The organism is Pseudidiomarina aquimaris, from assembly GCF_003987395.1.
In the GTDB taxonomy this organism is placed as follows: domain Bacteria; phylum Pseudomonadota; class Gammaproteobacteria; order Enterobacterales; family Alteromonadaceae; genus Pseudidiomarina; species Pseudidiomarina aquimaris.
Genome location: NZ_PIPT01000012.1, coordinates 1 through 51,278, shown reverse-complemented (window position 1 = coordinate 51,278; position 51,278 = coordinate 1). Strand labels below are relative to the sequence as shown.

General features: G+C 49.6%; 61 protein-coding genes, 1 tRNA gene and 2 rRNA genes. 15 read left to right on the top strand and 49 right to left on the bottom strand.

The window, feature by feature from the left end:
- Window positions 1-112: ribosomal RNA gene (locus tag CWE21_RS13075) — 16S ribosomal RNA — on the bottom strand; the annotation flags it as partial.
- A 503-nt stretch (window positions 113-615) separates the two neighbouring features.
- Between CWE21_RS13075 and CWE21_RS13070 the strand changes: the two genes are divergently transcribed.
- Window positions 616-1,434, top strand: coding sequence for a hypothetical protein (locus CWE21_RS13070; protein ID WP_126834881.1), 819 nt, complete (start codon window positions 616-618; stop codon window positions 1,432-1,434).
- Window positions 1,435-1,502: 68 nt separating this feature from the next.
- Here the strand turns inward: CWE21_RS13070 and rplQ are convergent, their stop codons facing one another.
- From rplQ to rplN, 17 genes are all read right to left on the bottom strand, one after another.
- The gene (gene rplQ, locus CWE21_RS13065) at window positions 1,503-1,904 is read right to left on the bottom strand and encodes a 50S ribosomal protein L17 (protein ID WP_126774084.1); all 402 of its coding nucleotides are present in this window, start codon (window positions 1,902-1,904) and stop codon (window positions 1,503-1,505) included.
- A 38-nt stretch (window positions 1,905-1,942) separates the two neighbouring features.
- Window positions 1,943-2,932, bottom strand: a complete 990-nt coding sequence (locus CWE21_RS13060) for a DNA-directed RNA polymerase subunit alpha (protein WP_126834880.1) — start codon at window positions 2,930-2,932, stop codon at window positions 1,943-1,945.
- Between the two features lie 25 nt (window positions 2,933-2,957).
- Complete coding sequence (gene rpsD, locus CWE21_RS13055; protein WP_126834879.1) at window positions 2,958-3,578, bottom strand: 30S ribosomal protein S4; 621 nt, start codon at window positions 3,576-3,578, stop codon at window positions 2,958-2,960.
- A gap of 30 nt (window positions 3,579-3,608) precedes the next feature.
- Complete coding sequence (gene rpsK, locus CWE21_RS13050; protein ID WP_034734070.1) at window positions 3,609-3,998, bottom strand: 30S ribosomal protein S11; 390 nt, start codon at window positions 3,996-3,998, stop codon at window positions 3,609-3,611.
- An 11-nt stretch (window positions 3,999-4,009) separates the two neighbouring features.
- Window positions 4,010-4,366, bottom strand: a complete 357-nt coding sequence (gene rpsM, locus CWE21_RS13045) for a 30S ribosomal protein S13 (RefSeq protein ID WP_126834878.1) — start codon at window positions 4,364-4,366, stop codon at window positions 4,010-4,012.
- A 132-nt stretch (window positions 4,367-4,498) separates the two neighbouring features.
- On the bottom strand, window positions 4,499-4,612 hold the full coding sequence (gene rpmJ / locus CWE21_RS13040) for a 50S ribosomal protein L36 (protein WP_055439830.1): 114 nt from the start codon (window positions 4,610-4,612) through the stop codon (window positions 4,499-4,501).
- A gap of 25 nt (window positions 4,613-4,637) precedes the next feature.
- Window positions 4,638-5,966 carry a preprotein translocase subunit SecY gene (gene secY, locus CWE21_RS13035; RefSeq protein WP_126834877.1) on the bottom strand — a complete coding sequence of 443 codons (1,329 nt, stop codon included), beginning with the start codon at window positions 5,964-5,966 and terminating at the stop codon, window positions 4,638-4,640.
- 5 nt (window positions 5,967-5,971) lie between these two features.
- Window positions 5,972-6,406, bottom strand: coding sequence for a 50S ribosomal protein L15 (gene rplO / locus CWE21_RS13030; RefSeq protein WP_126834876.1), 435 nt, complete (start codon window positions 6,404-6,406; stop codon window positions 5,972-5,974).
- Window positions 6,407-6,410: 4 nt separating this feature from the next.
- Window positions 6,411-6,593, bottom strand: a complete 183-nt coding sequence (rpmD, locus tag CWE21_RS13025) for a 50S ribosomal protein L30 (RefSeq protein ID WP_055439827.1) — start codon at window positions 6,591-6,593, stop codon at window positions 6,411-6,413.
- Window positions 6,594-6,599: 6 nt separating this feature from the next.
- Window positions 6,600-7,106 carry a 30S ribosomal protein S5 gene (rpsE, locus tag CWE21_RS13020; RefSeq protein WP_126834875.1) on the bottom strand — a complete coding sequence of 169 codons (507 nt, stop codon included), beginning with the start codon at window positions 7,104-7,106 and terminating at the stop codon, window positions 6,600-6,602.
- A gap of 9 nt (window positions 7,107-7,115) precedes the next feature.
- The gene (gene rplR / locus CWE21_RS13015; RefSeq protein WP_126834874.1) at window positions 7,116-7,469 is read right to left on the bottom strand and encodes a 50S ribosomal protein L18; all 354 of its coding nucleotides are present in this window, start codon (window positions 7,467-7,469) and stop codon (window positions 7,116-7,118) included.
- Between the two features lie 9 nt (window positions 7,470-7,478).
- The gene (gene rplF, locus CWE21_RS13010) at window positions 7,479-8,012 is read right to left on the bottom strand and encodes a 50S ribosomal protein L6 (protein ID WP_126834873.1); all 534 of its coding nucleotides are present in this window, start codon (window positions 8,010-8,012) and stop codon (window positions 7,479-7,481) included.
- Between the two features lie 14 nt (window positions 8,013-8,026).
- Complete coding sequence (rpsH, locus tag CWE21_RS13005; RefSeq protein WP_034734085.1) at window positions 8,027-8,419, bottom strand: 30S ribosomal protein S8; 393 nt, start codon at window positions 8,417-8,419, stop codon at window positions 8,027-8,029.
- Between the two features lie 26 nt (window positions 8,420-8,445).
- Entirely contained in the window at window positions 8,446-8,751 is a 306-nt protein-coding gene (gene rpsN / locus CWE21_RS13000; RefSeq protein ID WP_126774100.1) for a 30S ribosomal protein S14, read from the bottom strand.
- Window positions 8,752-8,762: 11 nt separating this feature from the next.
- Window positions 8,763-9,302 (bottom strand): 50S ribosomal protein L5, encoded by a 540-nt coding sequence (rplE, locus tag CWE21_RS12995; protein ID WP_126774102.1) that lies wholly within the window; start codon window positions 9,300-9,302, stop codon window positions 8,763-8,765.
- Window positions 9,303-9,323: 21 nt separating this feature from the next.
- Window positions 9,324-9,638 carry a 50S ribosomal protein L24 gene (rplX, locus tag CWE21_RS12990; protein WP_126834872.1) on the bottom strand — a complete coding sequence of 105 codons (315 nt, stop codon included), beginning with the start codon at window positions 9,636-9,638 and terminating at the stop codon, window positions 9,324-9,326.
- 10 nt (window positions 9,639-9,648) lie between these two features.
- Window positions 9,649-10,017 carry a 50S ribosomal protein L14 gene (gene rplN, locus CWE21_RS12985; RefSeq protein ID WP_126764556.1) on the bottom strand — a complete coding sequence of 123 codons (369 nt, stop codon included), beginning with the start codon at window positions 10,015-10,017 and terminating at the stop codon, window positions 9,649-9,651.
- Window positions 10,018-10,455: 438 nt separating this feature from the next.
- Here rplN and CWE21_RS12980 point away from each other — a divergent pair, with 438 nt between their 5' ends.
- The 6 genes from CWE21_RS12980 to CWE21_RS12955 are packed head-to-tail and all read left to right on the top strand — an operon-like array spanning window position 10,456 to window position 16,219.
- Window positions 10,456-13,245, top strand: coding sequence for a monovalent cation/H+ antiporter subunit A (locus CWE21_RS12980; protein ID WP_126834871.1), 2,790 nt, complete (start codon window positions 10,456-10,458; stop codon window positions 13,243-13,245).
- A complete protein-coding gene (locus CWE21_RS12975) occupies window positions 13,245-13,589 on the top strand; it encodes a Na+/H+ antiporter subunit C (RefSeq protein ID WP_126834870.1) in 345 nt (114 codons plus the stop codon). Before CWE21_RS12980 ends, CWE21_RS12975 begins: the two co-directional genes overlap by 1 nt.
- Window positions 13,589-15,103, top strand: coding sequence for a monovalent cation/H+ antiporter subunit D (locus tag CWE21_RS12970; RefSeq protein ID WP_126834869.1), 1,515 nt, complete (start codon window positions 13,589-13,591; stop codon window positions 15,101-15,103). The genes CWE21_RS12975 and CWE21_RS12970 overlap by 1 nt, the downstream gene beginning before the upstream one ends.
- Window positions 15,096-15,584, top strand: a complete 489-nt coding sequence (locus CWE21_RS12965) for a Na+/H+ antiporter subunit E (protein ID WP_126834868.1) — start codon at window positions 15,096-15,098, stop codon at window positions 15,582-15,584. The genes CWE21_RS12970 and CWE21_RS12965 overlap by 8 nt, the downstream gene beginning before the upstream one ends.
- Window positions 15,578-15,847, top strand: coding sequence for a K+/H+ antiporter subunit F (locus CWE21_RS12960; protein ID WP_126834867.1), 270 nt, complete (start codon window positions 15,578-15,580; stop codon window positions 15,845-15,847). Before CWE21_RS12965 ends, CWE21_RS12960 begins: the two co-directional genes overlap by 7 nt.
- Before the next feature lie 9 nt (window positions 15,848-15,856).
- The gene (locus tag CWE21_RS12955) at window positions 15,857-16,219 is read left to right on the top strand and encodes a Na+/H+ antiporter subunit G (RefSeq protein ID WP_126834866.1); all 363 of its coding nucleotides are present in this window, start codon (window positions 15,857-15,859) and stop codon (window positions 16,217-16,219) included.
- Here the strand turns inward: CWE21_RS12955 and CWE21_RS12950 are convergent.
- From CWE21_RS12950 to queE, 14 genes are all read right to left on the bottom strand, one after another.
- Window positions 16,216-16,956, bottom strand: a complete 741-nt coding sequence (locus CWE21_RS12950; protein WP_126834865.1) for a hypothetical protein — start codon at window positions 16,954-16,956, stop codon at window positions 16,216-16,218. The genes CWE21_RS12955 and CWE21_RS12950 overlap by 4 nt on opposite strands.
- 1 nt (window position 16,957) lies before the next feature.
- Entirely contained in the window at window positions 16,958-17,440 is a 483-nt protein-coding gene (locus tag CWE21_RS12945) for a tetratricopeptide repeat protein (RefSeq protein ID WP_126834864.1), read from the bottom strand.
- Complete coding sequence (locus CWE21_RS12940; RefSeq protein WP_126834863.1) at window positions 17,424-17,801, bottom strand: DUF192 domain-containing protein; 378 nt, start codon at window positions 17,799-17,801, stop codon at window positions 17,424-17,426. Before CWE21_RS12940 ends, CWE21_RS12945 begins: the two co-directional genes overlap by 17 nt.
- 22 nt (window positions 17,802-17,823) lie before the next feature.
- Window positions 17,824-18,612, bottom strand: a complete 789-nt coding sequence (locus CWE21_RS12935; RefSeq protein ID WP_126834862.1) for a type II secretion system F family protein — start codon at window positions 18,610-18,612, stop codon at window positions 17,824-17,826.
- Window positions 18,599-19,462: a type II secretion system F family protein gene (locus tag CWE21_RS12930; protein ID WP_157982778.1), complete on the bottom strand. Its 864-nt coding sequence runs from the start codon at window positions 19,460-19,462 to the stop codon at window positions 18,599-18,601. The genes CWE21_RS12935 and CWE21_RS12930 overlap by 14 nt, the downstream gene beginning before the upstream one ends.
- The gene (locus CWE21_RS12925) at window positions 19,452-20,639 is read right to left on the bottom strand and encodes a TadA family conjugal transfer-associated ATPase (protein WP_126834860.1); all 1,188 of its coding nucleotides are present in this window, start codon (window positions 20,637-20,639) and stop codon (window positions 19,452-19,454) included. Before CWE21_RS12925 ends, CWE21_RS12930 begins: the two co-directional genes overlap by 11 nt.
- Window positions 20,632-21,843, bottom strand: coding sequence for a type II and III secretion system protein family protein (locus tag CWE21_RS12920; RefSeq protein WP_126834859.1), 1,212 nt, complete (start codon window positions 21,841-21,843; stop codon window positions 20,632-20,634). The genes CWE21_RS12925 and CWE21_RS12920 overlap by 8 nt, the downstream gene beginning before the upstream one ends.
- A complete protein-coding gene (cpaB, locus tag CWE21_RS12915) occupies window positions 21,840-22,580 on the bottom strand; it encodes a Flp pilus assembly protein CpaB (protein ID WP_126834858.1) in 741 nt (246 codons plus the stop codon). The genes CWE21_RS12920 and cpaB overlap by 4 nt, the downstream gene beginning before the upstream one ends.
- 2 nt (window positions 22,581-22,582) lie before the next feature.
- Complete coding sequence (locus CWE21_RS12910) at window positions 22,583-22,780, bottom strand: hypothetical protein (protein WP_126834857.1); 198 nt, start codon at window positions 22,778-22,780, stop codon at window positions 22,583-22,585.
- On the bottom strand, window positions 22,764-23,258 hold the full coding sequence (locus tag CWE21_RS12905; RefSeq protein WP_126834856.1) for a hypothetical protein: 495 nt from the start codon (window positions 23,256-23,258) through the stop codon (window positions 22,764-22,766). Before CWE21_RS12905 ends, CWE21_RS12910 begins: the two co-directional genes overlap by 17 nt.
- Window positions 23,252-23,794, bottom strand: coding sequence for a hypothetical protein (locus CWE21_RS12900; protein WP_126834855.1), 543 nt, complete (start codon window positions 23,792-23,794; stop codon window positions 23,252-23,254). The genes CWE21_RS12905 and CWE21_RS12900 overlap by 7 nt, the downstream gene beginning before the upstream one ends.
- Window positions 23,781-24,983 (bottom strand): hypothetical protein, encoded by a 1,203-nt coding sequence (locus CWE21_RS12895; protein WP_126834854.1) that lies wholly within the window; start codon window positions 24,981-24,983, stop codon window positions 23,781-23,783. The genes CWE21_RS12900 and CWE21_RS12895 overlap by 14 nt, the downstream gene beginning before the upstream one ends.
- Entirely contained in the window at window positions 24,983-25,282 is a 300-nt protein-coding gene (locus tag CWE21_RS12890) for a Flp family type IVb pilin (protein WP_126834853.1), read from the bottom strand. The genes CWE21_RS12895 and CWE21_RS12890 overlap by 1 nt, the downstream gene beginning before the upstream one ends.
- Window positions 25,283-25,374: 92 nt before the next feature.
- Window positions 25,375-26,061 (bottom strand): 7-carboxy-7-deazaguanine synthase QueE, encoded by a 687-nt coding sequence (gene queE, locus CWE21_RS12885; protein ID WP_126834852.1) that lies wholly within the window; start codon window positions 26,059-26,061, stop codon window positions 25,375-25,377.
- Between the two features lie 74 nt (window positions 26,062-26,135).
- Here queE and queC point away from each other — a divergent pair, with 74 nt between their 5' ends.
- Window positions 26,136-26,795, top strand: a complete 660-nt coding sequence (gene queC / locus CWE21_RS12880) for a 7-cyano-7-deazaguanine synthase QueC (RefSeq protein WP_126834851.1) — start codon at window positions 26,136-26,138, stop codon at window positions 26,793-26,795.
- A gap of 6 nt (window positions 26,796-26,801) precedes the next feature.
- On the opposite strand, the gene nagZ is transcribed toward queC, so the two are convergent.
- Complete coding sequence (nagZ, locus tag CWE21_RS12875; RefSeq protein ID WP_126834850.1) at window positions 26,802-27,815, bottom strand: beta-N-acetylhexosaminidase; 1,014 nt, start codon at window positions 27,813-27,815, stop codon at window positions 26,802-26,804.
- A 142-nt stretch (window positions 27,816-27,957) separates the two neighbouring features.
- Between nagZ and CWE21_RS12870 the strand changes: the two genes are divergently transcribed.
- Window positions 27,958-29,283 carry a S41 family peptidase gene (locus CWE21_RS12870; protein ID WP_126834849.1) on the top strand — a complete coding sequence of 442 codons (1,326 nt, stop codon included), beginning with the start codon at window positions 27,958-27,960 and terminating at the stop codon, window positions 29,281-29,283.
- Here CWE21_RS12870 and CWE21_RS12865 read toward each other — a convergent pair.
- Genes CWE21_RS12865 through serB form a run of 5 tightly spaced genes read right to left on the bottom strand, consistent with a single transcriptional unit; the run spans window position 29,280 to window position 33,727 of the window.
- Window positions 29,280-30,032 carry an ABC transporter ATP-binding protein gene (locus tag CWE21_RS12865; protein WP_126834848.1) on the bottom strand — a complete coding sequence of 251 codons (753 nt, stop codon included), beginning with the start codon at window positions 30,030-30,032 and terminating at the stop codon, window positions 29,280-29,282. The genes CWE21_RS12870 and CWE21_RS12865 overlap by 4 nt on opposite strands.
- Window positions 30,029-30,985: a FecCD family ABC transporter permease gene (locus CWE21_RS12860; RefSeq protein WP_157982777.1), complete on the bottom strand. Its 957-nt coding sequence runs from the start codon at window positions 30,983-30,985 to the stop codon at window positions 30,029-30,031. Before CWE21_RS12860 ends, CWE21_RS12865 begins: the two co-directional genes overlap by 4 nt.
- Window positions 30,982-31,692, bottom strand: a complete 711-nt coding sequence (locus CWE21_RS12855; protein WP_126834846.1) for a substrate-binding domain-containing protein — start codon at window positions 31,690-31,692, stop codon at window positions 30,982-30,984. The genes CWE21_RS12860 and CWE21_RS12855 overlap by 4 nt, the downstream gene beginning before the upstream one ends.
- Window positions 31,692-33,053 (bottom strand): DNA repair protein RadA, encoded by a 1,362-nt coding sequence (radA, locus tag CWE21_RS12850; protein ID WP_126834845.1) that lies wholly within the window; start codon window positions 33,051-33,053, stop codon window positions 31,692-31,694. The genes CWE21_RS12855 and radA overlap by 1 nt, the downstream gene beginning before the upstream one ends.
- A gap of 23 nt (window positions 33,054-33,076) precedes the next feature.
- Window positions 33,077-33,727 carry a phosphoserine phosphatase SerB gene (gene serB / locus CWE21_RS12845; protein ID WP_126834844.1) on the bottom strand — a complete coding sequence of 217 codons (651 nt, stop codon included), beginning with the start codon at window positions 33,725-33,727 and terminating at the stop codon, window positions 33,077-33,079.
- A 54-nt stretch (window positions 33,728-33,781) separates the two neighbouring features.
- Between serB and CWE21_RS12840 the strand changes: the two genes are divergently transcribed.
- Window positions 33,782-34,354 carry a hypothetical protein gene (locus CWE21_RS12840; protein ID WP_126834843.1) on the top strand — a complete coding sequence of 191 codons (573 nt, stop codon included), beginning with the start codon at window positions 33,782-33,784 and terminating at the stop codon, window positions 34,352-34,354.
- On the opposite strand, the gene CWE21_RS12835 is transcribed toward CWE21_RS12840, so the two are convergent.
- Together CWE21_RS12835 and prfC are read right to left on the bottom strand one after the other, a co-directional pair.
- Window positions 34,305-35,114 carry a TatD family hydrolase gene (locus tag CWE21_RS12835; protein ID WP_126834842.1) on the bottom strand — a complete coding sequence of 270 codons (810 nt, stop codon included), beginning with the start codon at window positions 35,112-35,114 and terminating at the stop codon, window positions 34,305-34,307. The genes CWE21_RS12840 and CWE21_RS12835 overlap by 50 nt on opposite strands.
- A gap of 2 nt (window positions 35,115-35,116) precedes the next feature.
- The gene (gene prfC / locus CWE21_RS12830) at window positions 35,117-36,706 is read right to left on the bottom strand and encodes a peptide chain release factor 3 (protein ID WP_126834841.1); all 1,590 of its coding nucleotides are present in this window, start codon (window positions 36,704-36,706) and stop codon (window positions 35,117-35,119) included.
- Window positions 36,707-36,869: 163 nt separating this feature from the next.
- Here prfC and CWE21_RS12825 point away from each other — a divergent pair, with 163 nt between their 5' ends.
- Window positions 36,870-39,326: a S8 family serine peptidase gene (locus CWE21_RS12825; RefSeq protein WP_126834840.1), complete on the top strand. Its 2,457-nt coding sequence runs from the start codon at window positions 36,870-36,872 to the stop codon at window positions 39,324-39,326.
- Window positions 39,327-39,402: 76 nt separating this feature from the next.
- On the opposite strand, the gene deoD is transcribed toward CWE21_RS12825, so the two are convergent.
- From deoD to CWE21_RS12800, 5 genes are read right to left on the bottom strand one after another with little or no spacing between them, the layout of a single operon-like run.
- Entirely contained in the window at window positions 39,403-40,104 is a 702-nt protein-coding gene (gene deoD, locus CWE21_RS12820; RefSeq protein ID WP_126834839.1) for a purine-nucleoside phosphorylase, read from the bottom strand.
- Between the two features lie 16 nt (window positions 40,105-40,120).
- Window positions 40,121-41,347, bottom strand: coding sequence for a phosphopentomutase (locus tag CWE21_RS12815; protein WP_126834838.1), 1,227 nt, complete (start codon window positions 41,345-41,347; stop codon window positions 40,121-40,123).
- 2 nt (window positions 41,348-41,349) lie between these two features.
- A complete protein-coding gene (deoA, locus tag CWE21_RS12810; RefSeq protein ID WP_126834837.1) occupies window positions 41,350-42,687 on the bottom strand; it encodes a thymidine phosphorylase in 1,338 nt (445 codons plus the stop codon).
- A complete protein-coding gene (gene deoC / locus CWE21_RS12805; protein ID WP_126834836.1) occupies window positions 42,687-43,463 on the bottom strand; it encodes a deoxyribose-phosphate aldolase in 777 nt (258 codons plus the stop codon). The genes deoA and deoC overlap by 1 nt, the downstream gene beginning before the upstream one ends.
- Window positions 43,460-43,888 carry a cytidine deaminase gene (locus tag CWE21_RS12800; protein WP_126834835.1) on the bottom strand — a complete coding sequence of 143 codons (429 nt, stop codon included), beginning with the start codon at window positions 43,886-43,888 and terminating at the stop codon, window positions 43,460-43,462. Before CWE21_RS12800 ends, deoC begins: the two co-directional genes overlap by 4 nt.
- A gap of 180 nt (window positions 43,889-44,068) precedes the next feature.
- On the opposite strand from CWE21_RS12800, the gene CWE21_RS12795 reads away from it, so the two are divergent.
- A complete protein-coding gene (locus CWE21_RS12795) occupies window positions 44,069-44,284 on the top strand; it encodes a YgaP family membrane protein (RefSeq protein ID WP_126834834.1) in 216 nt (71 codons plus the stop codon).
- Window positions 44,285-44,293: 9 nt separating this feature from the next.
- Window positions 44,294-44,605: an ArsR/SmtB family transcription factor gene (locus tag CWE21_RS12790; protein ID WP_126834833.1), complete on the top strand. Its 312-nt coding sequence runs from the start codon at window positions 44,294-44,296 to the stop codon at window positions 44,603-44,605.
- Between the two features lie 11 nt (window positions 44,606-44,616).
- On the opposite strand, the gene rimI is transcribed toward CWE21_RS12790, so the two are convergent.
- From rimI to CWE21_RS12775, 3 genes are all read right to left on the bottom strand, one after another.
- On the bottom strand, window positions 44,617-45,060 hold the full coding sequence (gene rimI / locus CWE21_RS12785) for a ribosomal protein S18-alanine N-acetyltransferase (RefSeq protein ID WP_126834832.1): 444 nt from the start codon (window positions 45,058-45,060) through the stop codon (window positions 44,617-44,619).
- Complete coding sequence (locus CWE21_RS12780; RefSeq protein WP_126834831.1) at window positions 45,057-45,440, bottom strand: hypothetical protein; 384 nt, start codon at window positions 45,438-45,440, stop codon at window positions 45,057-45,059. The genes rimI and CWE21_RS12780 overlap by 4 nt, the downstream gene beginning before the upstream one ends.
- 72 nt (window positions 45,441-45,512) lie before the next feature.
- Window positions 45,513-45,589: transfer RNA gene (locus CWE21_RS12775), tRNA-Trp, on the bottom strand.
- A gap of 155 nt (window positions 45,590-45,744) precedes the next feature.
- On the opposite strand from CWE21_RS12775, the gene CWE21_RS12770 reads away from it, so the two are divergent.
- Window positions 45,745-47,517 carry an autotransporter assembly complex protein TamA gene (locus CWE21_RS12770; RefSeq protein ID WP_126834830.1) on the top strand — a complete coding sequence of 591 codons (1,773 nt, stop codon included), beginning with the start codon at window positions 45,745-45,747 and terminating at the stop codon, window positions 47,515-47,517.
- A complete protein-coding gene (locus CWE21_RS12765) occupies window positions 47,514-50,951 on the top strand; it encodes a translocation/assembly module TamB domain-containing protein (protein ID WP_126834829.1) in 3,438 nt (1,145 codons plus the stop codon). The genes CWE21_RS12770 and CWE21_RS12765 overlap by 4 nt, the downstream gene beginning before the upstream one ends.
- 202 nt (window positions 50,952-51,153) lie before the next feature.
- Here the strand turns inward: CWE21_RS12765 and rrf are convergent.
- Window positions 51,154-51,268: ribosomal RNA gene (gene rrf / locus CWE21_RS12760) — 5S ribosomal RNA — on the bottom strand.
- Window positions 51,269-51,278 lie beyond the last annotated feature (10 nt).

The window sequence follows — 51,278 nt, the reverse complement described above, 5'->3', positions numbered from 1 at the left end:
CCGTCCGCCGCTCGTCAGCAAAGAAGCAAGCTTCTCTCTGTTACCGCTCGACTTGCATGTGTTAGGCCTGCCGCCAGCGTTCAATCTGAGCCATGATCAAACTCTTCAGTTTAAAAGTTTAATCGACTCATTGAATTTCATGACTTAAGCTTTATTTTGTTAAGCACTTCGTTCAATCAGTCAGGTGTACTATTTAAAGTACTTGTCGCATCCGAAGATGCTTTCTCTGCCTGAATCCGGTAAGTGCCCACACAGTTTGCTTGGCTTGATATATTGTTAAAGAACGTGCTTGAAGCTCTTTCGGAACTCTCAAGCGGGATGCGTATTTTACGCTTTCCCTTGTCAGCGTCAAGATCATTTTCGATCTTTTTTTTGCAGGCGCTTCGCGCCGCTGACCGTTATCTCCGTTGGCTTTGCCCTCGGTGACAACGGCGGCGAATTATAAGGATCATTTACCTGCGTGCAAGATCTTTTTGCGAAATAATTTCCGACTGCTTTTTTTTTAATCAGATTGAACGATCTTTGACTGTTTATTGTCTATAAACACTGCTAATGTTCTGTAAAACGTTTCAAAGAACAATAACAACACAATGAACGACTAGGGGTGTGCAATCGATGAAATTGAAAACAGCACTTACAATAGCGCTGGGTATAACAATAGGTATCACTGTACCAAAAGCTACCGCAGCGATGACGCTAAGTGACGAGATCGGTTACATAGACAATAATAGTTATCAACTCACGGAAGAAAATAAACGTCTCGTTAATACCTACTTAAGAATGTTCCGCTATTACACAAAGCGAAATTTCTCTCCGACTCGAACAGTACGCGTGTTATTAAGTAATTATCCCGAACACGTTGAATCGATTGTACATGCTGCTTTCGAGCGCTACCCGAATAATTACGAGCAAATCATTAAAGCTGCTATCGATGCGGAACCAGGATTTACCAAAGACATTATGGCGGTGGCCATGCATACTGAGGTAGCACAGCCTGCTGAACTAGTGAGAATTGCAGTTGAAGCGGAACCTGCTTATGCCGATGAAATCGTTGTTGAAGCAAGTCGCGCTAACCCGGCGAATGTTGAAGAACTGGTTCGCGTCGCTGTCAAAGTTGAACCGGAAATGGCTGATAGTATTATGCAATCGGCAAGTGCATCACAACCGGAAAAAGTTGAAGGTATTGTACATGCAACCTTGAGTGTATTGCCTGCGATCGGGGATTATCTCTCGAGTTCATTATCAGATCTGATTGATCTCATAACGACAGATAATGATCCTGAGTCAACTGAAGTTACTTCAAGAGCAGAAGCTCTCTCCGTCTTGAAGGGGGCTTATCGCGCTGGAATGAGTTACCAAGAAATTGAAGCGCTAGCCGAGACCCACGGAATCGCTAAAGAAGAAATTGCTGCAGCAGTTGCGAGCAAGAATTAACTATTAGGTTTATTAGAAACAAAAAAGCCGCTCATTTGAGCGGCTTTTTTAATTCTCCAAAGAGAATCTTACTCTTCTACTGCAACTTCTTCAGCTTCAGTAGCTTCAACTTCTGGACGGTCAACTAGCTCAACATAAGCCATTGGCGCGTTGTCACCTGCACGGAAGCCACACTTCATGATGCGAGTGTAACCACCAGCGCGTTCTTGATAACGCGGACCAAGCTCGTTGAACAGCTTACCAACCACTTCTTTGTCACGAGTGCGAGCAAACGCCAAACGACGATTAGCTACGCTGTCTTGCTTAGACAAAGTGATAAGCGGCTCAATAACACGACGCAGTTCTTTAGCTTTAGGAAGTGTAGTTTTAATCACTTCGTGACGCACAAGTGAACTTGCCATGTTGCTGAACATCGCTTTGCGATGGCTGCTGTTGCGGTTGAGTTGACGACCACTCTTACGATGGCGCATACCTATACCCTTCTCAGTAATTCTCTGTAAAAGATGCTTTAGTCGCGATCAACAAGACTTGCTGGCGGCCAGTTTTCTAGACGCATGCCTAGAGACAAACCACGTGAAGCAAGTACGTCTTTGATCTCGGTCAGCGACTTCTTACCAAGGTTTGGAGTCTTCAACAACTCAACCTCGGTACGCTGTACTAAATCACCAATGTACTGAATAGCTTCTGCTTTTAAACAGTTAGCAGAACGCACAGTTAATTCCAAATCGTCTACCGGACGTAACAGAATCGGATCGAATTCTGGTTTCTCTTCTTTCTCTTCCGGTTCGCTCATGTCACGCAATTCAACAAACGCTTCCAGCTGTTCAGCCAGGATTGTTGCTGCGCGGCGAATCGCTTCCTCTGGATCCAGAGTGCCATTCGTTTCCATGTCGATAACCAGTTTGTCCAAGTCGGTACGTTGTTCAACACGAGCTGAATCAACGTTGTACGCAATGCGCTCAACTGGACTAAAAGAAGCGTCGACTAGTAGAAGCCCGATCGGACGTTCTTCATCGTCAGCGGACTGACGTGCCGAAGCTGGAACATAACCACGACCACGCTCTACTTTGATTGACATCTCAATCTCAGTATCACCTGTCAAAGTACAGATCAGGTGGTCAGGGTTAACAATCTCAATATCGCCATCAGTGGTGATATCGCCAGCCTTGACAGGGCCCGCTCCAGATTTTTTCAAGGTCAGCGTAGCTTCATCTTTACCTTCCATGGTCACTGCTAAGCCTTTAAGGTTCAGCAGAATTTCGATGACATCTTCCTGAACACCCTCTTTACTGCTGTATTCGTGTTGTACGCCGTCAATTTTAACTTCAGTCACAGCCACACCTGGCATAGACGAAAGTAAAATGCGACGCAACGCGTTGCCCAGCGTGTGACCAAAGCCACGCTCAAGAGGCTCCAACGTCACTTTTGCGTGAGTCGGGCTGATTTGTTCAATGTCGACTAGCCTTGGTTTAAGGAATTCGGTAACAGAACCCTGCATTGTGTCCTCTCTTTATGCTTAAGCTTTACTTAGAGTAAAGCTCTACGATCAACTGTTCGTTAATTTCAGCAGACAAGTCTGAACGCTCTGGAAGACGCTTAAATTGACCTTCCATTTTGTTCGCGTCTACTTCCAACCACACTGGCTTCTCGCGTTGATCAGCAAGTTCCAATGCAGCGGCGATGCGCGCCTGCTTTTTCGCTTTTTCGCGAACGGACACAACATCTTCCGGACGAACTTTGAACGACGGAATGTTGACTACCTGGCCATTCACTACCACTGCTTTGTGGCTTACCAACTGACGTGCTTCTGCACGAGTTGAGGCAAAGCCCATGCGGTAAACAACGTTATCAAGACGCTGTTCAAGCAATTGCAGCAGGTTTTCACCAGTGTTGCCCTTAATACGGGCAGCTTCTTTGTAATAGTTACGGAATTGCTTTTCTAGTACGCCATACATACGACGAACTTTTTGCTTTTCACGTAACTGCAAACCGTAATCAGACAAACGGCCACGACGTGCGCCGTGCTGACCCGGTGCGCTCTCGAGTTTACATTTCGTATCGATAGCGCGTACGCCGCTTTTCAGGAACAGGTCTGTTCCTTCGCGACGACTCAGTTTGAGTTTTGGACCCAAATATCTAGCCATGTTCTTTCTCCAACTATCGTATGGCGCCTATTAAACGCGACGTTTCTTAGGCGGACGACAACCGTTGTGAGGAATAGGCGTCACATCAGTAATGTTAGTGATGCGATAACCTACAGCGTTCAACGCGCGAATTGATGATTCGCGACCAGGACCTGGGCCCTTTACGAACACTTCTAGGTTTTTCAAACCATATTCCTTCGCCATTTCACCCGCGCGCTCAGCAGCAACCTGTGCAGCGAATGGTGTAGATTTACGTGAACCACGGAAACCTGAACCACCTGCAGTTGCCCATGCTAACGCGTTACCTTGACGGTCAGTGATGGTCACAATGGTGTTATTGAAAGATGCATGGATGTGAGCCATGCCATCAGCGACTTGCTTTTTAACGCGCTTACGAGTACGAGTTGGTTGTTTAGCCATTGCTCAACTCCTTACTTCTTAATTGGTTTACGCGGACCTTTACGGGTGCGCGCATTTGTTTTAGTGCGCTGTCCACGTAGAGGCAAGCCACGACGATGACGAAGGCCACGGAAACATCCGAGGTCCATCAAGCGTTTGATGTTCATAGAAACTTCACGACGTAGGTCGCCTTCTACAGCGAATTTACCTACTGCTTCGCGAAGCAGATCTAGTTTTTCTTCTGACAAAGAGCCGATCGTAGTATTTTCTTCGATACCAACCGCAGCAAGAATATGCTTAGAGCGGGTACGACCAATACCATAGATCGCAGTCAAGGCAATGACTGCATGCTTATTGTCAGGAACGTTAATGCCAGCGATACGGGCCACTAACACGTCTCCTATAGTTTATGGGTGACCGGATTTGAAAAGCCCGTTAGGATACTCAACCGGTCGCCAATTTGCAAACATATCAAAGCCGCAGCCGGGATTTTTTTCCTGGCTGCGGGCTTCTTTCTCGAATTAACCTTGCCGTTGCTTGTGCTTAGGGTCACTGCAAATTACGCGCACAACGCCGTTGCGCTTGATAACTTTACAGTTACGGCAGATTTTCTTCACGGAAGCACGAACTTTCATTGCTACACTCCGTAATTATCCAACCTTAACGGCCGAAGCCTTTTAGGTTAGCTTTTTTCAGGACAGAATCATACTGATGTGACATCAGATGAGTCTGGACCTGCGCCATAAAATCCATGATAACTACAACGATAATCAATAGTGATGTACCGCCAAAGTAGAACTGAACGTTCCACGCAATCATCATGAACTCAGGAACCAAACAGACAAAGGTAATGTACAGCGCGCCCGCAAGCGTCAACCGGGTCATTACTTTATCGATGTAACGAGAGGTTTGCTCGCCTGGACGAATACCAGGGATAAACGCACCCGACTTCTTCAAGTTATCTGCTGTCTCACGCGGGTTGAACACCAACGCAGTGTAGAAGAAACAGAAGAAGATAATTGCCGCTGCATAAAGCATTACGTACAGAGGTTGACCCGGTGACAACGTCAACGAGACCTCTTGTAAGAAGTTTGCTACCACACCCTCGCCTTGGCCGAACCAAGTAGCGATAGTGCTTGGGAACAAAATAATGCTCGATGCAAAGATCGGCGGAATCACACCTGCCATATTAACTTTCAATGGCAAGTGCGTGCTTTGCGCCGCAAAAACTTTACGTCCTTGCTGACGTTTCGCGTAGTTTACCACAATTCGGCGCTGACCGCGCTCAACGAAAACTACGAAATACGTCACGGCGAAAACAATTACACCAATCAGCAATAACAACAATAAATGTAAATCACCTTGACGTGCTTGCTCAGCCGTTTGCCCAATGGCAGACGGGAGGCCCGCAACAATACCGGTGAAAATAAGAATAGAGATACCGTTACCAATCCCACGTTCAGTGATTTGCTCACCTAACCACATAAGGAACATGGTTCCTGTGACAAGGCTCACAACAGCTGTGAAGTAGAATCCGAAACCTGGATCGATAACGAGTCCTGGCATCAGACTTGGCAAGCCAGTGGCAATACCAATTGATTGGAACGTCGCAAGTACCAAAGTACCCCAACGCGTGTATTGGCTAATCTTACGTCGACCTGCTTCACCTTCTTTCTTAAGCTCTGCCAAACGTGGATGAACCACTGAGGCAAGTTGCATAATAATCGATGCAGTGATGTACGGCATGATACCCAAAGCGAATACCGATGCACGTTCAAGTGCACCACCGCTGAACATGTTAAACATGGCAACGATGGTGTCTCTTTGCTGGTCAAATAGCTGCGCCAATACAGCGGCATCAATACCAGGAATAGGCACAAAGGAGCCCGCACGGAACACGATCAACGCGCCGAGTACAAACAGCAGGCGTCGTTTTAGTTCCGAGGTGCCGCCTTGAGCTCTGTTAGATTCCAATCCTGGTTTAGCCATTTGCTCTATCCTTCGATTTTGCCGCCAGCAGCTTCAATAGCTTCGCGGGCGCCTTTGGTGACCTTGATGCCTTGTACTGTAACGGCACGGTTGATTTCGCCTGACTTGATCACTTTAACGAACAAGATGTCGTTACGAATCAAACCAGCTTCTTTCAAGCTCGCCATGTTAACAGTATCACCAGCAACTTTCGCTACTTCAGCAAGGTTAACTTCAGCAGTCACGAATGACTTACGTGAAGTGAAACCAAACTTCGGCAAGCGACGTTGGATTGGCATTTGACCGCCTTCGAAACCTGGCTTGACAGTACCGCCTGAGCGAGACTTTTGACCTTTATGGCCACGTCCACCAGTTTTTCCTAAGCCTGAGCCAATACCACGTCCTAGACGTTTTTTGCTGGTTTTAGCACCAGGTGCAGGGGAGAGTGAGTTCAAGAACATCGTATTAGTCCTCCACCTTTACCATGTAAGTGACTTGGTTCACCATGCCGCGGACGGCTGGAGTATCTTCCAGCTCGACCGTGTGACCAATGCGGCGTAGACCAAGACCACGTAGAGTAGCTTTGTGCTTCGGCAAACGACCGATGCTGCTACGCGTCTGTGTTACTTTGATTGTCTTTTTCGCCATTGTTCACTACCCCAAAATGTCTTCAACGCGCAATCCACGCTTAGCCGCCACTTGTTCTGGCGACTTCATGTTGTGAAGTGCCTTGATAGTGGCACGTACAACGTTGATTGGGTTGGTTGAACCATATGCTTTTGACAGCACGTTGTGCACGCCTGCTACTTCGAGTACTGCACGCATCGCACCGCCGGCGATGATACCTGTACCTTCAGAGGCTGGCTGCATGAATACCTGTGAACCTGAATGACGGCCTTTTACAGGATGTTGCAAAGTGTCGCCTTTCAGCTGCACGGTTACCATGTTGCGACGCGCTTTTTCCATTGCCTTTTGAATAGCAGCTGGAACTTCGCGTGCTTTACCATAACCGAAACCCACTTTGCCCTGACCGTCACCAACTACAGTAAGTGCAGTGAAGCTAAAGATACGACCACCTTTAACTACTTTTGCTACACGGTTTACTGTGATTAGCTTTTCTTGCAGGTCACTTTGTTGAGCTTCTACATTTGCATTTGCCATGTTCGTCTCCTAGAACTGAAGTCCAGCTTCACGAGCTGCGTCAGCCAAAGCGGCAACGCGACCGTGATAACGGAAACCACTGCGATCAAAAGCAACATCTTTGATGCCTTTCTCAATCGCCCGTTCAGCGATCAGCTTACCAACTGTCTTCGCTGCATCGACGTTGCCGGTAGCTTTTACCGCGTCTTTGACAGCTTTTTCGACTGTTGATGCTGAAGCTACAACTTCAGAACCGTTCGGTGCAATGAGCTGTGCGTAAATATGCCGTGGTGTACGGTGAACGACCAGGCGGTTTGCACCCAACTCAAGCATTTTCTTACGTGCGCGAGTGGCGCGGCGTAAGCGAGCTGTTTTCTTGTCCATCGTCTTACCTTACTTTTTCTTGGCTTCTTTACGGCGTACTTGCTCATCGGCATAACGTACACCTTTACCTTTGTAAGGTTCAGGCTTACGGTACGCGCGAATGTTAGCGGCAACTTGACCGACTAACTGCTTGTCTACACCTTTAACGACTACTTCAGTTTGTGTTGGGACTTCGATAGTGATTCCCTGAGGGATATCGAACTCTACAGGATGAGAGAAGCCCAAAGTTAGGTTCAGTTTTGAACCGGCAGTATTTGCACGGTAACCAACACCAACTAATTGCAGCTTACGCTCATAACCTTGCGCAACACCAACCACCATGTTTTGTAGTAACGCACGTGCGGTACCCGCTTGAGCAGTTGCATTTGCAACTCCTTCGCGTGGGATAGTACGCAATACGCTGTCTTCTTGAATAACTTCAACAGCGTCGTTAACTACACGGCTCAAAGAGCCTTTGGCACCTTTAATTGTCACTTCCTGGCCATTTAGCGTAACTTCAACGCCAGCAGGAATGGCAATAGGTGCTTTAGCAACTCGTGACATTTCCTAACTCCTCGTTACGCTACGTAACCGATAACTTCACCGCCAAGACCCGCTTTGCGAGCGGCGCGGTCGGTCATCAGGCCTTTAGAAGTTGAGACGACTGCCACACCTAGACCACCCATTACTTTAGGTAGTTCGTTGCGTTTCTTGTAGATACGCAGACCAGGGCGACTTACGCGCTCAATTGATTCGATAACAGGTTTGCCTTCAAAGTATTTCAACGTAACTTCTAGTTCAGCTTTCACTTCACCAGACACGCTGAAATCCGCGATATAACCTTCTTCTTTCAGAACTTGGGCAATAGCCACTTTCTGCTTAGAAGCAGGCATGCGCACGGCGACTTTGTTAGCACCCTGAGCGTTGCGGATGCGAGTGAACATATCCGCAATTGGATCTTGCATGCTCATATTTGCTTTCTCCCGTGACTCGTGGCTTACCAGCTAGCTTTTTTCAAGCCAGGAATTTCACCGCGCATCGCTTTCTCACGAACTTTGATTCGGCTCATACCGAATTTACGTAAGAAACCGTGAGGGCGGCCTGTAACGCGGCAGCGATTACGCTGACGGCTAGGGCTTGAATCACGTGGGAGACTTTGCAATTTCAGCACGGCTTCCCAACGCTCTTCATCCGAAGTATTCGGATCGCTGATCACAGCTTTAAGTGCGATGCGTTTCTCTGCGTATTTAGCTGCAAGCTTTTGACGCTTGAGCTCACGCATTTTCATTGCTTCTTTAGCCATAACTCTACACCTTACTTCTTGAACGGGAAGTTAAAGGCAGCGAGCAAAGCGCGAGCTTCGTCATCAGTGCCTGCAGTAGTTGTGATAGTGATATCCAAACCACGTACCCGGTCAACTTTATCAAAGTCGATTTCAGGGAAAATGATTTGCTCACGCACACCCATACTATAATTTCCACGTCCGTCGAATGATTTAGGGTTCAAACCACGGAAGTCACGAACACGAGGAATTGCAATAGAGATTAAACGCTCTAAGAAATCCCACATACGTTCGCCACGCAGAGTCACTTTACAGCCAATTGGGTAGCCTTCACGGATTTTGAAGCCAGCGACAGATTTACGAGCAACGGTACGAACTGGGCGTTGACCAGAAATAGCTTCTAGGTCGGCCACTGCGTTGTCGAGAATCTTTTTGTCAGCCAGAGCTTCACCAACACCCATGTTAAGGGTGATTTTCTCAATCCGAGGGACTTGCATGACGCTGTTGTAGCTGAACTGTTTAACCAGCTCAGGAACTACTGATTCTTTGTAAAAATCATGCAGTTTCGCCATCGTAAAACTCCAAATTAAAAATTAAATGATTGCGTTGTTCGACTTGAAGAAACGAACTTTTTTGCCGTCTTCAAGTTTGAAACCAACACGATCTGCTTTACCAGTCTCTGGGTTATAAATCGCAACGTTAGAAACGTCGATTGAAGCTTCTTGCTCAATCACACCGCCAGCAACGCCAAGAGCCGGGTTTGGCTTCTGGTGTTTCTTCACGATGTTTACGCCTTCAACGAAAACACGATTTTTAGCGGTGTCGACTTTAAGCACTTTGCCGCGCTTACCTTTGTCTTTACCTGCCAGGACTACTACTTCGTCATCACGTTTGATTTTTGCCGCCATAACTGACTCCTTACAGTACTTCTGGTGCCAGAGAAACAATCTTCATAAATTGCTCAGAGCGCAATTCACGAGTCACTGGTCCAAAGATACGAGTGCCAATTGGCTGTTGGTTGTTATTCAACAATACAGCCGCGTTGCGGTCAAAACGGATGACTGACCCGTCTTGACGACGGACGCCTTTTCTGGTGCGAACGACCACCGCATTAACTACGTCACCTTTCTTCACTTTACCGCGAGGAATCGCTTCTTTAACAGAAACTTTGATGATGTCGCCAATGTTTGCGTACCGGCGGTGCGAGCCACCCAGAACCTTAATACATTGTACGCTGCGAGCGCCCGAGTTATCGGCCACGTCCAGTGTAGTTTGCATTTGGATCATTGCAGTGCTCCGCTTGATTAATTAAACAGACCCTCTCGGGTCGTTGTCCGTCCTTTTATTCACATCTTTTCAATAGTTAGAAGAGAATAAAAGATTTCCCCTTATAAAAAGGGCGGCGAATTGTAACAGATAAAAATTTGAGATGATAGTACTAGGGATGATTTTCTTGCGGGCTTGTTCGCGAATTTTTTACGCTGTTTGTCGCACAACTAACGACACCCGATGGAAAGCGCCCTAATAGTAACAACCCAGCAGGCAAAATGCTAGCGAAATAGCTGTACTTATTTATGAGTTTCGATAGTGCCAATTTGGGGCTCAACACCACTCTGCGTGCGACCGAAGCAGTTGGCAAGCGACTGATCGAAGTGGTAAATTCAAACCTATTAGACTTACAGTCGACAGTTAAAAACTACGAAGTTGTAGCCCTAGAGAGGACAAATGAACTTAGCTGCTATAGTATTTTTGCCCTTTATCGGCGCCATACTCCCACTGCTCTTGGGAAGTCGCTCGCGCCTGCACAGCACACTTGCCGCCGCCGGCATAACTGGGCTAAGCCTCATTCTGTTGTTGTTCGCTGCTCCCGCTACGCTCGATGGTTCGGTCCCAAAGTTCTTCCTTGAGTGGCTACCCACTATCGGCATCGATATCGCGTTTCGTTTGGACGGGCTTTCTTTACTTTTCGCCGGGCTCATCTTAGGTATCGGCCTACTCGTCGTGATTTACGCGCACTTTTATTTGAGCAGCAAAGATAGTGCGCCACGCTTTTTTGCCTGTCTGCTCCTTTTCATGGGGTCTATGCTGGGCATCGTAACCGCCGATAACCTCATCTTTATGTGGTTCTTTTGGGAGCTGACAAGTATTTCGTCGTTCCTGCTTATCGGTTACTGGTTCCATCAAAGCAATGCGCGCCGCGGCGCTCGCATGGCCCTAGCTATTACTGGTGCGGGTGGTTTGGCTTTACTGGCCGGCATTTTATTGATTGGTAATATCGCCGGTAGCTATCAAGTCGATGCAGTCCTAGCCGCTGCGGAGACAATTAAAAACCACGACCTTTATTTTACTGCGCTTATTTTGGTGTTGATCGGTGCTTTCACCAAGTCAGCACAATTTCCATTTCAGTTTTGGTTACCACACGCTATGGCGGCGCCGACCCCAGTAAGTGCCTACTTACACTCGGCCACCATGGTGAAAGCCGGTATCTTCTTATTAGCGCGTTTAACACCGGCGTTAGGGGGCACCCCAGAGTGGACAACTATCGTTACCCTAACGGGACTAGCAACACTCCTCTTTGGCGCTTATTTCGCTCTGCTAAAAACAGATCTCAAAGGCTTGTTAGCCTTCTCTACTATTAGTCACCTCGGGCTGATTACGATGCTCTTGGGGTTGGGCAGCGCCGGCGCTATTGTCGCCGCCCTCTTCCATATTCTTAACCATGCCACCTTCAAAGCCGGCTTGTTCATGATTGCGGGCATCATTGACCATGAGACAGGTTCACGCGACATGCGCAAACTCAGCGGCTTACGCAAAGCGATGCCGTTCACCATGGTGCTCGCGGTAATTACCTCTGCAGCAATGGCTGGGATACCGTTATTCAACGGTTTCTTGTCTAAAGAAATGTTCTTTGCGGAAGCCTACAACCAGCATTTGTTTGGCGGACTCTCTTGGTTTGTGCCCGTTTTAGCTACCTTAGGTGCGATGCTCTCGGTCGCCTACTCGGTGCGCTTTGTCCACGATGTATTTTTCCAAGAACCCGCCACTGATCTGCCGAAGAAGCCGCATGAACCGCCAATGATGATGCGCTTCCCAGTTATCATTTTCTCGATTCTTTGCGTTGCTGTAGGTGTTGCACCAATGCTGTTAACTGCAGGGATTTTAGAACCTGCAGCACTGGCTGTGAGCGGTAGTGTGCCAAGTTTGGATATCGCTATCTGGCACGGTTTCAATATGCCCTTGTTGATGAGTGCACTCGCGGTCGCCGGAGGTATCGCCATCTATATCGGTCGTGCTGAATTGCTGACCTTCAGTCGTCAATTTGATCCGCATGATGCCAAGGATGTCTTCGCCAAAATTGTCAGCAGAACAACGCGTTTTTGCGATGAACTCATGCAAACGATCGAGAACGGCTCACTACAACGTTATGTCGCATTTCTGCTGGTATTTACGTTGGTTGTGGTGATACCCGAACTTGCAGATATCATGCAACTTAGCGGGAGTCGCCCACAGCTTCCGATTGATGCGGTGAGCTTGGTCGGGGCCGTTCTGCTGATGCTTGCAGCGATATCGACCGCAATGTTACATCGACAGCGCTTAACTTCACTAATGATGCTGTCGGTGGTCGGTCTGATTGTTTCGTTGAGCTTTATTCATTTTTCCGCGCCAGATCTAGCAATGACACAACTCGTGGTTGAAGTCGTTAGCATCATTCTGATGATTCTCGCCCTGTTCTTTATGCCACAAAGGATCCCGCGCGCATCAAGCGGCCGCCGAGTCGCACGAGATGTTCTCTTAGCAGGTAGTATCGGTGGCATTGTTGGTACCTTGAACTATGCGTTGATGACCCGACCATTGAATAGCATCTCCGACTTCTTCCTTGCGAACTCGGTTCCTGGTGGTGGCGGTACCAATGTGGTCAATGTCATCCTCGTCGACTTCCGTGGATTCGATACGTTAGGTGAAATCACCGTGCTTGCAATTGCCGCTGCGGGTATTCACAAGCTGCTGAATAACCTGCGACCATTCATGCCCTCCAGTGACGTTGATGGCCGCTCATGGCACCGTGTCAAACACCCGTTGTTGGTACAAACGGTTTCACAAGCATTGTTACCTCTGGCGTTGATGGTGTCGGTCTACATTTTCCTACGCGGACACAACTTACCGGGAGGCGGTTTTATCGCTGGCCTCGTTACAGCGGCAGCCATGATCTTGCAGTACATCGCTAACGGTGTTGACTGGGTTAAGTCGCGCTTCGACTACAACTATCAAACCCTTACTTCGGTGGGGGTCATGATCGCGCTGTTTACCGGTCTCGGCAGTTGGCTATTCGACCATAACTTCCTCACCTCAAGTTTTACTTATGTGTATTGGCCATTGGTGGGTAAATTCGAGCTCGCAACTGCCATTTTATTTGACTTAGGTGTTTACCTCACCGTCATTGGGGCAACACTCATGATACTTGCAAACTTTGGCCAAATGACGACTCGGCATCGTCCCCGTCAGGAGGGTTACTAATGGAAACTTTATACGCGATTACCGTGGGAACACTAACCGCTTGCAGCGTGTTTTTGATTTTGCGTGGGCGTTCTTTTCCGATTGTTATCGGCTTGACCATGTTGTCTTACGCGGTGAATTTGTTCTTGTTTTCCACCGGTCGTCTAGTCATCAACGAATTGCCAATTGTTGGGGTCAGTGAGAACACCACCGACCCACTCCCTCAAGCGCTGGTTTTAACCGCTATCGTCATTGGCTTTGCTATGACCGCTTACTCGATCATCCTAGCGGTGCGCGTGAGAGGTGAAATCGGCTCAGACGAAGTGAACGACTACAATTATGCGGAACAGGATGGACAGCGTTAATGTTAACTAGTCATTTAATTACTCTGCCTGTCGTTATACCGATGCTTGCAGCATTGCTGCAGCTACTTCCGTGGGGTGAGCGACCACAATATTACCGTCGTATCATCGGGCTGGTTGCGTCATCGCTAACGCTTATTGTCGCGATTATGTTGGTCATCGCAGTCCAGAGCGAAATCATTGTCTATGCTCTCGGAAGCTGGCAAGCGCCATTTGGGATTGTTTTGGTTGCCGATAAATTATCGGCGCTTATGGTACTTCTGACCGCGGTTCTTGCCCTGCCTGTATTAATCTATGCATGCCATGGCGAGGATAATCTAGGATCTCATTTTCAAGCGCTATTTCAATTCCAGGTGCTGGGGATCATGGGGGCCTTCCTCACCGGCGACCTATTTAACTTGTTTGTCTTTTTCGAAATCCTTCTGATTTCGAGCTATGCCCTGCTGATGCATGGTGGCGGTAAAGCGAAGCTACGTGCAACATTGCACTATGTGGTTTTGAACTTAACCGGTTCGGCGCTTTTCTTGATCAGCCTTGGTGTGCTTTACGGCATTACCGGAACGCTGAATATGGCAGATATGGCTGGAAAAGTTGCTCTACTACAAGGTGATGATGCCGCAATAGCGCGCGCCGGCGGGATGATTTTATTTATTGTCTTTGCGTTGAAGTCCGCACTATTGCCGTTGTATTTTTGGTTACCGCAAGCGTACTCGAATACCACAGGAACTGTGGCTGCCCTATTTGCGATAATGACCAAAGTAGGGATCTACGCCATTGTTCGTGTATTCACCTTAATCTTCGGCGCCGATGCCGGTGAGGCAGCATTTCTTGGTTATAACTGGCTCTGGTGGCTTGGCCTGTTTACTATTTTGGTGGGTGGTTTAGGTGTCCTTGGTAGTCGCGACATCCGCCAAGTCGTTGCTTATCTTGTACTTGTTTCAGTGGGTACGATGCTTACGACGCTGAGCCTAGGTCATCAGGACGCGATAAGTGCGATGCTCTTCTACCTCGTGCACTCAACGCTGATCACCGGCGCGTTGTTCCTGTTAGTCGATATGATTGCTGAACAACGAGGTAAAACTGCATCACGAATTGTTAAAGGCCGGAAGATGGCCCAACACAATCTGTTGGGCGGCTTATTTTTCTTGGCTGCCATCACCGTAATTGGCATCCCGCCCTTATCAGGGTTCGTCAGTAAGCTGTTCATTCTGGAAGCTGCTCGCACAGGCGCACAAGTCGCTTGGTTGTGGCCGTTAATCCTCGGCTCAACCTTTCTAATGATGATTGCCTTATCGCGTGCTGGCAGCCGTATGTTCTGGAATACTCTAGATGGCAAACCGAACGATGTCAGTCATGGCCACTGGCAGCATATTGCGGTCATCCTATTATTATTAGGAGCCGTGGCTTTGACGGTCTTTGCACAGACCTTCTCTGGTTTAGGTGCCGCAATTGCCGAACAATTGGCGAATCCGCACGACTATATTTCGCAAGTGTTAGAGGGGGGGCAGCATGAGTAAGCTTATTCCAGCGCCATGGTGGAGCCTATTCCTTCTGGCGTTTTGGTTACTTTTACAGAATAAAATATCGGTGGGTGCGACCCTTTTGGGCTTGATCCTCGCGGTCATCATTCCGCTCTATACTCTACGGGCAAGGGACTACAGAACCACCTTGCACCACCCTTTGTTGGGCGTGCAGTACTTTTTCATATTGTTGGGCGATATCATCGTTTCCAACTTTAATATTGCAGCAATTATCTTGCGTCCGAGAAAGAACATTAAACCTGCGCTGATCGAATATCCGCTAGAAATTAGTGGCTCGGTTCCAATCACTATTTTAGCAAGTACGATTAGCCTAACCCCAGGAACCATCTCTGCTGAGCTTGGCCGCGATGGACGCAGTATTCTTATTCATGCGCTCAATGTTGAAGACCCTCAAGCCACTGTGCAACAAATCAAACAGCGTTATGAACGTCGTCTGAAGGAGATATTCCAATGCTAACTTACGCACTACAAGCCGCCTTTGGCTTGTTCAGCTTAGCGCTGCTGATGAATATCATTCGGCTGATCCGCGGGCCGAGTCTGCCCGATCGCATTCTTACCCTCGATACGATCTACATTAATTCTTTGGCCTTACTGATTTTGCTCGGTATCTGGCACAACACGGCGTTTTATTTTGAAGCTGCGTTGCTGATTGCCATGCTTGGCTTCATTGGCACTATTGCGGCAGCAAAATTTCTTCTCCGCGGCGATCTTATTGAGTAGGAGACTAGCATGACCGAGTTACCTGTATGGGCCGATTGGCTTATCTCATTCTTCATTATCTTGGGCGCCAGCTTTGCGTTCATTGGCTCCCTAGGATTATTACGTTTACCTGACTTTATGGCACGTCTGCATGCCCCCACTAAAAATACGACGCTTGGTGTTGGTGGTGTGATCATCGGTTCCATGTTGTACTTCTCACTCACCGATGGGCTGAGCTTCCATGAGCTGTTAATTGCTATTTTCCTTTTCCTGACCGCGCCCATTAGTGCGCACCTTTTGGCCAAAGCTGGATTACACCTGGAGCTAGAGTTGTCGAAAAATACCCGCGACTTTCGCGCCAAGCCTGAGCAATATAGTGATAAGGATGATTAGTTGTGACACGGGCCCATAGCGTCTAAGCATGGGCCGAGCTGTGTTTCTAAAACAACGATTTGTTCCACTAATGCCTTTAGATCAACACTGCCAACCCTAGCGGACGTTAACTTCAAACGATCGGTTTCGCTCGAACTAATGAAACTCTCAGTTACATAGCTCACATCGTTAAATGCAGCCTGCTGTGCACTTAGCATTTCCATATAGACTCCACCTACAGCGTCGAAACTCCGTTGGTTAAAGTCCAAATCAGTGTAAAATTCAGCTCGCGCTGCCGGCTCCCGTCTGATTAAGCTTTGTGTGAACGCCCAATCATCGATGGCCTTCGGCGCAAGTATAAGCCCCCCAGAACGATCGACGCTAATCCCTGTAGGATAGGACTGCTGATAGAACGCCACCAATTCCTCAGGTAAATTCGAAATTCTTAAATCAACAGTACTGTCAAACGCCGGTATATTGTTGAATGTTACGACCTCGCCGTTCAAGAGCTGAATCTCTGGCTTCTCAAGGTCATAAAAAGTAAGAAGCTCATTAAAGCTGCTCATGCCACGGTCTTGATAAAAGGCAAAGGCCACAAGCGCTTTGTGCCAAAATAAAAGCTCCGCTACTAATTCACGGTGTTGCCGTTGGGCGCGGTCTTCTGCCGTGGAGAACTGCAGCACACCTAATGCAAGTCCCAGAATACTGATGAGCAAGACGACAATGGGCAACACAAACCCGCTATATTTCGTCGTCATTTTAACGTACCTCTTTGGTGTGAACACGCTGCAGCTCCATTAACGCCTGCAATAAGCGTTCGTATTGCTGGTGTACGCCGTTTGCGGCACTAGGATTGTTTTGATAACTGCGCCCGGTCAATAGCGCTTCGGTAGCTAGGCGCAAATGCGTTGCCGCTGTGTTAAACCAAATCTCGGCGCGCTCGGGGAAATGGTTGCGGCATTCCTCAAAACGGCGTAGCGCCGCTTGGTAAGCATGCTGACGATAGTGAATTGCGCCCAAAAAACAAGGAGCTTGCGGGTCGTACACCGGTGCTTCTGCAAGCGTTCGTAGGAGCCCCTCGGCTAGATGAAAGTCCCCCTCGGCATAAGCGCGCATGGCGACCTCGCGCGTTGACTCTGATGTTGCGCTGATGGGTTGAGCGTCTGCGCTATTGGTGCTTGCGCAAGAATACGAAAAAGAGGAAAAGCTTAGCGCTAACAATAGTTTAAATGACGCCTTCATAGCCTACCTCCCGCTCTTCAAAAGTAACGCGCCGGCCACACATTGACTCAAGTGGGTACGGGTAGCCCGCTTCACACTCAATGATGGAGCTCACTCCTTTTAACCGCAGCACTGAACTTGGCTGGACGTTTCGACGGATTTCAACGATCCGTTGCTGTCTATCGAGACCAATGATATCCAGCGCAAAATGCATGCCCCAGCTATGTACCGCGGAACAACTCGGAAACCAGTACGCATGACCGCGGGGCAACCCGCGTTGCGTCAGTAAACCGACGAGGCGTTGCGGGAAGCTTGTCAAAACATGAACTTCATGCCAAAGACAAAATTGTTCAGGATGCAGTAATAAACGTCCGTATTTCATCGTGCATTTTCCTTATGCTTGTTTAAGACTGAAAGTAACCTATAAAAATGGGCCCAATGATCAGTAAGAAAGTGACTGGGAAAAAACAGGTCACTAGCGGTAGTAATAGTTTTACCCCCACTTCTTGGGCAAACTTCTCCGCTGCTAACTGCTGTTCATTGCGAGTTTGTTCGGCTTGGAGCATCAGCGTTTTAGTTAGCCCAGAGCCACTCATCCGTGCTTGCATCACAGCCGCCGTGAAGGACGTAAACGCTGCGCTAGGTATGCGCACTTTCATCGCCGTAAATGCCTCCTCCATTGCGACTCCAGCATGTAACTGTTGGTGTAACTGACGTAATTGGCGTAGCGCAATCGAGGAGCTAGGAAGCTGCGCAAGTGCATGTAAAGCGGCTGAAAAAGAGAGCCCTGAGCGCATCAACATTGCTAGCATATCAAGACAGTTTGGCCACTGCTTTTCAAAGCGCCGAACGAAAAGCCGTCGGGCTAATCGAGCGCGGAGAATTTTCACCAGAATTAACGTGAAAACCACCCAACTGACCCAAGCCGGCAAAGGTAGGACCAAGCTGGTAACAAGAGTCATTGCCATGGCCCCTTGCTCCATGACAAATATCGCAGTTTCTTGCGCTTCACCTGTTTGCCTCGCGGCATTTTCTATGCGGTGCTGCAGACGTGGCGGCATCTTGTGCAGAGCTCGCATTATCCCGGTCTGCAAATAGGGCAAGGCACTTTGTACTAGTAAGTTTAGAGTAATGTATAAAACCCCGGCTAAAGCACCTACGAGTAAGCCCAAGTTCAAACTAGTCGTTGACATGAAACTGCCCCAGAATTCGTCGGGTAAGAAAAAAGCCAGCCCCCATTAAGCATGCACAAATCAGTAATAGGATTTGTCCAGCCCCAGTTGTAAGCAATATTTCGGTCGTATCTTGGTGCACCACCTTTAATGCTAAAAAAAGCCCAATCGGCAAGAAGAACATGACGCGACCTTGCATCCTTGCTTGCGCAGATAAACTTAGAACTCTCTGTTGGGCATAGTGTTGCTGTTGAATTGCCACAGCCATACGAGAGAGAACATCGGCCTGTTGACCGCCGTGCTTAACACTCATAAGGATAATAAAACCAAAGAACTGCACGATTGAACTGTTCGCTCTGCGCTGCAAGTCAGCGAAGGCTAGCTCAAGTGACTCGCCGGTGCGTTGACGCTGGACAATCACAGACAATTCGGTAGCTAGTGGCGGCTGAATTTGTTGGGCGGTAAGCGCTAAGGCTGACGCCAAACTCATGCCAGCTTGCAAACTATTAGCGAGTAACCGAAGTGCCTCGGGAAGTTGTCGTTCAATACGCTCAGTACGCCTCTTGTGCAGAACGCTTCTGAGCATCGGTAAAGCACCCAAGGTCACAATAAGGCTCACCACAACCCAGCGCCAATCATGGGTAACGGCAAAAACGAACAACGCTACCAGTAATGCTAGCAAGGCCACACCGTACCAAAATTGCCACATCGGTAAGAACACTAAAAATACTGCCAGAGAAGCTTCTGCGCGCTGTTCGATCTGTGGTCGCCCATCGCGATAGATAACAAAGCCAGCCCAAACCAACACACCAAGAATGATGGCTGCTGTTACGGTAAGCACACAGGCGACGAGCCAACCCTCAATAGCCATAATCATTTACCCATTCAGAGCGAATTCCGGTCGCCTCTAAGACATTCTGTTTACGCTCAAAAAGCGGGCTTACTTGATAGGTCAATGATTCAATTCCGACAACTTCACTGATAGCATTTACAATGCGCATACCATCCGGACGACGCGCGACATGCACAATAACCTCGATAGCACTAGCGATTTGCTGACGAATAGCCAACAGCGGCAGCTCAAAGCCAGCCAGCATTACCATTATTTCTAAGCGCTGAAGTCCTTCACGCGGACTATTTGCATGTAAGGTAGTTAACGAACCTTCGTGCCCTGTATTCATTGCTTGCAGCATATCGAGCGCCTCGGCGCCGCGGCACTCACCGATAATGATACGATCGGGCCGCATACGCAGCGCATTAATTAATAAGTCACGAATGGTTATCTGACCGCTTCCTTCTGCATTTGCCGGACGCGCCTCAAGACTAATCAAGTTGGCATGATTTAATTTCAGCTCGGCAGCATCCTCGATAGTTATCAGCCGCTGTTCAGCAGGGATCTCACTCGCTAACAAATTAAGGAATGTCGTCTTACCGGTTCCGGTACCACCGATCACCAAGATGTTCCTGCGCTTCGCAACGATAGTTTTGAGGTAATCCGTCGCTGCAACGGTCAGTGCCCCATTTGCTTGCAACTCAGCAAAGGTTAGAGCTTTACGGGAAAACTTTCGGATAGTTAAGCAGGCGCCACGAAGTGCCAACGGCGCTATTACGGCATTGACTCGGGAGCCATCTGGTAGTCGTGCATCGACCATTGGCTGAGCGTTATCGATACGACGCCCCAACGGCAACACCATACGCTCGATGACTTGCAGTAGCTCTGCTTCGCTTGCAAAACGCACCGAGGTAGCTTGCAAGTGGCCGCTGCGCTCAATAAACACCGCTGCGTAATGGTTGACCATTATTTCGCTAATCGAATCATCTGCCAATAATGGACTCAGCGGACCAAAGCCCATGCACTCTTCAATGACCTCGTTGACGATTATGCTTTGCTCGTGACTGTTCTGGTGGCCATTTTGCTGTGTTAAATAGGCCGACAAGAAATCGACCGCATAGCTGCGTAAACTCTCGTTATTCGGGAACTCTCGCTGTAAAGTGATGCGCTGTATCTGCTGCCTGAGTGTGTGGATCAGTTGGCTTTTTTTAATCATTCGACCCCCCTCCCAACTCCTGAAACGGCTCAAGTAACCCAACACACCCAACGGCACGTTGGAAGTTCGCTTGCGGTTCTGTTCGTTTGGCTAGATCGGCGTGCTCCTCACTTTGTAAGCGTGCTAAGCGAGGGGTAACCATGATTACCAAATCGGTTTCTGCAGCACGAAACTGGGTTGACGAGAAAAGAGCCCCTAGTATTGGCAAAGCGTGTAGCCCTGGAAACCTATCTGCTTGCCGCGCCTGTTCATGTTGCATCAAACCAGACAGAACCAAGGTTTCGCCCAGCGGTAATGTTAATGTCGACGCAACCCGGCGACTGAGTAAGCCAGGCACTCCGTTGACCGCCGTGGCAGGATCGATTGAGCTCAATTCAGCCACCAATTCGGCACTAACATAACCTTGGGCGGCTAACTTTGGAGCGATTTCCAGTTGGATCCCGTACGGGCGAAAACTGACATCCTGCAGCCCATCAGCGAGCACTTGCGGAACAGGAAACTCTCCCCCTACAAGAAAGTTGGCGGTGCCACCACTTTGGGTTGTTAATGTAGGTTTGGCCAACAAGCGAGCATGTCCCTCTCGCTCCATAATATCTAATGTTGCTTGGGCACTGAGTGGGAGGTGCAACCAATTCCCCATGTCTTCAATGAGTGGGCCATTGATGTGCCCCGGCCAGCGAACCCCGATATGACGCGCAAATGAGCGTTTTACTTCAGCAATGCGCACCTCTAAAACCAACATGGGCTCAGGAGCAGTGGGTAGCCACTCTATTTGCGAGCCTAAACTTGGGAACTTCTCCAAGAGCTTGTGAAGCTTAACCTGCGCGTCGAGCGGCAATTGCCCCGATAATCGCGTAAACTGCTCTGCTTCACGGGTAACTTGCAGTTGTGGGTACTGCCGTTGCAAAGTCGATAACTCGAGCTGCAATTGCCGATTAGGGGGCGCTTGCACTTTGAACTGATAACGCTGCTCAAGCTTTCCTGCAGTGAATAGAAATACTTCGGCACTGCCCTGCTGAGTGCCAGTGATGACTACCGCACCACTTGGCAATAATTGGTAGCCCAGCACTTCTGGCGTGGTAACGACAATTTCCTCAATTCCCGATGGTTCGAGTACATAAGACTCTCCCAGTTGTAACTGAATCGGCATTTCTTGCGCTAAGGTTTGAGCCCAAAAGGCGATTCCCCAAAATGACATTATCATCGATGCGCTCCCTGCTTTGAGATAACAAAAAGAAGAGGTGCAGAAAATTCACTTAATGCACGGTATTCTGATTCGGGATGCTGCAACCAAACCGCAAACCCCGATTGTCGCAACTGCTCGAATTCGATTGCTTGTTCTGCGCGAAGCCGAAATGTCGCCGTAACGGCGAGCTTTCCACCAACAGCATCACTTTGCTGCTGATCAAGCGCTAAAACTTCAATATCGGTAAGCATACGTAGTGCTGCGCCGCTAAAGCCGCCGGCCACCAGGCTCACGCGATTGCCTACGGCAAGCAAACCATGATGAACTTGTTCAATACCAACAGTGGCCGTAACCGCATACTCGCCTGGTGCCAGTCGATCACTAAAGGAGCTTCTCCGTACCTTTCCTAAGTGCCCCAAAATCACTGGTTCTCCAGCACTAACAAAGTTCTCAACACTATTTCCCACCACCGCCATTGCGTCATTTGGCCTTAGCCAGTCGTCACTGATATACGCAGGTGGAAATTTACGTTGTTGTAAGTGCTCCAAGCCAATTACCGCACCCGCGTCTAGGTCTTGGCTAAACACCAATACCCACTCCATTTCGGCGTCGATACGCTGTTCCAGCTCTTGTGATTGTTGCGCCAAATACTTTTGGACGAGTTGATAGCTAGCGGTTAGCAGAGCGACAACAACCAAGCCGAGAATAATGAAGCGCCAGCGCAACTTCATCGTGTTCAGTGACAGTCGCGCCATAACTATGCAGCCCAAGGATGCAGCAAGAACTGCTGCCAAGTAACCGAGAAAATAAACATCCACGAGGTCACTATCAGCTCGATGAGCTCAAGTACCGTTTGCTCTTCCGCGGTCACCGGAACTAAGATAATTGCAAATAAACCTAGCGCCACCACTAGCACTTCGACGTTGGCTTGGCCTTGGTTACTTCTGTTTAGCACTAACCAAGAGTGTCCCCTCGGCACGCTGGTAGATAAAGACCTCTTCAGTAGGATTCTGCAGCGACATATAAAACCTTCCATGGCTTAGCTCCATCATTTTTGGCTTGCGCAGCGGGTGGCGCAGCTTAAGAAAACTCTCTAGTTGTTGAGGATGATGTGGACTGTGATGAACTTCGATGATTTGTCCCTGTGCACTAAAGCGTTGCAGCCTTAGTCCACGCCAATTGCTTGTTGCTGGCAGCTCCTTTGTCGGAGCATGACGAAATTCACTTAGCCAATACACGTCGTTTAGCTGTTGCAGTAACCATAAGCTTTCCCCTGACTCGCACCAAGAAAAGTGCGGCATCCATCGGCTCACCTGACAGCCGAGGACTTCCAATTGTGGAGGATGTTTCACGGCTAACTGCCAGTGAGTCACTGTGGCTTGCACCGCCCACTCTAATGCATTCCATTCCGCCGGAAGCTCGTTGCCTAACATCGTGTCCCTCGCTGACAGGGCAACTCAGACGGTGTCGCATCAATTGCCACATGGCCAAATTTGAGACTTTCTGAGTCAAATTCCTCGGTAAAGTGCAGCCAACTGATAAAGTCCTGAACTTCTCCCACCCCCAACTCTTGCAAACGCGAAAACGGCGTCAGTTGCGCTGGACGCGAATATAATTCTGCGGTCGCTTGGGGCGACCAAGTATCGGTAATACGTGCCATGGGCGCGTAGTCACTATCAGCGTTAATCGTCCGCAGGTTTTCTTGCGCAAGGTTTAACCCTGTTAGAGCTTTGAGCGGAGCCAATACGACCTTTGCACGTTTGGCAAATGCATACCCCTCACTGCTCTCCTCCACAGCGCTGGGCTGCCAGCGCCATAGCGCCTCACGTGCCATTTCGATGCGGCTCATTTGCTGGTTATGTAACGGCGCGATCGTTTCGAAGAGTACCTGCAAGAGAACCGCGAGCAGGGTTAGCACCAGCAAGCTCTCTAACAACGCCTGTCCCGCATGTGTCTTAGAAACTTGCATGAGAATACCTATACTGCGTGCTTAACAAAGTACGCTCAAACTGTGACAGCGATTGAAGCTGACTCTGCCACAGGGAGTTGAACAGATTTGCTTGTTCGTGTTGCTCATCGGCGCGAGGAAACCACGTCGAGGGGCGCGAATAGACGACTCCAGCCTTAGCTACCGCCTGCGGCAACACGACAATCACGCTGGGCCAATCGTCGGGCTCCAGACTTTCTCTGTTGAAATAGCGAAAGCGTTGGGCACCGCCAGCAAAGCTATCTTGATCAGACAGCCCCCACTTAGTTGCGGTAGGATTTATCTTGGACGTTTGGCCAAAGTCTTGCGCACTCAAGTCCGCAATTTCATCGCCGAGATAGGTAGCACCATCGCCCCAAGGGTATTCATCGGAGTCAAGTAACCCTCTAACATGAATCGAAACCGTGTCCATGCTTTGCCACGTCCATTCGCCGTTGTTGGCCTCCTGTAATCGCGCTCCGCCCGCTTTTTCAACTTCAATTTGTACTGCATCAAACCACTCATAGCTACGCTTCTTTGAAAACGGATCGAGACTGTGCAGCATTAGACGGTGAGCAAGTTTTTGATCAGAACCCGAGGTTTGGGCTGGAATATAAGTCCACCACAGCCATGGGACAGGGACGATGCCAGGCGCATGTAATAATTGCCATTTCCGTTGGCTTTGCGGCAATTCATGCTTGGCCATAATTTGCTCCATGGTTTTTGGCAGGGTCATTGCAAACCCCACCCGCGCATACCACTGCGTTGCGCGTAGCGCATTAGTGACCATGCGCTGGAAGTACATTACGGCTTGTAATACCTGATAGAACGGACGCTCAATATTTTGCACGACATTCGCAATGTTTCGCGTAATCGCATTGAGGTAAGGAATCCACGATGAGGCCATGGCACTGCGATCCGCTACATCCTTCATCATTTGAAACCAGCTCGCCAAACCTAGCAACTGTGCCACGGTTAACTCGTTCGCTAACAGTGCGCGATTGGTTATGGCTAGTAGATTCATTTCTCGTGCCAGCAGGGTCGCGGCAGAACTCGCCATGTTGTCAGCTACGGTCTGCTGATACCAGCTGTTGCGCAAGGCTTCACTGCGGGCAAGCAAGCCCAACAGCAAAAGCATCAGCCCCAGTAAAATAGGAAGCAGCCAGAGCGTCGTGAAACCATTGCCGCGCATCAGTTACTTCCCGACTCAGTTGCTTCATCGTAATTGCCTAGATTGACATCTTGTTTCGCCACCGTTCCCGAACGGCGTGCACTCGAACGTGCTTCGTTTAACTGCTGTGACGAGTTCTGACCACTGACTTCATGTGCAATGCCAGAAACTTGATTACGAACGGTTTTGCCCAGCAATGAATAGACACCAATGGCAGCAACCGCAATAAGCGCAACGATGATGATGTACTCGGTCATGCCCTGACCTAGACAATGTGTGCGCGCTACGACCGGAGTAAAGTAAGAACGTCCATGTTGCATAATGCCTCCTTGCGAAAGTTAACAGGTATTCAGTATTGAACAACCCAACTATAGCCGCATGCAGGCAAAGCAAATGGAAAAGAAGCTGAGGCTTACTCGATGTGAAGATACTTGTGTAATTGCACTGACAAACGCCAGTTACGTTCGATGCAGGTTTTGATCGCGAGTTCAGTCGCGCGAGGACGCTGGGATATTGGCTGTAAAGAGATGATCGTGCCCGCGGCCGGCGGACATTTTTCGAGGAGATTATCAAGAGCATCAATATGCTTTTGCATCGCCACAGGGTGTTTTATTTCGTTCGCACGTTTCATACAGTCTGGGCGAACTAGAAAACCACCTGGCATATCTAATTTTGGTGAGACGGTTACCCAAGTTCCCGCTGAAACTTTGAGCTCATAGGTACCGCTCGTTTCAATCTGCAAAGCATACCCCGCAGCCTCTAATACCTGTGCTAGCTCACGCAAATCGTACATTGCCGGCTCGCCACCGGTTATCACAACGTGCTTAGCATGAAAGCCTTGCTGCTTGAATGCTGCAAGTACCTCTGTCGCTGAAAGCTCCGCCCATTGCGAGGTTGCAGATGATTTATTTAGAACGGTTTCCAGTTCAACCTGATCCTCAGCTGCTTTATCCCAAGTATGTTGCGTGTCACACCAAGGGCAACCCACTGGACACCCTTGCAAGCGTAAGAAAATCGCTGGGGTACCGGTGTAGAAGCCTTCACCTTGGATGGTTTCAAACAATTCGTTGATTGGATAGCGCGTACTAATGGGATTCATCCTGTTTTGCGGTAAACTATGACGCTATTGTACCTCAAATTAGACGTAATTAAGTAGTCACAAGGAATTCTGTTATGGCAAAGGTGGTAGTTATCTATTCCGGCGGTATGGACTCATTTACCGTATTACATCGTGCGTTGCGCGATGGACACGAGGTCTATGGCTTGAGTTTCAATTACGGCCAACGCCACGTAAAAGAGCTTGAAGTCGCTCGTAAAGTTACGAATGCACTTAACGTACCGCACAAAGTCGTCGACATTACTGCGATAAACGAGCTTATTGCGAATAGTTCACTGACCTCTAACACGACTGATATTCCTGAAGGGCATTATGAAGAGGCATCCATGCAATCCACGGTGGTTCCGAATCGCAACATGATCTTGCTATCACTGGCGATTGGTTATGCCGTCTCAATAGGGGCAGAAGCCGTCTACTATGGCGCGCACTCCGGCGACCATGCGATCTACCCTGATTGTCGTCCAGAATTCGTTCAACGCATGAATGAGGTGAGCAAGATCGCGAATTATGAACCCGTTGAGATTGCGGTTCCCTATCTTGCCAATGACAAGGCTGAAATCCTGCGCGACGGCCTAGCCATGGGCCTCGACTATAGCAACACGTGGACCTGCTACAATGGCCGCGAAAAAGCCTGTGGCAAGTGTGGCGCATGTGTTGAACGCTTAGAAGCTTTCGCTGCGAATAACGCCACAGACCCGCTTAGCTACGAATCATAGCAAGCTTTAAGAGAAGCGCTGAAGCAGTGCTTGAGCCTGATGCCAGCGCGGATGATTGCGTAACATTGGCATGCCTAATGCGGCGCGCTTAGCGAGACGTTCATAACAGCTGTTGGGCTGTCGGTCGATAGCGGCTAACTCACTTTCCATCGCCGTAAGAACTGCCTCGGCGCCGCTGCGGTCATTACACGCAAGGACCATGTCGCAGCCGGCACGTAACGCAGCACGCGCTCGATCAGGCATATCACCCGCAGCGTGCGCTGCTGCCATCGCCAAATCATCGCTAAAGATCACACCTTTGAAACCCAACTGGGCACGCAAGATATGCTGCAACCAGCGCTCTGAAAAGCCTGCTGGTTTATCATCAATATCAGGATAGATAACATGTGCCGGCATAATTGCGTCAAGACAATTGGCAAGTTCGACAAACGGCGGAAGGTCGGTCTTGAGAATTGCTTCCCATGGCCGCTCATCGACAGGGGCAGCAATGTGCGAGTCGGCTTGCACTGAACCGTGGCCTGGGAAGTGCTTACCGGTCACCTTCATACCAGCGTGATGCATGCCTTTAATCCATGACCGCGCCAACAATGACACCTGTTCCGCCGAAGAGGCAAAAGCCCGCTCGCCTATCACTTCACTAATGCCGTTTATATCGAGGACCGGCGCGAAACTGATATCAATATCCATCGCCAGCACTTCGCTTGCCATCAACCAGCCTAACTCCTGGCAAATGTGCTGCGCCTCTTCGAGAGAACTACTTTGCGGGAGAATTTTTCCCATCGCAGGAATAGATGAAAAACCTTCGCGAAAGCGTTGCACCCTTCCGCCTTCGTGATCAACCGCAAGAACAAGCGGGCTACTCGCAGCAGCGCGTGTCTGTCGGACCAATTCTTGCAGTTGCTCTTGTGAGGCGAAGTTTCGAGTAAAGAAAATCACGCCGCCGACCGCGGGGTGAGCCACTAATTCGCGCTCAACTTGCGTTAACTCAGTACCCTCGAGGTCAATCATTACTGCTGTCATAGAACTTCCGCTGCACTTGATACGTATGAAAGGAGGCAGTTTGCCAAAAAATATGCAAGACGTCACTATTCAATTGAGTGACTAGACTTGTTCGTGACAAGGCGATATATAAAGAGTAGACAGAGTATTTCAGGAGCCGACCATGTCAATGACCTATAATAAACTCGCACGAAGCCTCGCTTTGCTATGTGGACTGCCGCTACTTGCGAGCTGCGGCGGTGGTGGTGGCTCTGGGAATGGCTCAGTTGATACCGGCAGCTGTTCCGTCAACGAACAAAATGCTTTTTTCCTCGATTACATGAGGGAAAACTACTTTTGGTATGAAGATATTCCGGCCAATATCGATCCGACCGACTATTCATCCGTTTTTGCACTCCTCGATGCCATTCGCAGCCCGCAAGACCGTTTCAGTTATGTCTTAACAGAGCAGGAATACCAAGAACGTTTCGTTAATGCCGAATATGTAGGCTTTGGCTTTTCTACTCGCGTCGTGGGCTCAGGACTCTTTATCAACTATGTTTTTGCCGACTCACCAGCAGCAACCGCAGGGATGTCACGTGGTGACGAGATCCTTGAAATCGATGGTGTTGCCGTAGCGACTTTGATTGCCAACGGCACGTTAAACTCGGCTTTGGGTCCCGCTGAAGAAGGTACAGCAATAACATTTCGCTGGGCTAAGCCCAGTGGCGCTGAGCAAACCGATGTGATCACCAAAACGGCCGTTGAAACCAACACTGTGCTCGCTATCGAACGCTTCGCACAAGATGGTAAAGATATCGGTTATTACGTGCTTAATAGCTTTATCGACCGCACTGGCGCTGATTTAAATAGCGCTTACAATGCGCTAGTAGGCGTTGACGAGCTGATTATCGATGTACGCTACAACGGTGGTGGACTCATTCGCTACGCTAACCAAGCAGCAACGCAAGCGGCCGGCAATAATGTCATGGGCAACCCATTTGTGTCGCTCATCTACAACGATAAAAACTCTGATCGAAATAATACCTCGCTGTTCCAGTTGGTGGACGGCGTGCAGCAACTCAATCTCGAACGAGTCTTCGTTCTTACGACCGGCGCGAGCTGTTCATCATCTGAGCTGATCATTAATGGGCTCAAGCCTTATATCGACGTGGTTGTGATTGGACAACCGACCTGCGGTAAGCCTGTCGGACAATCACCGCAACCCTTCTGCGACAAACGCAGCTTCGTTATTAACTTCGAGACAGTCAATGCTGATGGCGAGGGACGCTACTTTGACGGTTTGATGCCACAATGCGCAGCTGCCGACCGTTTAGTCGGGGACTGGGGGGTAAATGGTGATCCGCTGTTAGATGAAGCGAAGCATTATATTAGCTTTGATAACTGTAGCCCTAGCGCACAAACGAGTGCACAACAAGCTTGGTTGTCCGATAAGGACAAACCAGTAAGGGCGGCAAATCTACTCGAACAATGGCGACGTGAATTTTAATCTTGGTCATCGAGCAATGAGGGGAGTAACGCTACCCCTTGTTCGGTGCATAACCAACGCGCTTTAATTCCGAAAGCCTGGGCTAAGTTGGCGTCCGTAAGCACCGCTGCGGGCTGATCCGCCGCAAGCAGTGCTCCGTGGCGTAAGAGCACAAGCTGATCACAAAACCGGGCCGCTAAGCTCAAGTCATGCAGGGCAACCGTTATGGTTTTACCTTGCGCGGCTAAGCTTTTAAGTAATTGCATGACATGCAACTGATAGTGCAAATCTAAACTCGCTGTGGGTTCATCACAAACCAGCCAAGGCTGATCGCCAAGCAATGCCCGCGCCAGCTGTACACGTCGCTGTTCGCCTCCAGATAATTGCGTAAAAGGCCGCGCCAAATAGTTTTCCAACTGCAAAAGCTTAACGACGCGCGCCAGCTCTTCTGACGCCGATACTTTTAGTGGCAAGTTAACCAGTCCGCTTTGTAGAAAATGAGCAACGCTCACTTCCGCATGCGCGCTTGGGTTTTGCGGCAGAAAGCCAAATAACTGACGACGTTGTAATGGTTCCAGTTGGGAGATATCGACACCGGCGAAGTGTACACTTCCGGCACTCGGCGCTAACTGTCCGGTCAGGGTATGTAGCAAGGTTGTTTTTCCTGCTCCGTTGGCGCCGATGATGCCGACTAATTGCCCCTCAGGCACAGTAAAACTGACATTCTTAAGCCGTGTACCATAACTAAGTTGTTGACTGACTAAACTCATTGCAGCCTCTGTTTTGCCAGTAAATAGATCAACCAAGGGGCACCTAAAAATGCAGCAACGACGCCTAACTGGAGCTCTACCGTCGTCGGAATGACTTTGACTAGGGCATCGATTAAAACGACCAACAAGCCACCACAAAGGCCGCTCATTACCACCAGAGGTAAGGGCCGCTGTTCGCCAAGTAAGCGCACCGCATGCGGGGCTAATAAACCAATAAAGCCGATTACACCTGCTGTTACAACCGAGGCAGAAATCAGTAAGGTGACACCAAGTAATAGCCACCACATTGATGCACGTTGCCGAAAACCGAGCGTCGCTAAGGTTGCGGCATCAAAAATATGTGCATTAATAAAACTGCGTTGCCAAGCGAATAATGCAGCCGCGATGAAGAGGCTTGGTAACATCAGATAGACCTGCTCCCAGCCACGATTCGCGACTGACCCAAGCAGCCATAAACTCCATTCCAAATAGGCAAACGGGTTTGGCGCTAAGTTCAATACCAAGGCCACCAAAGCGCCAGCAAGCGATGCCACGGCCACACCTGCTAGAATCAGACGAAAGCCCGTCGTATTGCCGCCAGCGATCAGCCACAGAGCGATTAAGCTCAGGAGCCCACCTAGCATACCAATCGCTGGTAATGCCCAGAGGGTGGGCAACGCAAGGCCACTATAGAGCACTACCACGACCGCAAGTGCGCTGCCGCTCGCGACGCCGGTAATCCCCGGCTCCGCTAGGGGGTTACGAAATACGATCTGTAACACCGCACCTGCTAGGCCAAGCGCTATGCCATTCAATAAAGCCAACAGCATCCTCGGCAGGCGCAATTCATAGATGATCATCGCCGCTTGCTCACCTAAGACACTTATGCCCCAGCCCGCAGCACCAATCATGACATGCAATAGCATCGCTAGAGCGAGAGTCGGCAACAAAATCACCCAGATCCAGCGCTTCATTGTGGCACTCCTTGCTCGCTCATCAGGCTTTGTAAGTAATCCACCGCGCGAATATCTGAACATCCGGCAATATCGCCGCTAACTTCCAGCACGCGACGTTTGGTTAACCAGTCTTGTACGGCACGATGCCACAACCAGTCGTGGGCGCGAGCATAGTCCTGCGAGAATCCTTCGAGGATCACCGTATCTGGAGTGCTCAACAACACTTGTTCTAAACTTAAGCGCACTAACTGGCCTGCCCCCATCAGCGGCGATAGCTGTCCATTCTGGTTTTGGATAAGCTCTGCTACCCAGCTGTTCTGCCCCCAAGTGTAAGCATTCGGCATGAGTACCAGCACCTTCCCTAGACTGGCTAAGTCAACATGTTGTAGCTGACGCTGTTGCGCATCCCGCCATTGCTGTAACTGTTGCTCTTGCTGCAGTTGCTGAGCAAGATCATCCAAAGCCTCATCCCACGCCTCGCGGGTAGTTACATAAGGCATCGTAACGAGCTCAACCCTCGCCTCGAGCGCCAGCCTTAGGCTGCGATTGACAAAACTTCCAGTGAGAACGACGTCAGGTTGCTGTTGCAAGATAGCCTCTAGGCGCTGTCCATGCATAGTCGTTGGCACGAACTGATAGCGCTCATCGAGCCATTGTGGCAACCAGTCATCAAAGCAGGGGTTCAGACTGACAATCACACTGGCTATCACTAAGCCGGTAACCACTATATCGCCTCAAGCGCTTGCTGCAGGTTTTTAACCGCAATGACTTCCATACCCGGAATGGCATCCTTGGGCCGGTTACCGGCAGGTACAATGGCACGAGTAAAACCGTGTTTCGCCGCTTCATTCAGTCGCGCTTGGCCGTTTTGTACTGGGCGAATTTCACCTGCTAAGCCGACTTCGCCGAAAACAATGAGATCGCGCGGCAAAGGTTGCTCTCGGAAACTCGAAACGATGGCTAGTAACAATGCGAGATCCGCTCCGGTCTCGGTGACGCGTACACCACCGACAACGTTTACGAACACGTCTTGATCCGACATATGCAGGCCGCCATGACGATGCAATACGGCCAATAACATTGCCAGACGCGTCGCTTCAGTTCCTACCGCCACACGTCGCGGATTTGCCAGTTGACTTGCGTCAACAAGCGCCTGCAACTCAACCAGCAAAGGCCGGGTGCCTTCCCAAATAACCATAACGACTGAACCATTGCCGTGCTCTTCTCCGCGCTGCAAAAATATCGCCGAGGGGTTACTGACCTCACGTAAGCCCTGCCCCGTCATGGCAAAGACGCCTAACTCGTTGGCTGGGCCAAAGCGGTTTTTGTGGCCGCGCAGGGTACGAAAGCGCGAATCAGCTGTACCTTCGAGCAAAATCGAGGCATCAATACAGTGCTCAAGCACCTTAGGTCCCGCCAAGGAGCCATCCTTAGTCACGTGACCTACCATGATGATGGCGACACCTTTTTGCTTGGCGTAACGAGTCAAATAAGCCGCGGACTCTCGCACTTGCGATACGCTACCTGGCGCCGACTGAATATCGGCAAGGTGCATGACTTGAATCGAGTCAATCACCATTACGCGGGGCTGCTCACGATCAGCTAAGTCACAAATCGTCTCCACCGAAGTTTCTGCCAGCATGCGTAACTTATCAGTGGGAAGCCCCAAACGTTGGGCCCGCAACGCGACCTGCTGTAACGATTCCTCGCCCGTCACGTAGAGCGTATTCATTGACGCCGCAAGCTGACACATGGTCTGTAGCAATAATGTACTTTTGCCGGCACCGGGCGAGCCTCCAATCAAAATCGCCGAACCCGGTACAATGCCACCACCTAAAACGCGGTCAAATTCTTGATAGGTCGAACTGAACCGTGGCAAGTCCTCTAAATCAACTTCGCTAAGTGTCTGAACTTTTGCTTGAGTTGCGCCAGCAAAACCTCGCCGCTCAACTGTTGCGCTTTTACTTGTCCCTAAACGTACTTCACTGAGCGAATTCCACGCTTTGCATTCCGTGCACTGGCCCAGCCAGCGCACAAAATCAGCACCGCACTCATTACACACATAGGCCGTTTTTGCTTTTGCCATAATGCTCACTCGATCCTTAAAAATTAGGCTAATTTGCTTAAATGGTTTGCAATCAGCATGAGGTCAGGTTGCTCGATACTTACATCGGCTACTTTTTGCAAAGCCGGCTTTGCGCAATAGGCAACACCATAACCCGCTGCCTCGAGCATAGCGATATCATTTGCGCCATCGCCGACCGCGATAGTGTTACTTAAAGGAATTGACCAACGCTGTGCTAGCTCGGTCAAAAATGCTGCCTTACTTGCCGCATCAACAATAGGTTCGGCAACTGTTCCATTGAGCTCACCAGCCTGCCATTGCAGAATATTTGCTTTGTGGGCGTCTAAGCGAATCGCCTCGGCAAGTCGCTCGGTAAACCAAGTAAAACCACCGGAAACAACCGCCGTATACCAGCCATGACTATGGAACCAGTCAATGAGTTCAGCTGCGCCCTGACTTAATGGTAAAGGCTGAAAAAGTGTCTCGAGTTGCTGCTCGCGCACTCCCTGCAACAACTGCACCCGCGCCCGCAAGCTTGCTGCAAAATCAAGTTCTCCACGCATAGCTGCCGCGGTGACGGCACTCACCTCAGCTTTCTTGCCAACTTGATCGGCAATTTCATCGATGCACTCAATGGTAATAAGCGTCGAATCCATATCAAACACAACTAAGCCAGGTTGTTGTATATTAGGCATTGTTTCTCTTCTTCTCTGTTGCTCTTGGAGTGCTTCACAGCGTATAGTTTTGTCATGACAACAACTCAGCATGTTATCAATATCATCAAGCTTGTCTATCGCCGTGGCCGCAGATTAGTCGCTGCGTTACTCCTAATTGTTCTGATTGAGAATTTATGGAGTAGTATGCAGCAAACCAGTCTCGCCGATTTGCAGACGCATAGCCAACAGCTGGTCGAACTTATGGCTGCACAAGCAGGCCACGAAGCGCGTTATTGGCTTATCGAAAATGACGAAGAAAAACTGCAAGCGCTCGTCGATCGTCTTACCGAACATCGCCTCGTTGAGTTCAGTGCTATTTATGATAATTACGGGCAAGTGGTGGTAAGTGCGGATGCAGTCACCGAGCAACCGGAACAAGTGTTTGTCGTGGTTGAAGAGGTTCGCGAAGACTCTCTAATTCATGGCTATCTACATGTTACGGTCAACCAACCGCTGCTGCTTGCTGAGCCGCTTGCGACGCATGAGTATCTGACCTATTACGGTCAATACCTCATTTTATTTGCGTTACTTGCCGGTGTTCTAGCTACCATTACCTTCAATAAGTGGCGCTATCGCCGTTGGCGTCCGCCGCAAGAAAACCAGTAAGTTGGTGACTATTTTCCCACAATGCATGGGCAAGCTCTGCAGGTGACTCATTGCGGAGTTGCTGCAGCGCTTGAAACACATCGGCTACACAACAAGGTTCGTTACGTTGCCCTTGTCCACCCGCGAGCGGCATATCAGGGGCATCGGTTTCAAGCACAAGACCTGAAAGCGGTGCTTGCGCGATAGCTGACCGCGTTTTTTTCGCTCGTGCATAGGTAATCGTGCCACCAACGCCAAGCTTAAAGCCTTTCGTAATCCAATCTTGCGCCTGCTGCGCACTGCCACTGAACGCATGCAGAACGCCTTTGCAGCTCGGTAGCTCATCGAGATAGGAGGTGAGTATGCCTAACAGGTCACTTTGCGACTTACGATGATGCAGAATTAGCGGCCGACGATACCGCGCAGCTAGCTGCACTTGCTGCTCGAATAACTCACATTGCTTGTCCCATTCTGGACAGGTTCGGTCAAGTCCGATCTCTCCAACGAGCAGGTGTTGATCTTGTTTTAGCTGTTCTTCTACTTTGGCTAGATGCGCAGGCTGGTGGTGTTGAATAAAATAGGGATGCAAGCCCGCAGCTCGGTGGAGTTGGATTTGCGTATCATGGACTAACGCCTTCGAAGCGATGTCACCCTGCTGGGTGCCCGGGATTAAAATGTGCCGAACACCCGCTTGCCACGCTCGTTCAAGAACCTCGTTTCGATCCGCATCAAACACCTCAAAATCAAGATGGCAATGGGTATCAAAGAGGCTCTCAGACATAATTAATGCTCGCGTGTATGATGAAACTCGATGTCAGGGTAGCGCTCAGTGGCAAGATTCAAATTCACCATTGTCGGCGCAATATAAGTGAGGTTGTCACCGCCATCGAGAGCTAAATTCTGCTCCGCTTTGCGACGGAATTCATCAAGTTTACGCTCATCATTACTTGAAACCCAGCGGGCTGTCGCAACATTGATCGACTCATAGACCGCATCGACATTGTACTCCGACTTAAGGCGATGCACGACTACGTCAAACTGGAGTACACCGACCGCTCCAACAATCAAGTCGTTGTTGGCTAGTGGCCGGAAGACCTGCACCGCACCTTCTTCCGACAGCTGCACCAGACCTTTCAATAGCTGTTTCTGTTTGAGCGGATCTTTAAGACGAATGCGGCGGAATAGTTCAGGTGCGAAGTTTGGAATACCGCTGAATTTAAATTTCTCACCCGCAGTAAAGGTATCACCGATTTGAATTGTGCCATGGTTATGCAGACCGATAATATCGCCAGGGTAGGCCTCTTCAACGTGCTCGCGGTCACCGGCTAAAAACGTTAACGCATCAGCGATACGAACATCTTTACCGATACGCACCTGATGCATCTTCATGCCCTTCTCATACTTACCTGACACGATACGCATAAAGGCCACGCGGTCACGATGTTTAGGGTCCATGTTCGCTTGGATCTTAAAGACGAAGCCAGAGAAGGTAGGCATCGTTGCGCTCACTTGCTTACCTTCATCGGTTTCGCGCGGCAACGGCGTGGGTGCCCATTGCACCAAGCCATCAAGCATATGATCAACGCCGAAATTACCCAAAGCGGTACCAAAATAAACAGGCGTAAGTTCACCGGCTAAGAATAGTTCTTTATCAAACTCGTTCGAAGCGCCTTTCACCAACTCGATTTGCTCGCGTAAGTCGGCGGCATAATCACCAATACGCGCATCGAGCTCAGGGTTATCTAAGCCCTTGATGATGTCACGATCTTGAATACGGTGCCCTTGCCCCGTTTTGTAGAGAATGGTTTCGTCATTCATTAGGTGGTAAACACCTTTGAAGTTCTTGCCTGAGCCAATGGGCCAAGTGATAGGCGCACACATAATATTAAGTACGCTCTCGACCTCATCAAGCAACTCCAACGGGTCACGAATGTCACGGTCTAGTTTATTCATAAAAGTGATGATTGGCGTGTCACGTAAACGGGTGACTTCCATGAGCTTGATGGTCCGGTCCTCGACACCCTTGGCGCCGTCAATGACCATCAAACAGGAATCCACTGCGGTAAGTGTACGGTAGGTGTCCTCTGAGAAGTCCTCGTGTCCTGGGGTATCCAGCAGGTTGACTAACGCATCACGGTACGGAAACTGCATTACCGAGGTGGTCACTGAGATGCCACGCTCTTTTTCCATTTCCATCCAGTCAGACTTCGCATGTTGGCCTGACTTCTTGCCTTTTACGGTACCGGCCTTCTGCAAACGTTGTCCGTGCAAAAGAACCTTTTCGGTGATAGTCGTTTTACCCGCATCCGGGTGCGAGATGATCGCAAAGGTTCTGCGTTTATTGACTTCATTACTCAAACTACCACCACTCATTCGTTCCGTTCCCTTTTTCACCAACAGAGGATTCATAAGGTTGGAATTTTAACACACATCTTGCGGTGTTGGCGCCTGAATGTTAGGGGTTCTCCCCTATTTTACGACTTTCTTCCTTGTGCAAAGGTAAGCACGTCCAGAACACAAACTGAGGAAGAAACTAATGAACACAACAACCAAGTTATCTGCACTGAGCTTGGCACTCGCTTTTTCAATGAGCGTGCCGAATTCGTTTGCAAAGACCTTTGACCCGGATTTACGAGCTCTCGTTGAGGCCGCAAATCCGGACACATTGCATCAAGTGATTATCACTTTCGAGCAAAACGAGGCGCCTTCTGCTAGCCAAATTGAAGCACTCGAACTATTGGGCGTCAATGGTGTTGCTTTACAACGATTGCCCATGGTCGGGGCACTTGCCACTGCAGACCAAATTGAAGCCATCTATCAACGAGATGACGTTCGTTCGGTGTGGCATAACGACCCACTCGTACTCGAAAACGGCGATGCGACCGAATTGACTGGTGTAAAAGACTTACGTGCTGACAAGTCATTGCGCTCGAATGGTACCCCATACTCTGGTCGCGGTATCGGTGTCGTTGTGAACGATTCAGGTGTTGATGGTACGCATGGCGATTTAATGTACCCGCAACATGTGGTACAGAATGTTTTGGCACAAGTTAACCTCAACAGCCTATCAGGTGTGGCCCCCATTACTTATCAAGAAAACGTGGCGAATACGGATATCGCTGGTGGTCACGGCACGCATGTGGCGGGAACGATTGCGGGTACGGGCGCAATGAGTAAAGGTGAACATGCTGGTGTCGCGCCGGGCGCATCTATCATTGGTTACGGCTCGGGCGCCGCTCTGTTTATTCTCGACACCTTAGGTGGTTTCGATTACGCGCTCAATAACCAGTTCATTTACAACATTCGCGTTATTTCTAATTCTTTTGGTAATACCGGCGATGTTGGGACCGATTTCAACCCTGATGACCCGACCAATGTCGCCACCAAAGCTCTAGCCGACAACGGCATCATTACGGTCTTTTCTGCCGGTAACTCTGGCCCTGGTGAATCAACCATCACCGGCAACTTTAAAAAAGCACCGTGGGTAATTACCGTCGCGGCTGGCGACAAAGAGGGTAAGCTTGCCGACTTCAGTTCTCGCGGTGTAGACGGTAAGTCAGGCTCTGTAACTATTGATGGTGAAACCTTTACTTGGGAGGATCGTCCCACTGTAACTGCTCCGGGTGTTGATATTATTTCTGCCCGAGCATCCCTTTCAAGCACAGGCACCTTAAGTGCAACGCAGGACTCAGAACAACTTCCACCTGAGCAACTCCCCTATTACACATTCTCAAGTGGTACCTCCATGGCTGCGCCTCATGTCTCGGGTATCGTTGCTTTGATGCTTGAAGCTAATCCAGATTTACAGTGGCAAGAGGTAAAACAAATCGTACAGGATACTGCGACTGTCATGCCAGGGCGCGATGCATGGGAGGCAGGTGCCGGTTACATTAATGCTCATGCTGCTGTCAAAGCTGCATTGGGGCACGCTGAGGACTTTGGTGACACCGTTAAATTAAACCGCAGCTTTAATGCCAACGCTCTTTTGCGTTCTGGTGACAGTTTCGTGCGTACCGTCGATTATGCCCCCATCGGCGAAGGTTCGTTTGAAACCTTTAACGTGCCTGCCTCGGCAACGTTAGTGTTAGCTAGTGCACAGATTGAAACAGGTACGGCGTTTGTTCTTGAGGACCCTAATGGAAATCTTTATGGTTCTGGAATTGGTCTGCCAGTGCTCGGCTCTTCCGTTGGTGTGAGCGCACCCGCCGTAACCGGGACTTGGAAAGTCTATGCACGAGGAATTGGCTCAGTCAGTGGTCTAACTTTAGATCCCCTCGGTATCACCAATGGCATTGGTGTACCTTCGTCAACCGATGTCGCTATACGTTTTGTCGAAACCGCAGGCATTGAGGGAATCGATGACACCCTGAACCATCCAGCTCGAGCATTCGTTGAACTCGCTATTAATGAACGTCTCATGGATGCACGCAGTGATGGCTTCGCACCCGATGAGCGCATGACAAAAATTGAATTGGCAGACGCGCTGACTCTTTCAGGGTTGGTTCGCCAATCCCCCCAAGGAAACCTGTCTCACTATTTTGATACTGTAGGTAGTGCCGCAGCGTTTGCAAATGCGACAACGAGTGAAGATAGCATTATGCGCGCAGCATCTGCGGCACCCTTGCTGTTTCCTGAATCAGCATCGTTCTTTGGCAGTGAAGCCAATGTTAACCGTATCGACGTCGCCTATGCGCTTGTGCAAGCACTCGGTTTAGAGTCCCTCGCAAAGACTTTTGATCCAAATCAGTCAATCCAAGTGACGCATTTCGAACAAATTATTGATGTCGAGGACACCCATGACATCCCAGCCGAAATGCGTGGTTACGTGCAATTGGCACTCAATATGGGACTAGCGCAGGTGCAGCTAGAAGTTGAACAGGGGGTATTCGATTTACAGCCGAAACTCAAGGCTTACTTTAACGGCCAGACAGCTGTAACACGTGCCGAGTTCGCCCGCGACCTTAGTCAGCTCTTGCCTCGTATAGCAAATTAATATATTTACAAAACCCAACTCAAAAGCGCCGCTTTATTGGCGGCGCTTTTTCATTTCAAGAACTAATTTACTCGGCTCAACAAGCCGACAAAGTAAGCTCAACCATCTCGTTGAAACTTGTTTGTCTGGCACTACTGGGGAGACTTTCCTGAGTGAGCAAGTGATCAGACACGGTAAGCAAACACGCGGCCTGAACCTTATACTGCGCCGCAATCGCGTAAAGCGCTGCAGCTTCCATTTCAACGGCTAAAACTCCCATGTGCTGCAGTTGTTCGATGCGTGACGCAGGGCTATCGTAGAAACTATCTGTGGAAAACACTTGGCCTACCGCGATATCTTGTTGATTCGCATCTGCGGTATTCAGAAACTGCTGCACCAGTCGCGGGGTCGCACAGGCTGCAAAGTCTAGGCCACCGAAGCGCTGACGATTCATATTGGAATCTGTACTTGCACTGTTAGCCAAGATAACGTCGTTTAACTTCACTTCTGGCTGCACAGCACCACAACTGCCGATGCGGATAAGGCGTTTAACGCCATAGTTGCGAACCAGCTCGGTAGCATAGATGGCGCACGATGGCATACCCATTCCGGTTCCCATTACCGAAATTCGGTCGCCTTTGTAAGTTCCAGTATACCCCAGCATATTGCGCACATCGGTGACACACTCGGCGTCATCTAAATAGGTTTCAGCGATAAACTTCGCACGAAGCGGGTCACCGGGCAATAAGCAGGTCGGAGCAAAAGCATCGGTTGTGGCATTAATATGTGGCGTAGACACGTTGGTTTCCCTATAGCTAGAGTCGTTGCGGGAGCATAGAAGTACCATAATCCATAGGCTCAAGCTCCAGTAGCTCAGCAATACTTTGACCTATGTCAGCAAAACTTTCGCGCTTACCCATATTGTGAGGGGGAAGGTTTTTGCCATACATCAATATAGGCACATATTCGCGGGTATGATCCGTGCCTGGCCAAGTTGGGTCGCAGCCATGGTCGGCCGTTAAAATCAAAATATCGTCTTGTTCTAATTCTGCCAATACGCGCGGCAATAAGCGGTCGAAGTTTTCAAGGGCGCGCGCATAGCCGGCAACGTCACGACGATGCCCATACAAAGTATCAAAATCTACTAAATTGGTGAAAATCAGGCTCTTTGGAGGAGCCTTGATCATTACCTCCAAGGTCTTCTCGACGAGCGCTTCCAGCCCATCAGCCTTATGTTTTTCTGTAATGCCCTGATGGGCAAAAATATCGGCTATCTTGCCAATACTAATGACCTGACCGCCGGCGGCTTTGAGCTTATCGAGTACCGTCGGAGCAGGCGGTGGCGTGGCATAATCACGACGGTTCGCCGTGCGTTTGAATCCGGTCTCAGGATCCCCAACGAAAGGTCGCGCAATCACGCGCCCGATGTTATAGGGGTCAATTAGTTTACGCGCCAGCTCACACAATTCATAGAGCCGCTCTAAGCCAAATGTCTCTTCATGACAAGCTATCTGAAAAACCGAATCGGCCGATGTGTAAAAAATAGGCTTTCCGGTTGCGCAATGCTCAGCACCCATACGTTCAATAATCTCAGTGCCCGACGCATGGCAGTTACCCAAGTAGCCTGGTAGTTCCGCTTGGCCAACTAGTTGCTCAAGTAATTCTTGCGGAAACGACCGTTCTTTATCTAAGAAGTAACCCCAGTCGAATAACACCGGTACACCCGCCATCTCCCAGTGTCCTGAGGGTGTATCTTTCCCCGATGAGAGCTCCTGTGCCCAGCCATAGCGTCCGTGGCAATGCTGCGCAGGAGTGATTCCCGCAGGATAGCGGCCCGTCGCACCAAAGCTCACTTCGGCTAAACCAAGTTCAACGAGATGAGGCACTTGCAATGGACCACTGCGCTCCTCCTCAGCTTTTCCGCTAGCGCAAAGTTCGGCAATGTGGCCAAAAGTATCAGCGCCTTCATCACCAAACTTCGCAGCATCAGCTGCAGCGCCCACCCCAAAAGAATCCAACACCATGACGATTGCACGGGCCATAGCTAGTCTCCGATTCTGCGATACACTGCCGGTGGCAGCTCGCCAGCACTTGCACTCAAACTAAAGGCTTCACGTACAGTCTCAGCAGCTGCCTGCCAGCTGCTTTCATCGGCAGCATAAATGTGAGCCAACGGCTTTTGTGCATCTATCTCTTCACCCAAAGCAGCGATATGTTCAAGTCCGACACTATAGTCAAGTTTATCTTCACTGCGACGACGCCCGCCACCAAGTGCAACCACTGCGAGACCGATTTGTCGGGTCTCTATGTGGGAAACATACTTGCCTTTTGCAAGCTGGGCTTCGCTCGCGAATACAGGTCGTGCGACCTTGGCAAGCGGCAGGTGGGTTGCTGCATTGTCCAAAATATCTTTCGGTCCGCCGAGAGCATCGATCATTTGCGCAAATTTTTCTGCGGCGCGACCGCTTGCGAGCGCGTCATTAACGGTTTTTTCAGCTGCCTCTGGAGACGCTGAAAGCCCTCCCAGCACCAGCATTTCCGCTGCTAGTGCGGTTGTAACCTTATGCAGTTGCGGCGTGCGGTGGTCACCACGCAAATATGCGATGGCTTCACGTACCTCCACTGCGTTACCGGCAGAGTGCGCGAGGACCTGATTCATATCGGTAATTAAAGCGCTGGTGTTTAAGCCCGCACCTTGGGAGACCGCCACTAAACTCTCTGCGAGTTCTTCAGCTTTCTCTAGGTTTGGCATGATAGCGCCGTTTCCGCATTTGACATCAAGCACTAAGCCATCAAGTCCTGCCGCTAGTTTCTTCGACAAAATCGAAGCGGTAATCAGCGGTATCGACTCTACTGTTGCGGTGACATCGCGCGTAGCGTAAAAGCGCTTATCTGCCGGTGCTAGGCTGCCGGTTTGGCCGATGATTGCCACACCGACCTCTTTGACCACCTTGCGGAAATGCTCATCACTTGGAAACGGTTGATAGTTGGGTATTGCTTGCATCTTATCCACCGTACCGCCGGTGTGTCCGAGCCCTCGCCCGGCAATCATCGGCACATAACCTCCACAGGCAGCGATAATCGGGCCGAGCATAAGGCTGACAACATCGCCTACACCGCCAGTCGAATGCTTATCAAGCACAGGTCCATCTAACTGCAAATCTTGCCAATGTAAGACTTCACCGGAGTCACGCATAGCTTCGGTTAGATAGACACGCTCCTGCATATTCATGCCCTGAAAGAAGATCGCCATCGCTAATGCTGATATCTGACTCTCAGCAATGGAATCATCACTCAACCCTTGCACGAAGAAGTCAATTTCGGCGCGGCTTAATGCGGCACCATCACGTTTCTTTCGGATAATCTCTTGTGGTAAAAACATTAGTAGCTTGTCCCTGCTGATGCTGGTGTATCGCCAGCGAGAATTGAATGAAGATTAGCTAAGAGCCCGCTGGCCCCAAAGCGAAACGAATCGGGTGACAAAAAAGCTGCGCCCATAATTTCTTCGGCGAGCTCAAAGTAAACGGCAGCATCGGCAGCCGTGCGCACGCCACCTGCGGCCTTGAATCCACATGCGCGGCCACTGTCACGAATTGCCTCAAGCATGATCTTGGCTGCCTCTGGGGTCGCATTCACCGCAACCTTTCCAGTCGACGTCTTAATAAAATCTGCGCCCGCCTCGATAGCTATACGACTGGCTTTGGCAATCAAATCAGCTTCTTTTAATTCGCCAGTTTCAAGAATAACTTTCAGTAATACGTTTTCGCCGCATGCCTCTTTGCAACTCGCAACCAAGTCGTAGCCCACCTGTTCGTCACCCGCTATTAACGCGCGATAAGGGAAGACCACATCTACTTCGTCGGCACCGGCTCCGACCGCGCGTTCAGTTTCAGCAACCGCTCGCTCCACATCCGCTCCGCCTGACGGAAAGTTCGTTACAGTCGCAATTTTTACTGTCGGCAAATGCAGCCGCTCACATTCTAACTTGGCCCATGTAACAAACTCAGGGAAAACACAAACCGCAGCAGGACTGCCATACTCTGACGCGGCACTCGCGCACAAATCACTAATGGATTGCGGCGTGTCAGATTGATTAAGTGACGTCAGGTCCATTAAGCGCAAAGCCAACTGCGCTGTTTCTTTTTCACTTCTACTCATGATGGCTTCCGAAAAGCTTCCACATCAAACTCAAAGGCGTCAGGCAAGAGTTCTTCAATGGTCCATTGACGCATTTGCCGTTCACTGGTGGAAGTGATCAACGTATCGTTGGCAAGAAACTCCGCTAACACTTGTCGGCATGCACCGCATGGCGCATAGGCTTTGTCACCTGGGGTGTAAACAACAACCGCGGCAATATCTTGAGCATTATAGCCCTGAGCGATAGCACTAAACACAGCGGTTCGCTCGGCACAATTAGATAAGCCATAAGAGACATTTTCAACGTTGCAACCGCTAATAACCTCACCACTTTTCATCAGTATGGCGGCACCTACGGGGAAATTACTATACGGTGCATAAGCCTTCTGACTGGCTTGTTTCGCGTGTTGTCGAAGGAATTCCACTTGCTGTAGTTCTTTATTCATAATGTTTCTTTCTTGATCCTTGGCCGATCAGCTTACTCTTTTCAGATGCGTGTTCCAAGCTGTCAGGATCAATGAAATGGCGACTTCAGACCTATTTGTTGGCTGACTATGGACAATTTTTCTATTCTGAACTATATTTCGAATAATTCTAAATTAGTTAAATCTTAAAGAGGTGGTATTATGTCTGTTGAACGCGCGCTAACAGCTTTTGCTGGATTTATGGTACTATTGTCGGTCGCATTAACTGTATGGGTTCATCCTAATTTTGTGTGGCTCACAGTTTTTGTCGGTGCGAACCTTTTTCAGCAATCGTTCACTGGTTTTTGTCCAGCCAGCCTCGCCATGCGCAAGGTCTTGGGCTTGAAAACCGAACGGGAGCTCGCTAAATCGGAATAGGAAAAATTCATGAGTACGCTGACCATTGAAGAAATGCAACAAGATGAGGCGCAACACGCTGCGACCTTTTTACGTTCGATTGCTAACGAACATCGGCTCCAGATCCTTTGTCACCTCGCCAACGGTGAGCAAAGTGTTGGCGCCTTAAATCAGCATTTTCCTTTGAGTGCGTCAGCGTTCTCGCAGCACCTCGCTGTGTTACGCCAGCAAGGCTTGGTTAAATTTCGCAAAGAAGCCCAAACGATTTATTACTCAATCAACGATGAAGATACGTTGCAATTTATGCGGCTGCTGAAAACGAAGTTTTGTCCTGATTACTAGTCGCAGATAATCTAATCGTCGGCAGCTCTGCACATTACGATGGCGTCTTCACGCCCTTCGTCCAATGGGTAATAATTCGAACGTTGCCCCACTTTGGTGAATTGCAAACTTGCATAAAGCTGCTGTGCTGAGCTGTTCGAAACTCTCACTTCCAACCAAATACTTGCTCGGTATCGCCGCGCCAGTGCAATCAAATGCAGCATAAGTGCACGACCTATTCCCTGCCCTTGACTCGCTGGATGCACAGCGATATTCATCAATGTGAATTCGTCGCCCACTTGATGGGCAATGTAGAAACCCTGTAATTGTTGCGGCTCATTTTCAGAGTACCAGCCGTAGACATGGTAGTTCTCTTGAAAGCACGAGCAAAGTGTCGCGGGGGTCCATGGTATGACATGGCTTGCTTTCTCAATGGCAAGCATGCGTGGACTGCATTCGTGAAGTAAGACGATCATGAAGAGAACTGCGCTAACTGCTGCCAAAGCTGTTTTTTAACGGTCGCTGTTGGTTGCGTTGGTGGCAGACGTATCATCAACTCGTCCTGCCACTCTGCTACCGCCGATGCACTCAACTCTGCGGGCCGCTCAGCACTCCCCGAGCAAGCCCGTGTGAGATCTTTTAGCCACTGAGACAATTCAACACGCAAAGGCTCTTCGCTGACCAGTAACCACTGCCCCGCTTTATAGCAATAGAGTTCCGCGGAGACTTGTGCTTCTGCAGCATGCGGGTTGGACTCATTCTCAGCATGGCGCTGCCAGAGCGTTAGCTTTAATGCCGCAAGTGCTTGCTGTTGCTGCAGACTCCAGATTGGAGCTTTATCTGTATCTTTGGTCATAGCCCTATTGCGCGAGAGCACCCTTAAAGTGAAGAGGCTTGTAGCTTAGCTAATTTAGAGAAGACTTGAAAGTGGCAGGGGTGGAGGGATTCGAACCCCCAACCGTCGGTTTTGGAGACCGCTGTTCTACCAATTGGAACTACACCCCTGCAAAGTAGAACCCGAATTATACTGGCCGCTCTACTACTGGCAAGTCTTTTATATCTATTTACAGTTTACTTGCGGATTTTTTCACCGATTTCATTTAATTGCTCTGATATACTGACTTTTATGAACGACTTTTTTCGCAACAAACGGTGATTGAGTGATCGCACGCAAAGGACTCTGCTTGCTTGTTTTGCTGTTTGGATGTTTGCTGCCTAACTCAGCCAATGCCCAACAAGAGCAAGCCGAGGCAATTTTACAAGTCTCCTACACTGGCGTTGAGGGGGAACTCGCCGACAACGTCGAGAGCTACCTTGGCATTTTGGAATATGCTGGAGAACCTGCGCTCAGCATCTTCCGAGTGCGTTTTCTTGCGCGCCGCGGAGAAGCGGAAATTAAGCAAGCTTTACGCCCCTTCGGCTACTATCATACGGAGGTTACAAGTGAGATATCGAGTACGCGTGAGCAAGTTGCGGTCAACTATACGATTAACCTGGGCCAACGCACTCGCATTAGCGCGGTAAACCTTAACATTGAAGGTGGACTCAAGGACGACGATGCGCTTCAGGTTCTGCGTCAAAGCATCCCAGTAAAGGTCGGCGCTCCGTTGCTTCACACTGACTACGAACGTACCAAGACGATGTTACGTAATTTAGCTGCCGAACGTGGTTATTATGATGCGCAATTCACCGAACAAAAGCTACAAATTGAACTCAGCGAGGCCGCTGCAATTGTTCATCTTACTTATGCTAGCGGCGAACGTTTCCGCTTTGGCGATGTGTCTATTTGCTGTAATCATCTGTCTAGCAGCTTCATCGAGCGCTATTTTCAATTCTCGAAAGGCGACTACTTTCACACGCGTGATCTGTTAGACCTGCAGGTAGCACTCGCCGGCAGTGACTATTTCGAGACCGTGGAAGTTGCGCCGCTATGGCAGGAAGCAACAGACCAAACGGTCCCCGTTTCGATTCGCGTCACGCCCAACCAACGGGATTTTTATCAAGTCGGTCCTGGCTACGGCACAGATACCGGTGCTCGACTTACATTAGGTTTTGATCGCCGCTGGGTTAACGACCGCGGGCATCGCCTTTCGAGCCTCTTGCGGCTTTCACAGATCCAAAGCACTGGGTTTGTTGATTACATTATCCCAGGCAAAAACCCTGCACGCGACCAATACAGTATTACCGGTGAGGTTATCGATCGCAGTTACGAAGATCTAGACTCAACACTCTACCGCACAAGTGTTCGTGACACTCGCCATTACAACCGTTGGCAACGCACCTACCAAGTGAGTTATCAACAAGAGGACTTCCGCTTTGGTACTGAACCTCGTGAAACTTCGCGTTTTCTAGTGCCCAGTGCTGAGTTTAGCTACGTAAGTAGTAACCTTGATCCGCGTAATCGTAATCTAGTTGATAGTGGCTACCGAGTAAGTGCGCGCTTGGAAGGTGCCAGTGACAGTCTGCTCTCCAGCGCAACCTTTGTTTCTTTAACTTTAAGCGGGAAAACGGTCTATTCCTTAACCGACAAATGGCGCGTATTGGCGCGCGCAGAAGTCGGCGCCATGGAAACCGACGACTTTGCTGAGATATCACCGTCGTTACGGTTTTTCGCGGGTGGCGACCATAGTGTAAGAGGTTATGCCTACCAGCAACTTGGTCCCACTAATGACGAGGGTGTTGTCGTCGGCGGGCGTTATTTGGCGGTAGCGAGCGCTGAGGTTGACTATTTGGTCGCGCCTAATTGGCGGGTCGCGCTATTTACCGATATGGGAAATAGTGGCATGGAGTGGTCGATGAGTTGGAAGCAAACCTACGGCCTTGGCGTGCGCTGGTTATCTCCCATCGGTCCCGTCCGACTCGATGTCGCACAAGCTATCGATGAACCTGATAAGCCGTGGCGTCTGCACTTAACCATAGGGCCTGACTTATGAGATGGTTAAAACGTGTTGCCACAATAATTGTGGCCCTTTTCATTATCATCCCTGTGGCCGCTTATCTATTGATCAGCACCAACACTGGCTCGCGTTTTGTCTTATCCCAGGCCGTGAAGTTTGCACCGATTACCGTGACTTATAGCGAGTTAACGGGAACACTGATAGATGAGCTGATCGTTAAAGAGCTAACGGTGAAAACTCCCAATGAAGAGTTCGCGACGGATACATTGACACTAAAATGGCGGCCATTTGAGCTTTTAGATAAGCAGCTCACGATCGATAAACTCAGCATTGAGCGTGCCAAACTGCAGTTAGCCGAAGACCAGAACGAGAGCCCGCAGCCGCTCGAGTTACCTGAGATTGAGCTTCCGTTTCGCGTGACGATTGCTGAGTTGCGCGTTCACGACTTCGCACTACAAGTGGGAGCTGATTCAAGTACGTCTACCGACTATCAGGTACTGCTGCAATCTAAAGTCCGTTTAGTTGAGAGTCAGCTGAATTTAACGGATTTCCGTGTGCAATTTGAACAGCCACAATTATCATTCAATCATGATGGGCAACTTTCGCTTCTGCTGGCCGGCGGGTACCCCATTGAACTCGGGGGCGAGTACTCATTAGACTTCAATGATAGCCGACTTCCTCCGGTTAGCGGTAGTGTGCAACTGGACGGTGCCTTGCAAAACACGCCGCTACAGTTACAAACTGAATTCAAGACACCCAACACAGCAACACAACAACTCACGGCGCAGGTAACATCGTTGCTTGAGGCACCGACGTGGCAAGCGGATCTGGTTTTAAACGAGTTGCCTTTGACACTCTTGCACCCTTGGTTGACCGAATATGCAGACCTTAGTGAGCATTACCTCACCCCCAACACCGCGTTGTCAGGTCGCATACTAATTGGCGCCGAAAAGCTTGAGATAAGAGAAGTGAGCGTCAGCCAAATTGGCGATAAAAATGGCTCTCTTGCCGTCGCCGGTGAGTGGCAGCATAACAATTTTACTAGTGATTACCGCCAAAGCCCGTTTCAATTGACTCTCGAGTACAACAGTCTCGTCTATCAGACAGAAGCGTTCACCACCGAGGTTTTAAGCGGTTTAAGCTCGGTTAGCGGTTCACTTGAAGACTATCAATTTAATAACCGTTTAACGCTGGCTCTAAGTGCGCCGTCGCAGTTTGAAATCGACGAACTCGATACTCAGTTGGTCGGCGCAGGATCGTTAACAGAAGTCGATATCTCAACACTCAGCTTTGCCAGCGAAGAGCTTGAACTCGCGGGTCAATTGCAGGCTGATTGGGCGCGCACCCTCAACCTAAACCTCGAGATCGAATCGGGCCGCAGCACCCTTGGCCCAGAGGGAACAGAAGCACTGCTTAAGGGCGGTCTAAAGTTAGATAATAACGAGCTAATATTCCGCAACTTTGCGGTTGCCCTCAATAATACAAAGTTGACGTTGAATGGCTCGACCGTAGCGGACAACTTAACGGGTCAGCTCATCGTGGACGATCTTCAGAAACTCCCGTATATGCCCGACGGTTTGAGTGAATTACAGGCACTTGAAAGCAATTTCAGTATCGACACGCGAGCGCAGTTAAATGAGTTCAATCTCCTCATTGAGGACTTTAAACTAGAAACTGCTAGCTTAGATAGCTGGCTTTTACAAAACCCAACGCCACTATCAATTAAGCGAGCAGACGAAACTTGGCTGCTCGACCTTGCGAGTCTTTGTCTACAACATGACGCTAATCAGTTTGGGCTGTTATGCGCTCAACTCAATCTCGGTGCAGAGAGCTTAGTCGCCAACCTCAACGGCGAACGCTTGTCGCTTTGGTTATTGAATCGCTTCCGCGAACGCGATGTGGCACAGCGTATCGCTGGGCTTGTTACCTTGAATGCCAGCGCAACCTTGAATCGTGACACTTTCAAAGTCCGCGACGTGGCAATGCAAATGAGTAGCGACAACACGGTGTTCTTCGCTCTTAACCAGGAAACGAGTACTCGCTTATCCTATTGGGAGCTTTCCGCCCGCGGCAATGCCGATGCTGTTACTGCTGAATTGGAGGGGCAACTGGCGAATAACGAGGGTGGATTATTTGGCGATTTGGCTATTCTTGACCTTTATGACACGCGCGAACTTGAGGGGAGTCTCCTCTTTGCACTAGATGACCTCGCGATGCTTGATTGGGTGCTACCGGGAATGCGCTACCATGGCGGTAAGGCAACTGCCCAGTTGAACTTAACTGGAACCATAAGCGATCCAAGCCTCAACGGTGATATGGAGGTTTATGCTAAATCGGTCGTCTTTGCGGAGACGAATTTCGTCTTTAATGATGTGCGCCTCGCACTTATTGATCGCCCTGACTCCCAAGGTACTCTCGAAATTGAAGGGCAAGCAAAAGCAGGAGATCAGGGCTGGCTCTTAGTAGAGGGCGTTGCTATGCCGCTGGATGCCGAGGCCTATTTACGCATTACCGGTAAAAACTTCCGTGCCTTACAAATGCCAACAGCAACCGTAGATGTGAGTCCGAATTTGACGGTACATGTAAATCAGCGTGCGATCGATATCGCCGGTACGGTTGATATCCCTTATGCAGCTATTACTGCACCTGACTTTGAGACCTCAGTGAGCAATTCGAGTGATGTGGTCATTACACGTGATGGTGAACCCGTTACTGAAGGCATCGCACAAGAAGACGGCCTAGCGGTCAACGCACAAGTTCGCGTAACCCTAGGGCAACAGGTATCGGTAGACGCCTATGGTTTTACTGGGCGTCTGCAAGGTAGCTTAGAAGTAGTTGAAGAGCCTCGTCGCCCGACAACAGCCATTGGCAGTATTAATGTAGCCGAAGGTAGTTACGAGCTTTATGGCCAAGAATTAACCATCGATCGTGGTGCGTTTATCTACAATGGCGGTGATCTAAGTAATCCAGGTCTCGACTTACGTGTTAAACGTGATATTGCCAATGGTAATAGTCTGCGCAGCGTCAATGTCGGCGCACAAGTGGTGGGAACGTTAACAGAACCGGATTTCAGATTGTATTCCACCCCCGCGATGCCTGACTCGGAGATCCTTTCTTACTTGATTTTGGGTAAAAGCATGCAATCTGCCTCATCAACGAGCTCTGATGATATCCAGCTTCAAGCTTTACTGATGTTAGGTGCCAAAGGCACCGATGCAATTGGGGAGTCGTTACAAGATACCTTCGGTATTGACGAGTTTGGTATTGATAATGACCCCAACACGCGTGAAACCTCTTTTTATATCGGTAAATACCTCTCTCCAAAACTCTTTGTGAGATACGGGGTTGGTCTGCTGGAAAGCACGAATACATTTATGGTTCGTTACCAGTTAACGGAACGTCTACTGATTGAAACAATGGCAAGCAGTCAGGCCCAAGGCGGAGATATCTTTTACACCTTTGAAAGATAAGGAAAAGCGAAGAGCGTTGTTTGATGTTTGCTGTTCGTTGTTCGTTTAAAGCAAAAGCCAAAAACCAAGAACGCTCTTTGGTTTGGTCTTTATCGAACAGCGTAGCGGACGAAGCACGAACAGCGTAGCGCACGAAGAACGCTTTTAAGCTCTTAAAACGAAAAACCCCCGAGCGTTAGCTCGGGGTCTCATCTTAATTAAAGCCTGGCGGTGTCCTACTCTCACATGGGGAAGCCCCACACTACCATCGGCGCTGAAGCGTTTCACGTCTGAGTTCGGAATGGATCAGGTGGTTCCACTTCGCTATGGCCGCCAGGCATAAACTTG

Coding starts and splice junctions, on each gene's coding strand:
- CWE21_RS13070 (WP_126834881.1), top strand. CDS start 616: ATGAAATTGAAAACAGCACTTACAATAGCGCTGGGTATAACAATAGGT.
- rplQ (WP_126774084.1), bottom strand. CDS start 1,904: ATGCGCCATCGTAAGAGTGGTCGTCAACTCAACCGCAACAGCAGCCAT.
- CWE21_RS13060 (WP_126834880.1), bottom strand. CDS start 2,932: ATGCAGGGTTCTGTTACCGAATTCCTTAAACCAAGGCTAGTCGACATT.
- rpsD (WP_126834879.1), bottom strand. CDS start 3,578: ATGGCTAGATATTTGGGTCCAAAACTCAAACTGAGTCGTCGCGAAGGA.
- rpsK (WP_034734070.1), bottom strand. CDS start 3,998: ATGGCTAAACAACCAACTCGTACTCGTAAGCGCGTTAAAAAGCAAGTC.
- rpmJ (WP_055439830.1), bottom strand. CDS start 4,612: ATGAAAGTTCGTGCTTCCGTGAAGAAAATCTGCCGTAACTGTAAAGTT.
- secY (WP_126834877.1), bottom strand. CDS start 5,966: ATGGCTAAACCAGGATTGGAATCTAACAGAGCTCAAGGCGGCACCTCG.
- rplO (WP_126834876.1), bottom strand. CDS start 6,406: ATGTTCTTGAACTCACTCTCCCCTGCACCTGGTGCTAAAACCAGCAAA.
- rpmD (WP_055439827.1), bottom strand. CDS start 6,593: ATGGCGAAAAAGACAATCAAAGTAACACAGACGCGTAGCAGCATCGGT.
- rpsE (WP_126834875.1), bottom strand. CDS start 7,106: ATGGCAAATGCAAATGTAGAAGCTCAACAAAGTGACCTGCAAGAAAAG.
- rplR (WP_126834874.1), bottom strand. CDS start 7,469: ATGGACAAGAAAACAGCTCGCTTACGCCGCGCCACTCGCGCACGTAAG.
- rplF (WP_126834873.1), bottom strand. CDS start 8,012: ATGTCACGAGTTGCTAAAGCACCTATTGCCATTCCTGCTGGCGTTGAA.
- rpsH (WP_034734085.1), bottom strand. CDS start 8,419: ATGAGCATGCAAGATCCAATTGCGGATATGTTCACTCGCATCCGCAAC.
- rpsN (WP_126774100.1), bottom strand. CDS start 8,751: ATGGCTAAAGAAGCAATGAAAATGCGTGAGCTCAAGCGTCAAAAGCTT.
- rplE (WP_126774102.1), bottom strand. CDS start 9,302: ATGGCGAAACTGCATGATTTTTACAAAGAATCAGTAGTTCCTGAGCTG.
- rplX (WP_126834872.1), bottom strand. CDS start 9,638: ATGGCGGCAAAAATCAAACGTGATGACGAAGTAGTAGTCCTGGCAGGT.
- rplN (WP_126764556.1), bottom strand. CDS start 10,017: ATGATCCAAATGCAAACTACACTGGACGTGGCCGATAACTCGGGCGCT.
- CWE21_RS12980 (WP_126834871.1), top strand. CDS start 10,456: ATGAACTTAGCTGCTATAGTATTTTTGCCCTTTATCGGCGCCATACTC.
- CWE21_RS12975 (WP_126834870.1), top strand. CDS start 13,245: ATGGAAACTTTATACGCGATTACCGTGGGAACACTAACCGCTTGCAGC.
- CWE21_RS12970 (WP_126834869.1), top strand. CDS start 13,589: ATGTTAACTAGTCATTTAATTACTCTGCCTGTCGTTATACCGATGCTT.
- CWE21_RS12965 (WP_126834868.1), top strand. CDS start 15,096: ATGAGTAAGCTTATTCCAGCGCCATGGTGGAGCCTATTCCTTCTGGCG.
- CWE21_RS12960 (WP_126834867.1), top strand. CDS start 15,578: ATGCTAACTTACGCACTACAAGCCGCCTTTGGCTTGTTCAGCTTAGCG.
- CWE21_RS12955 (WP_126834866.1), top strand. CDS start 15,857: ATGACCGAGTTACCTGTATGGGCCGATTGGCTTATCTCATTCTTCATT.
- CWE21_RS12950 (WP_126834865.1), bottom strand. CDS start 16,956: ATGACGACGAAATATAGCGGGTTTGTGTTGCCCATTGTCGTCTTGCTC.
- CWE21_RS12945 (WP_126834864.1), bottom strand. CDS start 17,440: ATGAAGGCGTCATTTAAACTATTGTTAGCGCTAAGCTTTTCCTCTTTT.
- CWE21_RS12940 (WP_126834863.1), bottom strand. CDS start 17,801: ATGAAATACGGACGTTTATTACTGCATCCTGAACAATTTTGTCTTTGG.
- CWE21_RS12935 (WP_126834862.1), bottom strand. CDS start 18,612: ATGTCAACGACTAGTTTGAACTTGGGCTTACTCGTAGGTGCTTTAGCC.
- CWE21_RS12930 (WP_157982778.1), bottom strand. CDS start 19,462: ATGGCTATTGAGGGTTGGCTCGTCGCCTGTGTGCTTACCGTAACAGCA.
- CWE21_RS12925 (WP_126834860.1), bottom strand. CDS start 20,639: ATGATTAAAAAAAGCCAACTGATCCACACACTCAGGCAGCAGATACAG.
- CWE21_RS12920 (WP_126834859.1), bottom strand. CDS start 21,843: ATGATAATGTCATTTTGGGGAATCGCCTTTTGGGCTCAAACCTTAGCG.
- cpaB (WP_126834858.1), bottom strand. CDS start 22,580: ATGGCGCGACTGTCACTGAACACGATGAAGTTGCGCTGGCGCTTCATT.
- CWE21_RS12905 (WP_126834856.1), bottom strand. CDS start 23,258: ATGTTAGGCAACGAGCTTCCGGCGGAATGGAATGCATTAGAGTGGGCG.
- CWE21_RS12900 (WP_126834855.1), bottom strand. CDS start 23,794: ATGCAAGTTTCTAAGACACATGCGGGACAGGCGTTGTTAGAGAGCTTG.
- CWE21_RS12895 (WP_126834854.1), bottom strand. CDS start 24,983: ATGCGCGGCAATGGTTTCACGACGCTCTGGCTGCTTCCTATTTTACTG.
- CWE21_RS12890 (WP_126834853.1), bottom strand. CDS start 25,282: ATGCAACATGGACGTTCTTACTTTACTCCGGTCGTAGCGCGCACACAT.
- queE (WP_126834852.1), bottom strand. CDS start 26,061: ATGAATCCCATTAGTACGCGCTATCCAATCAACGAATTGTTTGAAACC.
- queC (WP_126834851.1), top strand. CDS start 26,136: ATGGCAAAGGTGGTAGTTATCTATTCCGGCGGTATGGACTCATTTACC.
- nagZ (WP_126834850.1), bottom strand. CDS start 27,815: ATGACAGCAGTAATGATTGACCTCGAGGGTACTGAGTTAACGCAAGTT.
- CWE21_RS12870 (WP_126834849.1), top strand. CDS start 27,958: ATGTCAATGACCTATAATAAACTCGCACGAAGCCTCGCTTTGCTATGT.
- CWE21_RS12865 (WP_126834848.1), bottom strand. CDS start 30,032: ATGAGTTTAGTCAGTCAACAACTTAGTTATGGTACACGGCTTAAGAAT.
- CWE21_RS12860 (WP_157982777.1), bottom strand. CDS start 30,985: ATGAAGCGCTGGATCTGGGTGATTTTGTTGCCGACTCTCGCTCTAGCG.
- radA (WP_126834845.1), bottom strand. CDS start 33,053: ATGGCAAAAGCAAAAACGGCCTATGTGTGTAATGAGTGCGGTGCTGAT.
- serB (WP_126834844.1), bottom strand. CDS start 33,727: ATGCCTAATATACAACAACCTGGCTTAGTTGTGTTTGATATGGATTCG.
- CWE21_RS12840 (WP_126834843.1), top strand. CDS start 33,782: ATGACAACAACTCAGCATGTTATCAATATCATCAAGCTTGTCTATCGC.
- CWE21_RS12835 (WP_126834842.1), bottom strand. CDS start 35,114: ATGTCTGAGAGCCTCTTTGATACCCATTGCCATCTTGATTTTGAGGTG.
- prfC (WP_126834841.1), bottom strand. CDS start 36,706: ATGAGTGGTGGTAGTTTGAGTAATGAAGTCAATAAACGCAGAACCTTT.
- CWE21_RS12825 (WP_126834840.1), top strand. CDS start 36,870: ATGAACACAACAACCAAGTTATCTGCACTGAGCTTGGCACTCGCTTTT.
- CWE21_RS12815 (WP_126834838.1), bottom strand. CDS start 41,347: ATGGCCCGTGCAATCGTCATGGTGTTGGATTCTTTTGGGGTGGGCGCT.
- deoA (WP_126834837.1), bottom strand. CDS start 42,687: ATGTTTTTACCACAAGAGATTATCCGAAAGAAACGTGATGGTGCCGCA.
- deoC (WP_126834836.1), bottom strand. CDS start 43,463: ATGAGTAGAAGTGAAAAAGAAACAGCGCAGTTGGCTTTGCGCTTAATG.
- CWE21_RS12800 (WP_126834835.1), bottom strand. CDS start 43,888: ATGAATAAAGAACTACAGCAAGTGGAATTCCTTCGACAACACGCGAAA.
- CWE21_RS12795 (WP_126834834.1), top strand. CDS start 44,069: ATGTCTGTTGAACGCGCGCTAACAGCTTTTGCTGGATTTATGGTACTA.
- CWE21_RS12790 (WP_126834833.1), top strand. CDS start 44,294: ATGAGTACGCTGACCATTGAAGAAATGCAACAAGATGAGGCGCAACAC.
- rimI (WP_126834832.1), bottom strand. CDS start 45,060: ATGATCGTCTTACTTCACGAATGCAGTCCACGCATGCTTGCCATTGAG.
- CWE21_RS12780 (WP_126834831.1), bottom strand. CDS start 45,440: ATGACCAAAGATACAGATAAAGCTCCAATCTGGAGTCTGCAGCAACAG.
- CWE21_RS12765 (WP_126834829.1), top strand. CDS start 47,514: ATGAGATGGTTAAAACGTGTTGCCACAATAATTGTGGCCCTTTTCATT.